At 49.0% G+C, this 57671-nt stretch carries 45 protein-coding genes (1 of these 45 running past the window's edge); 22 read left to right on the top strand and 23 right to left on the bottom strand.

The features are described 5' to 3' along the window. Positions 1-534, bottom strand: partial view of a CotH kinase family protein gene (locus tag MMG03_RS02795; protein WP_083538071.1) — the start only. It extends 1296 nt beyond the left edge of the window; 534 of the gene's 1830 nt are visible here — the first part of the coding sequence; its start codon is at positions 532-534; the stop codon falls past the left edge of the window. Between the two features lie 275 nt (positions 535-809). On the opposite strand from MMG03_RS02795, the gene MMG03_RS02790 reads away from it, so the two are divergent. The 8 genes from MMG03_RS02790 to MMG03_RS02755 all read left to right on the top strand — a co-directional run bounded on the left by MMG03_RS02790 (position 810) and on the right by MMG03_RS02755 (position 13357). Further along, entirely contained in the window at positions 810-2531 is a 1722-nt protein-coding gene (locus MMG03_RS02790) for an AAA family ATPase (protein WP_249505583.1), read from the top strand. Between the two features lie 42 nt (positions 2532-2573). Further along, entirely contained in the window at positions 2574-3926 is a 1353-nt protein-coding gene (locus MMG03_RS02785; protein ID WP_073156059.1) for a hypothetical protein, read from the top strand. A gap of 38 nt (positions 3927-3964) precedes the next feature. After that, positions 3965-5149 carry a LysM peptidoglycan-binding domain-containing protein gene (locus MMG03_RS02780; RefSeq protein ID WP_249505582.1) on the top strand — a complete coding sequence of 395 codons (1185 nt, stop codon included), beginning with the start codon at positions 3965-3967 and terminating at the stop codon, positions 5147-5149. A gap of 122 nt (positions 5150-5271) precedes the next feature. Next, on the top strand, positions 5272-7332 hold the full coding sequence (locus tag MMG03_RS02775; RefSeq protein WP_073156056.1) for a cell wall metabolism sensor histidine kinase WalK: 2061 nt from the start codon (positions 5272-5274) through the stop codon (positions 7330-7332). A gap of 2 nt (positions 7333-7334) precedes the next feature. Next, positions 7335-8045: a response regulator transcription factor gene (locus MMG03_RS02770; RefSeq protein WP_073156053.1), complete on the top strand. Its 711-nt coding sequence runs from the start codon at positions 7335-7337 to the stop codon at positions 8043-8045. Further along, positions 8035-10557: a PQQ-binding-like beta-propeller repeat protein gene (locus MMG03_RS02765; protein WP_073282983.1), complete on the top strand. Its 2523-nt coding sequence runs from the start codon at positions 8035-8037 to the stop codon at positions 10555-10557. Before MMG03_RS02770 ends, MMG03_RS02765 begins: the two co-directional genes overlap by 11 nt. 118 nt (positions 10558-10675) lie before the next feature. After that, positions 10676-12451, top strand: coding sequence for an ABC transporter substrate-binding protein (locus MMG03_RS02760; protein ID WP_073234100.1), 1776 nt, complete (start codon positions 10676-10678; stop codon positions 12449-12451). Between the two features lie 111 nt (positions 12452-12562). Continuing rightward, entirely contained in the window at positions 12563-13357 is a 795-nt protein-coding gene (locus MMG03_RS02755) for a phosphatidylcholine/phosphatidylserine synthase (protein ID WP_088665551.1), read from the top strand. Between the two features lie 66 nt (positions 13358-13423). Here MMG03_RS02755 and mpaA read toward each other — a convergent pair whose 3' ends face one another. From mpaA to ruvC, 3 genes are read right to left on the bottom strand one after another with little or no spacing between them, the layout of a single operon-like run. Continuing rightward, positions 13424-14137 carry a murein tripeptide amidase MpaA gene (mpaA, locus tag MMG03_RS02750; RefSeq protein WP_249505581.1) on the bottom strand — a complete coding sequence of 238 codons (714 nt, stop codon included), beginning with the start codon at positions 14135-14137 and terminating at the stop codon, positions 13424-13426. A 4-nt stretch (positions 14138-14141) separates the two neighbouring features. Further along, entirely contained in the window at positions 14142-14828 is a 687-nt protein-coding gene (locus tag MMG03_RS02745; protein WP_088665553.1) for a M15 family metallopeptidase, read from the bottom strand. Then, positions 14825-15412, bottom strand: coding sequence for a crossover junction endodeoxyribonuclease RuvC (gene ruvC, locus MMG03_RS02740; protein ID WP_073156036.1), 588 nt, complete (start codon positions 15410-15412; stop codon positions 14825-14827). The genes MMG03_RS02745 and ruvC overlap by 4 nt, the downstream gene beginning before the upstream one ends. Before the next feature lie 54 nt (positions 15413-15466). Here ruvC and MMG03_RS02735 point away from each other — a divergent pair, with 54 nt between their 5' ends. From MMG03_RS02735 to MMG03_RS02715, 5 genes are read left to right on the top strand one after another with little or no spacing between them, the layout of a single operon-like run. After that, positions 15467-17362 carry a CHC2 zinc finger domain-containing protein gene (locus MMG03_RS02735; protein ID WP_249505580.1) on the top strand — a complete coding sequence of 632 codons (1896 nt, stop codon included), beginning with the start codon at positions 15467-15469 and terminating at the stop codon, positions 17360-17362. Next, positions 17350-18534: a glycosyltransferase gene (locus MMG03_RS16030; RefSeq protein WP_073156031.1), complete on the top strand. Its 1185-nt coding sequence runs from the start codon at positions 17350-17352 to the stop codon at positions 18532-18534. The genes MMG03_RS02735 and MMG03_RS16030 overlap by 13 nt, the downstream gene beginning before the upstream one ends. Before the next feature lie 14 nt (positions 18535-18548). Continuing rightward, positions 18549-18866 (top strand): Dabb family protein, encoded by a 318-nt coding sequence (locus MMG03_RS02725; RefSeq protein WP_073156029.1) that lies wholly within the window; start codon positions 18549-18551, stop codon positions 18864-18866. Positions 18867-18876: 10 nt separating this feature from the next. Beyond that, positions 18877-20835, top strand: a complete 1959-nt coding sequence (locus MMG03_RS02720) for an LTA synthase family protein (RefSeq protein WP_249505579.1) — start codon at positions 18877-18879, stop codon at positions 20833-20835. Next, positions 20825-22771 (top strand): LTA synthase family protein, encoded by a 1947-nt coding sequence (locus tag MMG03_RS02715; protein ID WP_249505578.1) that lies wholly within the window; start codon positions 20825-20827, stop codon positions 22769-22771. The genes MMG03_RS02720 and MMG03_RS02715 overlap by 11 nt, the downstream gene beginning before the upstream one ends. Positions 22772-22846: 75 nt before the next feature. On the opposite strand, the gene MMG03_RS02710 is transcribed toward MMG03_RS02715, so the two are convergent. From MMG03_RS02710 to MMG03_RS02695, 4 genes are read right to left on the bottom strand one after another with little or no spacing between them, the layout of a single operon-like run. After that, on the bottom strand, positions 22847-24016 hold the full coding sequence (locus MMG03_RS02710; protein ID WP_073156025.1) for a glycosyltransferase: 1170 nt from the start codon (positions 24014-24016) through the stop codon (positions 22847-22849). Then, entirely contained in the window at positions 24013-25023 is a 1011-nt protein-coding gene (locus tag MMG03_RS02705; RefSeq protein WP_073234104.1) for a hypothetical protein, read from the bottom strand. Before MMG03_RS02705 ends, MMG03_RS02710 begins: the two co-directional genes overlap by 4 nt. Before the next feature lie 4 nt (positions 25024-25027). Next, on the bottom strand, positions 25028-25858 hold the full coding sequence (locus tag MMG03_RS02700; RefSeq protein ID WP_073156019.1) for a glycosyltransferase family 32 protein: 831 nt from the start codon (positions 25856-25858) through the stop codon (positions 25028-25030). A gap of 30 nt (positions 25859-25888) precedes the next feature. Next, positions 25889-27370, bottom strand: coding sequence for a polysaccharide biosynthesis C-terminal domain-containing protein (locus MMG03_RS02695; protein WP_073282969.1), 1482 nt, complete (start codon positions 27368-27370; stop codon positions 25889-25891). Positions 27371-27441: 71 nt separating this feature from the next. Between MMG03_RS02695 and MMG03_RS02690 the strand changes: the two genes are divergently transcribed. Genes MMG03_RS02690 through MMG03_RS02680 form a run of 3 tightly spaced genes read left to right on the top strand, consistent with a single transcriptional unit; the run spans position 27442 to position 31461 of the window. Then, positions 27442-27936, top strand: coding sequence for a hypothetical protein (locus MMG03_RS02690; protein ID WP_249505577.1), 495 nt, complete (start codon positions 27442-27444; stop codon positions 27934-27936). Between the two features lie 20 nt (positions 27937-27956). Then, complete coding sequence (locus tag MMG03_RS02685) at positions 27957-29819, top strand: UbiD family decarboxylase (protein ID WP_249505576.1); 1863 nt, start codon at positions 27957-27959, stop codon at positions 29817-29819. A gap of 1 nt (position 29820) precedes the next feature. Beyond that, a complete protein-coding gene (locus MMG03_RS02680) occupies positions 29821-31461 on the top strand; it encodes a hypothetical protein (protein WP_249505575.1) in 1641 nt (546 codons plus the stop codon). On the opposite strand, the gene MMG03_RS02675 is transcribed toward MMG03_RS02680, so the two are convergent. The 4 genes from MMG03_RS02675 to MMG03_RS02660 form a co-directional block, all read right to left on the bottom strand. After that, positions 31462-33063 carry a glycoside hydrolase family 57 protein gene (locus MMG03_RS02675; RefSeq protein WP_249505574.1) on the bottom strand — a complete coding sequence of 534 codons (1602 nt, stop codon included), beginning with the start codon at positions 33061-33063 and terminating at the stop codon, positions 31462-31464. A 108-nt stretch (positions 33064-33171) separates the two neighbouring features. Beyond that, the gene (locus tag MMG03_RS02670; RefSeq protein WP_073234113.1) at positions 33172-34413 is read right to left on the bottom strand and encodes a DUF4912 domain-containing protein; all 1242 of its coding nucleotides are present in this window, start codon (positions 34411-34413) and stop codon (positions 33172-33174) included. A 24-nt stretch (positions 34414-34437) separates the two neighbouring features. Then, the gene (locus MMG03_RS02665) at positions 34438-35676 is read right to left on the bottom strand and encodes a hypothetical protein (protein WP_101478784.1); all 1239 of its coding nucleotides are present in this window, start codon (positions 35674-35676) and stop codon (positions 34438-34440) included. After that, entirely contained in the window at positions 35676-37085 is a 1410-nt protein-coding gene (locus MMG03_RS02660; protein ID WP_073156001.1) for a hypothetical protein, read from the bottom strand. Before MMG03_RS02660 ends, MMG03_RS02665 begins: the two co-directional genes overlap by 1 nt. 180 nt (positions 37086-37265) lie before the next feature. Between MMG03_RS02660 and thrC the strand changes: the two genes are divergently transcribed. After that, positions 37266-38606, top strand: a complete 1341-nt coding sequence (gene thrC, locus MMG03_RS02655) for a threonine synthase (protein WP_073155999.1) — start codon at positions 37266-37268, stop codon at positions 38604-38606. Between the two features lie 155 nt (positions 38607-38761). Here the strand turns inward: thrC and MMG03_RS02650 are convergent, their stop codons facing one another. Continuing rightward, the gene (locus MMG03_RS02650; RefSeq protein WP_139258150.1) at positions 38762-39019 is read right to left on the bottom strand and encodes a hypothetical protein; all 258 of its coding nucleotides are present in this window, start codon (positions 39017-39019) and stop codon (positions 38762-38764) included. Positions 39020-39715: 696 nt separating this feature from the next. Continuing rightward, complete coding sequence (locus MMG03_RS02645; RefSeq protein WP_249505573.1) at positions 39716-41014, bottom strand: hypothetical protein; 1299 nt, start codon at positions 41012-41014, stop codon at positions 39716-39718. Between the two features lie 111 nt (positions 41015-41125). On the opposite strand from MMG03_RS02645, the gene mutL reads away from it, so the two are divergent. Then, entirely contained in the window at positions 41126-43036 is a 1911-nt protein-coding gene (mutL, locus tag MMG03_RS02640; RefSeq protein ID WP_249505572.1) for a DNA mismatch repair endonuclease MutL, read from the top strand. On the opposite strand, the gene MMG03_RS02635 is transcribed toward mutL, so the two are convergent. Continuing rightward, complete coding sequence (locus MMG03_RS02635; RefSeq protein WP_249505571.1) at positions 43004-44158, bottom strand: lipid-A-disaccharide synthase; 1155 nt, start codon at positions 44156-44158, stop codon at positions 43004-43006. The two genes, mutL and MMG03_RS02635, sit on opposite strands and share 33 nt — an antisense overlap. After that, complete coding sequence (dnaE, locus tag MMG03_RS02630) at positions 44145-48014, bottom strand: DNA polymerase III subunit alpha (protein WP_073234126.1); 3870 nt, start codon at positions 48012-48014, stop codon at positions 44145-44147. The genes MMG03_RS02635 and dnaE overlap by 14 nt, the downstream gene beginning before the upstream one ends. Before the next feature lie 70 nt (positions 48015-48084). On the opposite strand from dnaE, the gene gmd reads away from it, so the two are divergent. The 4 genes from gmd to MMG03_RS02610 are packed head-to-tail and all read left to right on the top strand — an operon-like array spanning position 48085 to position 52011. Beyond that, positions 48085-49104, top strand: coding sequence for a GDP-mannose 4,6-dehydratase (gmd, locus tag MMG03_RS02625; RefSeq protein ID WP_073155982.1), 1020 nt, complete (start codon positions 48085-48087; stop codon positions 49102-49104). Beyond that, positions 49104-49991: a GDP-mannose 4,6-dehydratase gene (locus MMG03_RS02620; protein WP_073155979.1), complete on the top strand. Its 888-nt coding sequence runs from the start codon at positions 49104-49106 to the stop codon at positions 49989-49991. Before gmd ends, MMG03_RS02620 begins: the two co-directional genes overlap by 1 nt. After that, the gene (locus tag MMG03_RS02615) at positions 49975-51060 is read left to right on the top strand and encodes a glycosyltransferase family 1 protein (RefSeq protein WP_112131707.1); all 1086 of its coding nucleotides are present in this window, start codon (positions 49975-49977) and stop codon (positions 51058-51060) included. Before MMG03_RS02620 ends, MMG03_RS02615 begins: the two co-directional genes overlap by 17 nt. A 3-nt stretch (positions 51061-51063) precedes the next feature. Continuing rightward, a complete protein-coding gene (locus MMG03_RS02610) occupies positions 51064-52011 on the top strand; it encodes a lysylphosphatidylglycerol synthase transmembrane domain-containing protein (RefSeq protein ID WP_073234129.1) in 948 nt (315 codons plus the stop codon). Between the two features lie 100 nt (positions 52012-52111). On the opposite strand, the gene MMG03_RS02605 is transcribed toward MMG03_RS02610, so the two are convergent. The 7 genes from MMG03_RS02605 to MMG03_RS02575 all read right to left on the bottom strand — a co-directional run. Continuing rightward, the gene (locus MMG03_RS02605; protein ID WP_073155970.1) at positions 52112-53125 is read right to left on the bottom strand and encodes an NAD(P)H-dependent glycerol-3-phosphate dehydrogenase; all 1014 of its coding nucleotides are present in this window, start codon (positions 53123-53125) and stop codon (positions 52112-52114) included. Between the two features lie 41 nt (positions 53126-53166). Continuing rightward, a complete protein-coding gene (gene plsY / locus MMG03_RS02600; protein WP_158535408.1) occupies positions 53167-53802 on the bottom strand; it encodes a glycerol-3-phosphate 1-O-acyltransferase PlsY in 636 nt (211 codons plus the stop codon). Further along, the gene (gene der / locus MMG03_RS02595) at positions 53750-55177 is read right to left on the bottom strand and encodes a ribosome biogenesis GTPase Der (protein ID WP_073282944.1); all 1428 of its coding nucleotides are present in this window, start codon (positions 55175-55177) and stop codon (positions 53750-53752) included. The genes plsY and der overlap by 53 nt, the downstream gene beginning before the upstream one ends. Before the next feature lie 43 nt (positions 55178-55220). Next, a complete protein-coding gene (locus MMG03_RS02590; protein WP_073282942.1) occupies positions 55221-55616 on the bottom strand; it encodes a (deoxy)nucleoside triphosphate pyrophosphohydrolase in 396 nt (131 codons plus the stop codon). 19 nt (positions 55617-55635) lie between these two features. Further along, the gene (locus MMG03_RS02585; RefSeq protein WP_073282939.1) at positions 55636-56310 is read right to left on the bottom strand and encodes an FISUMP domain-containing protein; all 675 of its coding nucleotides are present in this window, start codon (positions 56308-56310) and stop codon (positions 55636-55638) included. 23 nt (positions 56311-56333) lie between these two features. After that, on the bottom strand, positions 56334-56798 hold the full coding sequence (locus MMG03_RS02580; RefSeq protein WP_139259071.1) for a hypothetical protein: 465 nt from the start codon (positions 56796-56798) through the stop codon (positions 56334-56336). A gap of 169 nt (positions 56799-56967) precedes the next feature. After that, on the bottom strand, positions 56968-57671 hold a 704-nt coding region (locus tag MMG03_RS02575), incomplete at its 5' end, for an FISUMP domain-containing protein (protein ID WP_275976873.1).

Here is a 57671-nt window from a genome sequence, read left to right as displayed (position 1 = left end):
GGCCACATCCACACGGTACTTACCACGCTTGATTTTTTCAATTAGCACATACACACCGCGGTAAACACCATTGATATACAAGTCAAAATGCATGGTACGGGGGCTATAGCGGCCGGCCTGCCTAAAAAGCCAATGGGCCAGGGAGTTACGCATCATGCTCTTGTCCACGTAGGGACCATGGAACACCCAGTCGTCTGCTGCGGGGAGACCTAACATGCTTACATCGATTTCTCCACCAATGGAATCACGAACTTCAACACTATAACCCGGCTTTGGGAACAGGGCGGAAGATTGCCCTCTCACCTTAATTCCGATATCATAGAGTTTTCCCTTGGCGCTATCAGCTACAGAATTTGTAGCAGCATCCAAAACCCTCATAGTGGCAGGAATTTTTTCGGAAACGTTCTTGTCCAGACATTTTTGCTTTGTATCCACAAAGATAATGGGCAAGTCGTAGGTCTGGGCTATAGCCGCATTAGCAACGACCAAGCCAAACATACCTGCAAGAATTCGATTCTTGAAGTCCTTTTTCATTTTATTCTCCCAATAACAACATTCCTACCCTAAATTTAAAGTTTGTACAAAAAAAAGATTAATCGAATTTCGTTTTCGCGTTGTAAGGAGAAACAACAGCATTTTTGGAAAAGGAAACCGTACTTCAGCCATTTTTCATGGAAAAATACCCTATAATGTCTAACCAATCACTTTCTGTAAATTTCTAGTTAAAAAATAAGCTACATTAACTTTGAGTATTTTTTTGAGTTTGAGGCTGCCCTATGGAAAGCGCAAGAAAAATAATTAATCAGTTTTTGAAAGGTAAATTCAGCGGAAACGAACTAAAGGCCGAACTGTATAAGGCCGGTGTTGCCGCCATGGAAGAAGAATGGACCTTTATGGACGCCAGCTTCCAATTGGGTGGCAAAGCTCGCGATGAAGGCATGGATGGCGACGAAGTCGAACAGACGCTCCGTCGAGCATTCTCTGCAGAAAAACGTTCCTCTGAACGCCCCGCAGAAGCGGCACCCGCAGCAGCTCCGGTAGCACAGGCCCCTGCAGTGGAAGGTGGAGCAGCACCGGCCACTCCCCAGACTGTAGCCATGCCCATAATCTCCCCCCTTTCGGCGGGAATGATTTCCATGGAACAGATGCTCGCCATGGGTCTGGACACCCAGTCTCTTGAACTTCTGCAAAACTTCAAGATTGACCCCGAAGCCCTTTCCATTCCCTGGCCTGCAGCCGACTGGCGAAAAGACTTGGCCAAGTTGCTGGAATCTACTTTCGAACAAGATGAAACCATCGAGTTCAAGATTTCCAACACCTCCAACAGTACCGAAGAACTGGTGTCCAACATCGTTGGCCAGGATGACGCCATTAAGAAAATAATGAAGAGCCTGGACAGTCCTGAAGGCGCTCTTCTGTGCATCAATGCCGTTAAGGGTGGAGAAGATGCCTCCGATGAATCTTGGCATTACCGTTATGTCGTCGTCGACAACCCCAAGATGAGTCTTGCCAAGCAGTTGGCTTACTACAAGGCCTTGAACCTGCCTTGTGCCGCCTTGGTCAACACAGGCGCCAACTCCGTGCAGGCCTGGATCAAGATTTTTGCAAATGACGAAGAAGAATATAACGAACGCGTAGACTTCCTCTTCAAGACCTTGGATTCCCAGGGCTTTAAAGTAGATTCGTCCAACCGAAATCCCCATATGATGGTCCGCATGCCGGGCGTACTTCGTGGCGGTAAGCAGCAGTACCTTATCGGACTGGAACAGGGCGCCAAGAACTTTAAGGAATGGCGTGAATGGGTGGAATATTCTCTGGATGGCAAGCCGCTGATTGAGCTGGCTAGCGACAGTGAAGAAGCGCCGAAAAAAGACCAGACCATCGTGGAAAACATGCTCCGCGCTGGCGAATTCTTCCTCTTTACGGCACCTCCCAAGAGCGGCAAGTCTCTTGCATTGATGGACCTTGGTCTGTCCATTTGCTACGGGGAAGACTGGTTCGGTAATACCACCACATCCAGTGACGTTCTCTTCATTAATTTCGAACTTACTAAATCGGTGTTCCTCAACCGCCTTCACCTGTTGGGATCTAAGCGTGACCTGAATGCCAGCACCCCGAAGTTCGGTTTCCTGAATCTTCGCGGAACTGCACTTTCTCCGATTGAAACAGCACAGCTGATTGCCAAGAGAATCCAGGGGGCCAAGAAACTGGAAAACCACGATTACCGCGTTGTCGTGATCGACCCGATTTCTTCTGTGTTGCACAATCCCAAGTCTACCCGACTGAGCGGCTCTCCCCATCAGATATTGATGCAGATGATCGATACAATCATTGCACTTACCGGATGCGCCGTTGTATCCAGCTGCAACATTGACGAATTCCCATACCTGGAAGCCCGTGCAGACTCTGTCATGAAGCTGACCCCGGTTGAAGGTAGCCTCAACTTGTACCAGATTAACGGAAACTTCAGAGAATTCCCCAAGATGGTCGCTCGCGAATGCTCCTGGATTTATCCGCGATTCCTGGTATAAGCTCCATACTTTATAGAAAAGATTTAACAAAAAGATATTGACATGTACAAGCCGCAAAGAAAGCCCTTTAAGACAAATGAAAGACGCGAAACCGTAAGACGTCCTGCCGCGCCTCTTGCCAACAAACGTGTTGCTGCCAAGGCCACGGTTGACGAAGAAGTAAAACCGGCAAAACCCGTCGAACGAGTCATTCCAACTTTCGAAGATCTTAAGCGTCAACTCGCCGCCTGGGCAGAAACCGAAAAAATTCCTGGAAAAATCCAAGCCTGGTATACTGCGGAAACTCCTGCAGAAAATTGCGACTGGCGCATTGTAAAAATCATCAAGGGCGCAAGCGAAAAACTCGTTATTGAAGCTCCCGTCAAGGACATGGAACGTCCTGAAGTCGTTACACGAGTTAATGAACAGCTGAAAAAGGACCACCTCCGTATTTTCGGCAAGGCCCTCCGTCAAATTTGCTTTAGGGCTACAGGAGACGGCCAGTTCGCCCTCTTGGTCCAGGTCAATCTCAGAGGTAGAAATTCCGCACACGGCTACAAGACATTTGTAGACTTCCTGGAACGTTCCTGCCCGGAAATTATCAGTTGTCACCACGTCCAGTGCACTCCGGATTACATGTTCGATCCCACCGGAACCACCCCCATGAAAGTTGAAGCCAAGAGCGCCTTCGGCAGCGACTTCATTTCTATTGGCGGAACCGGCATCTATATGCATGTGCTCGACTGGGCTCCCAAGGCAAGGAATGCATGGATTGGCCTTCCCATGCGAATCGAGAGTGCCATTCACCCGAACCAGGACGACTGTTTCTTTGAATTCTACTCGGGTTGTTCCTTTGTCAGTGCCTCCCTGGCAAACCGATTCAAGAAGGTGGCCTCGCTGGACTGCCGCGAATACGCCATGCAGTCTTCACGTTTGAATGGTCGAAACGTCCCCGACGAAAACATGCGATTCTATCGCGGTCATGTGGATGCGGATTTTTTCACCAAGTTCTTTAACAAGGAAGAAAACGAAGGTCGTTGGACGTTCTATTTCAACCTGCCCGGAGACGAGTCCCTGGCCTCCAATGTGGAACAGATGGCAGCCCAGTCCAGGCCGGAACGAATTCTTCTGCAAACATCTAACCTGGAAGTGGCAACCAAGGAAATCAAGCATTTCCGTCGTGAAGGTTATATGCTTCGCAAGAGCATCCCGCTGTACCTTGAACCGGGAAGCGGTAAATTCGAGATACTGTTCCTGTTTGTGCCCGACAGAGCCGGAATTCTTGGACAGAACCCGGCACAAAAGGCAAAATCTCGTAATGTTCAGCGTCCTCAGGAACGTGTAAACCGCCAAAATAGCGCAGAAAGGCCGCATTTTGCCCAAAGTGCACCCACGTTCAAACAGAGAAAAGGTTAAATTTCAATAAAAAGCTATTTCAGCCTGCAGGGTTTTATATGCGTTTTTCAAATATGCGTCTTTTGAAGTATCTAACAATCGGCTTGGGATTTTCAGCCCTTGTTGCATCCGCCTATATCGTCAAGGAAGGCGACACCCTGTGGGACTTGAGTGACGAATTCCTGAAGGATCCCTTTGCATGGCCCGATCTCTGGGAAAACAACCGCCACATCCAGGACCCGCACTGGATTTACCCGGGTGACTCCATTTACCTCGGCGACAGCACCCGCGAAGAAGCGGTTCTCCACATTGACCCTGCAATGAAAAAGTATCCCTGCGACGCTGCAGTGGCCGACTCCAACCTGCCGAAGGGAATTACTTCTGCAGGCTGCGATGACGGTGACGAAAGAAACGCAGACTTCGAAAGCATGTTAGGCGATCTTCGTAGCAAGAACAAGAAGGAAAAGAAGCAGAAACCTACAGATTCCTACTACTACAAGCAGCGCCCCGAACCCAAGCTGTTCAATGGATACTACCAGATTCTAGCACCCGAGATCTACACCCTGGACTCCCTTAAGAAGGACAGCGCCTTCTTCTCTATCCGTTCTGGAGAAAAGAAAGAACCTCTGATCCACCTTCCCGAAAGCGAAGTTGTCGTAGGAATCGGTAAAAAGACCAATAGCAATCTCAAGAAGGGAGACCTCATTGAAATTGTCGATGCCAAGGCTATTGACGTTCCCGCATCCAAGGGAAGAAGTTTTGACAAGTTCGCCTTGTTGAGACTGTCAGGCATTGCAAGAATAACCGCTATCGGCGACACCTTGTCTCGTGCCCAGATTGTACAAAGTTTCCGCGAAATCAAAATCAACCAGTCTAAAGCACGTCTGAAGCAGCCTCTTGCACCCATTAACGTAACAGGTTATACGGCAGAAAAGACAGCCCAGATGGATTCCCTTGCCATTATTCGTTATTCCATGGACCCCATGCTGATTATCGGAGCTTATTCTTACGTTCTGATTGATGGTGGTTTCGCAAAGGGATACAATACCGGCGATGCTGTGGCAATCTGGGAAGAAGACAAGTCTGATGCAAGCATGCCTCCTCGCCTTCTCGGTAGAGGCGTCATCGCTCGCGCAGCAGAAAACGAGTCCTCGGTGCTGATTCGCGAAATTTATTCCAACAATCGCCGCGTCGAAATGGGACATAAGGTTTCTGTTACCCATAGGGCAAACGTAATCAAGTGATTCGTCCGCTATTGTCCATCTCCCTTATTGCAATTGCCTTGCTGCTCCTGCTAATGGCAGGAAGCTTGGTCGTGTTGCAGTTCCCGGGATTGTCAGTATACCTTCCGCTATAAAAGAAGCTTATGCAGGTTTCCCGCAATAATCTGCTATTTATCCTCTTATTTGTCGGAGGCATCATTCTACCCACCGCCATCCTGGCGGTGCTCAGTTTTCGTAATATTCAAAACGAAATCTTTCTGGCGCAAAAGAATTTCAACGAAAACAGGACTGCATTTCAGAATGACGTTGAAGAAAGCGTTCTAAAAGAGCAACACAAGGTCTTTCTAGAAACAAAGAACGCATCACTTTTTCTCTATGAACAGCCCCAGCGACTTCTAGACTTTGGTCATGCGTCCGAATTCAAGTCTGTCGACGGAATTGAAGCCATATTCCTTTTCAATCAAGGTGCGCTGATCTATCCCGACATTTCGTCAAGGCACTTTTTCAAGTCCACAAATTTCTCAAACAAGGTCGCCACCTTAAAAGAGAAAAAGTTGTTCAGCGAAGAATTCTCCGGACTTACAGAAGAAAACAGCCGAAAGAACTACATCAAGAAGCGTTCAAAATCGCTTAGGCCCAGCCTCTATTTGTTCGACCCCTCCGAACAGACCCAGGATTTATTGGGTTTGATCCGACTGTACTACAAAGAAAAAAAATATGACGACGCCTTAAAGCTAGTGGAGTTTTTGGAACAAAATCCCCACCAGCAGGGCTACCTTCACGCCGACCTTACATGGTCGGTCCGACTGTTGCACTTCGAGATTCTTGTCAAACAGAAAAAGCATCAGGAAGCCCAGGACTACTGCCTTGCCGTGCTGGCAGAATTCTTTGAAGGGTCTAGTCTAGAAAATATTGCATCATCCAGATTTTTCTTCGAATCCGCCTTTACACAGATTCTGTCATTTGAAAAACTTCCCCAGGACAAGCGCGAAGCCTTCTGGAATTTACGTGAAAATTTCAACAGGCAACTTGGATACATGGACATCCTCTACAAGCACAAGGACCAGTTCCAGGACATCCTAGAGAATACCCCCGCAAGTAAGGACGGCATATCGTTCAAATCCAATGAAGATATCATTCTCTTCAAGATGTCATACCCCTACCTTTCTGGGGACCAGGTCGTCATTGCCAAAATTGACAAGGAATCCTACAAAGACAGAATCCTCGGCAAACTCAAAAGCGTAGCTCAAAGCTGGAAGAACATCCCCTTCTCCGTTATTGACAAAAACGATCTTGTCCTTCTGGGAACCGCCCTCGACAGCACAACGATAATCAACCAAGTACACCTGGAAGACGCGCTCGGTCTTGAGTTGATCCTTTACGAGAAAGACATGCAGGATATTCGAAAGGAAACCCGCCATCGGATGTTCCTAATGTATGGTTTGATGCTATTCGCCCTGATTACGGTAATATTCGGATCTTTCTTCATGTTTAAGTTCATTACACAGGAACGAAAACTCCTGTCCATGAAGGCAAACTTTCTCTCCAGCGTTTCTCACGAACTGAAAACACCGCTGACCTCCATCAAGATGTTTGCCGAAATGATGGCCAGGGGACGAGTTCAAAAAGTGGAAAAGGTACAAGAATACTCAAACCTTATTGGTAAGGAAGCGACCCGACTAGAAAACCTCATTGGGGCTATTCTCAACTACACCCGCATGGAACATGGAACCGGAGCATTCAAATGGGAACGGTTAGACTTTTCTATTTGCGCCAGAAAAGTCTTTGACGCCGTTGAAGACATCGGAGTCGAGAAGGGACTTACGTTCCACACCATATTCGACCCTAACGTATTCGTCATGGGCGACTACACCGCATTATATAGTCTCGCACAAAACTTGATCGAAAACGCAATCAAATATACGAACGCTCCCGGAGACATCACAATAAAAACCTACACAGAAGATTCATGGTCCGTTTTTTCTGTAGCAGATACTGGTGTCGGCATCGCTAGTTCAGAACAAAAAAATATATTTAATGATTTCTATAGAGTTGGTGACGAAATGACTCGCAGTACCAAAGGCTCTGGCCTAGGTCTTGCCATTGTAAAAAGAGTGGCAGAAACTCATCGAGCCACAATTTCTCTCGTCAGCAAACCAGGGAAAGGATCCACATTCACCATAAAATTTAAAAGGGCGGAGTAAGAATGGCACAAAATTTTAAAATTCTCATTGTTGAGGATGAAGAGATTATCCGATTTGGTTTGCAAGACAACTTCGAAATGGAAAATTACGAAGTAGAAACAGCCTGTGATGGAGAAGAGGCCATCGAAAAGACTGATTCATTCCAGCCGCAGTTGGTTCTGCTTGATTTGATGATTCCCAAGAAAAGCGGCTTTGAAGTATGCCGCTATATCCGCAACAAGCATCCGGAATGCTATATCATCATGCTCACGGCAAAAACCGAAGAAGCCAGCAAAGTTGCAGGCCTGGAAATGGGCGCAGATGACTACGTGACCAAGCCGTTTTCTATTCTGGAATTGCTGGCTAGAGTCAAGGCTTTCCGACGTCGAATCGAACCCCAGGCCGGTAACGGAAATGTGGTGCCGGACGTTCTTGAATTTGCAGACTTGAAAGTGGATATCAAGAAATTCTCGGCCGTCAAGAAGGGCGTACCCCTGGACCTTACAACCAGGGAATACCAGATTATTAAATATTTCTGGATGCACCGTGGTGAAGTTGTTGAACGAGAAGACCTACTCAAGGACATCTGGGGTTATACAGATGAGAACATGCCATCTACAAGAACGATCGACAACCATATTGGAAACCTGCGTAAGAAAATCGAAGACGACATGACAGACCCCAGAATCATAATTTCTGTTCGAGGAGCAGGCTACAAGTTCGATGTTGAATAGATTCAAACAATTTGCCGGTTCCGCACTCATCCTGCAGCTTATGGTCATACTGACCTTAAGTGTCTTTTCTCATGCAAGTAAAATGGAAAGCTTGATACAAGAAGCCGTTTACATGTTTGAAATGAAAGGGGACGTGACGGAAGCTATCCGCATATTGGAAAATGTAGCCGCAGAAGGTGATCAGGAAGATCAGGAATCCGCCTACTTCTATTTGGGAAAAATCCAGGAATTGTCCGGAAACAATTCCTCGTCGAACTTCTATTACAAGCAAAGTCTATCAAGAACCAACGAAACAACTAAATCTTATTGGCTAGCCGAACGTGATGCAGCCACCAGCAAACAGATTGAAAGTTTCCTACTCACCCCAATCAACTTAAGAACCCGCATCAAGAGGTTTTTTGGAGAGGGGCCAACTTACTGTCTATTCCAGGACGAAACGGTTGGCAGAATAGACAACGGGAAGATAATCCCTATTCCGACAACACTGCCCGGCGCCTCTCAGATACTATTTATTACCGGCAAGGGTATTTGGTATCAATCCGCAGATGGAGACAGCCTGCATTTTCAGAAATTCCACGCAAGCGTGCCTCAAGTCAGCTACGGCATAGCCAAGGCAACAGACTACCTGTTCCTTGACAATCACGCCATCATTCAAACCAATACGCAACTGTACATTATCAATAAAAAAGGTATTGTTGCCAACATCGCTGAAAAATACTCAAACTGCACTATTGAAGGCTTCTACAAACCGACAAACGATTTCATACTCAACTGCGCCGACAATGCGCTTCATTTTGTGTCTTCCGAAACCGGAAATGAAAACATCAGCATAGCCCAATTTGACGTTATTAAGCAGACTATCATCAGTAGGGACTTGCTATTCCTCGTTTCAAACGGAAACCTTTATTGTTACGTACCCAAAAAAGGAAACAATCCCATTTGGAAAACCTCCATTAACAACGTGGAGTCCATGTTCAGCTTTGAACGCAACATTGTCGTACTGGAAGCTTCAGGCAAGGTTTCCCTTTTTGACCAATTAAGCGGCTTCACCCGGGCGTCAATCCGTAGTGACGCAACCAAGATTTATCCCCTCGCCAAGGGAACCTTAGGATTATTCAGCGAAGAAGGTACAATTACAGCCGTAGACACTTTGTTGTACCCTCTTTGGAATTTTAGCTTCACCACCCCGATTGACGCACCCCCCGTCCATACTGAAGACGGAATCTTCCTTTACTTTGGCGAACGAAAACTGTACCCCATTCAACCCCGTTACTACGGTAAGAAAATTCTTCGTTCCGAAGTATTCGCAAACAAAGCCATCGGCCTTTACGAAAGGGGCATGTGGGATTCCCTGGCCCCCGTGCTAGACACTCTATTCAGCCTGGAACCCGGCAACGCAGAAGGTTGGTTCCTAAAAGCCCTCTACCTCGAAAACAAGAAGAGCAGCAATAAGGAAAAGCAAAAAGCCTGGTCAGAAGCAGTACGACTTTCGGCCAGCAATCCTCGCGCTACAAACCTTATTCTGAGCCAGTACGGGAAATCCATTGGAGCAAAACACATCAACCTGCTTCCGATTTCACCGAAAACCCGCTACCCCCAACTTTTCGGCAACAAGAAGGACCTATTTACGATAGATCCTGCAGCCGATAGACTATTCTGCATCAACACCGAAAACGGGGAGCTGAAGTGGTCTAAGAAAATCAGCCATCTTGAAAATACACCTGTCATCGCAAGCGATGATAGGAACCTAGTGGTTGCCTCCGGCTATACAGTCAACTTTTTCGAGTTCAGTAAGGAGTCTGTACCCACAAACATCCAGCTTCCCGGAAAAGCCTTCGAAGCCAAGATTCTCGACCAGGCAACATACATTACTACATGGAACGGATTTATTCTCAAGGCAATGAAACCCGACAATAAGCTGGCCTGGTCAAGAAAGATTTATTCCACCCCCTTCTTTGCCGTTAAGGATCACAATTACCTATACACCTGCAATCTGGAAGGCGAGTTCAACGCTTTGGATGACGCATCGGGGCAAATCATCAGTGGATTCTCCAGACGGATCCAGGGACCTGTTTCCCATATGGTCACCGCCGATTCAATAATGGCAATAGCCTCTAGCAACAATAAGCTGATCCTTTTCAACCCCCATCAAGGAGAAAAACAGCCTGTCCAAATTTTGGTGGAAGCCCCTATCGTTTCGCTACAATCGATAAGACATAATGATGAAAGCAAACTGATTATAGGTTTGTCAGACCAGACTCTAATGCTTTATTCCAAGGAGGGCGCACCCATATGGAAATACAAGGGTGAAAACTCCATTTTCACGACCCCATTTGTCAAAGATGGAGAAATATGGATCGACCAGGGAAATGAAATTGTTTCTATTTCGTTAAATGACGGGAAATTCATCCGAAAATTCAATACCCCCGGAGGTGCAGGAACCCCGTTTGTCATGAATCAAACCCTGTTCAGCGCCTCCCCGAAACGCATATTATACGGTTTCTCTCTGTAAATTTTTTAGAAACATCCTCTAAATAGCCCAAATTTTAGGACTTGTAAACAAAATTTGATAACTTTTTCATAAAAAACTCACTAAATTTCTAACGAATATTTCTTATGGGCATTGGAAGATGAGCAAACTTTTTAAAACTAGCGTTTTCTCTGCATTCGCAAAAACGATCATGGCAATCGCCGCGGTCGGTTTGGTGGCTTGCAATGAAGACAAGAATGAAGTCGTAGAAACAGAATCCTCAGAATACCCCCGCAGCGAAACGCTCTATATCGGCGGCTTTGACTGGGCCCCCCCGTCCACCTTCAATCCGCTGGATTACGACCCCAACTTCCCGATTGACGGAAACTGCAGACTTTCCTACGAGGCCCTTCTAGCCTATAACCAGCTTAGCGGCGAACTGGAAGCCATGCTTGCCGACAGCTATAAGAGCAGCGAAAATTCCATTTCTGTTCACCTGGACCCCAGGGCCAAGTGGAGCGACGGTACACCGGTTACAGTCGATGACGTGCTCTTCACGTTCCGCATCGACTCCCTGCTGCCCACTCCTAGACACGGCAACTGGAACTTCCTGAGCAAGATTACCGCAGACGATAAGAACAATGTGACCTTCCACTTCGGCAAGAACAAGAACCCGCTCATCATCTTGAACGCCATTGCGGAAACCTCCATTCTTCCCAAGTCCGTATTCGAACCTCTGATCAACTCGGCTAAATCCGGCAAGGATTATGATATGGCCAAGATTACCGAGTTCAAGAATGATGATCAGCCTGTTGTTTCCGGACCGTACAATCTGAAGGCCTACTCTCCCGACCAGATTGTCCTGGAACGTAATGACAACTATTGGGGCAACGCCAAGTATAACAACCAGAAGCCCACGCCTCGCTATATCATACATTCCCTCTACAACGGCAACAATCATTTCAACAGCGCCATGACCAAGGGCAACCTGGACATCTCGTCTGTGTTCCTGCCGCGCATTTGGGATAAGGCCCGCGATAGCATCCGTGCCTGGAGCAGAAACGAACCGTACCACCAGCCCGGGTCCATCACTACCCTCCTTATCCAGCAGCAAAGCGCTCCGTTTAACGACGTTGCACTTCGCCGTGCCATGATGCACGCCATCAACTTTGAAAAGATCAAGTCCAGGGCAGTTTCCAACTATACCCCCGCCGTTCAGCCCGGTTTCATCCTGCCTTTCGGCACCGAATCTAAGTATTTCTTCAAGGAAGACGCCGACAAGTACGGTTACTACTACGATATCGAAAAAGCCAAGGCCATTCTCGCAGAAGCTGGTTACAGCTGGGACGACTCCGGCAAGTTACTGGACAAGAGCGGTCAGCCCCTTAGAAACTTCACTATCGAATGCCCCCAAGGCTGGACCGACTGGGAAGACGTCATCAAGGTTTCCGTGGAATCCCTCAAGGAACTGGGTCTGTCTGCAGAAGAAAAGTTTGTGGACTACAGCACTTGGGACAAGGACCTCCGTCTCGGAACCTTCGACCTGGCCATGAAGACCCAGACAGCAGAAATGTCCGCAGCTTCCCCCTGGAACCGATTCGACCAGATTATGGGTAGCGTTTCTTACAAGCCTGTGGGAGAAGAAGCCTTCGCCAACCAGGGTCGTTACAAGAATGCCGATGCAGACAAGTTAATCAGCGCTATTCCTGCAATGACCGACGAAAAGGAACTGACCGAGGCATACAGAGAATTGAACAAAATCTTTATGGAGACCATTCCCGCCCTGCCGGTTATGTACCGCCCGACCCAGTACTACCAATTCTCCACAAAGCACTGGACCAACTTCCCCAGCGAAGAAAACCCCTACGCTCCGCCCCAGATTCTGGTGATTGCAGCAGGCGTCAAGGCTCTTTGGGGAATCAAGCCCGCCAAATAAGGCGTCAAGTACGATTTTTTTCAGAAAACGTTCCCTCGGGAACGTTTTTTTTCGTAAAATGGATAAAAAATAAGCTATTTTTCAGCCAGCACTTTTATAGTGGAGGATATAATGGGAAAGACTCGTTTCATTTTGCCTAACGCATTCACCAGTATGAATTTTTTGCTGGGAGTATTCGCTGTTTGTTGGGCAACGGGTGCATTCAGTTCCTTTACCACGGCAGACCCTATCCGTATGGGAGGCTATTTTATCGTTCTTTGCGTTCTGCTGGATAAGCTGGACGGTTTTGCCGCACGTCTGGTTAACGCCAGCTCCGAGTTCGGCGCTCAGTTCGACAGCCTTGCAGACCTTATCGCTTTCGGCGTCGCCCCGGCATTCACCGTGTTCTTTGCCTATAAGAACTGCGCTCCGGAATGGTTCCAGACCAACGCCGTGCTTTTGATTGTGACTTTCTCTATTTACGTATTGTGCGCCGCTATGCGTCTGGCCAAGTACAACGCTTGCGACTCCGACACGTTCCACCACCACTTCTCTGGCCTTCCCTCCACTTTCGCAGGTGCTGTTAACGCCATCCTGGTGGTCTACCTGAAGTCTAAGGGCGTTTTTGCAGATCCCAACGGCGCTTTCATCTTCGTGCCGATCCTGGTTATGCTCGTTACCGGTCTTCTGATGGTGAGCCCCCTGTTCCTCCCCAAGCTGCAGCCCCGCAAGAGCGTCGCTCTCAACTTGTTCCAGGCAGTTCTGATTGTACTCACCTACATTAGCGGTTTCATGTTCGTTTCTGAAAAGATTCCGTTCATTACCGAATACCTGTTGCTCTTGATGAGCCTCTACATGATTATCGGTTTTGCTCTTGGCCTTGTGCAGCGCAAGAAGATTATTGCAGAAGCAGAAGCACAGAAGTAATTCTTATAAAAGGTTTAATGCGAAAACTGCGAGTCCATGACTCGCAGTTTTTTTTCAATCTAACTTTTAATATTTGCTTTCCAAAAATTCGGCAAGGGACGTTCCAAACCGGTCAAAAAGTCCCTCCAGGGACATTCTAGGCAACTCCAGCGTAACGCATTGTTTCGGGCCGCCAGACGCCATATTTTCTTTGCACCAGGTTCCTAGGCTGCCGGGAGTGGGATAGCCAATATCGGGCATCCAGGGAAGGTTAAAAACGTTGCACAGACCTTCAACCAGAGAAGTGCGCTCAGGTGCATCGACGCAGCCAATGGGCGCATGCATCGAAAGGATTTCTTCCGGTTTCAGCTTTTCTAGCAGATCCAGCAAGCCAAGGACTTCAGGTTCTACGTGAAATCCATCCGCACTGCAAGAACGTAAAAGCGTATCTCGGGGAGCCTCCAGCACGGAACGGGAATAGACATAGCCTTCCGGCTTTACGGATACGGGAAAGTTTCGATTCAGGTCCACGCCGTTATAATTCCCTCGGGTGCCCAAGGTCATGCCATCGGGATTGGCACAGAGGACAAAGGCGGCGCGTTCCAGGGGCGCACTTATCAAGCGCAAAACACGACTGAGCAAAAAAGTCGTTTCAGGTTCTTCACCGTGAATTCCCGCAATGACAAGCAGTTCGCATTTGCCTTTGCAAGGGACATATCGAAGATCCGTCCCCAGAACTGATTTGCCGTAGGTTTCCAGCGGTAGCCTGAAAAAACCGCGAGTCCGTTCATCCAGATTCATAGCACTACACAAAATAGGGGTAGATATATTCTTGCGCCAGCTTATCCAGATTATCTAAAAGAGCGGACTTGCAGGCGATTTCTGTCTTCTCGTAGATTTGCTTGAGGCGGTCTAGGGAGAAATTTTCAAGGTAGCGTCTGGATGTGGGCAAATGGGCGATATGCCACATTTCGGGCTGAATCTTGCCGCGGCCGGGAACGAAAACCCGCTGGAAGCCGGCGGATTCCTCGGAGTCCATCAATTCCGTCAGACGTTTATGGAAGGGGGCGAACATCCCGTTACATTCTGCAGGAGTCAGCTCCACTTCATAACCTGGCGGGCAGGCGTTACCGTCGACAACGTCCAGGTCGGTGCCTAGGTGATGGCGGCTGGCGCCCGGCAGGGCGGACCAGGTCAAGATGGCATACATCAGCTGTTCTTCATCCTGGGGGCGTTCCATGGGGATTCCGTTGGCGTCTAACAGCTTTAATTCGCCAGAGGCCTTGCGGTTCCAAATGCTGAGCTGACGTTCAAAGGGGCGGTATGCGGATTCCAACCGGAGTAAAAAGCCTTCCTTCGCCAGAGTTTCTTTTAATTTATTGTAAGCGGGAAGGACGTTCTTATCCATCACGTATCCTTCCATTTCTATAAAGTCAGACGAACCGGCCTCACGTAATCCATAACAAATTAAATTTTCATTTTTACAACTCATTGGATCGTGCCTCCCATTTTCTCAATCAGGTCCATCCACTGTTTGGTAGTCGCCTTTTTCTTTCGGCTGGTCAGGGATTTCTTCTTGCCGCCGGCACTCAGGATCGCCGTAGACATGGGGCTCGGATTGGCGTGGGTCCAGGCAATGGCCAGGGCATCGGACGCATCCAGGGGAAGGTCACTTCCAGAGATTCCCAGGCGGGCAAAAATCATGTTTGCGACCTGTTCCTTTGCGGCACTTCCATCTCCGGTAACGGCCTGTTTAACCACCTTGGGCGGGTATTCACTGTAGGAAAGTCCACGCTTGCGGCAGGCCACCAAAATTGCGCCACGGATGTGGCCGAGGACAAGGGCGCTGCGGGCATTTTTCGCAAAGAATACGCCTTCCATGCTCAACGCATCGGGGCGATATTTGTCTAGAAGAACTTCCAGTTTAGAGACAATATGCAAAAGGCGGTCTTCTAGTTCGTGGTCTGCAGGCGCATGAAGCACTCCATATTCCAGAACTTTCAAGTTTTTGCCGTCTGAATCTAAAAAAGCATAGCCGGTAGTGATAGAACCGGGGTCAATCCCAAGGATAATCATGTCTTGAAAGTTAAAAAAATCTAGATTGTCTTTCTAGAAAGTAAGAGGTATACAATGCTTATCGATCAAGAACGCATGGGTATGATTATGCGGGCGAAAACTCATCCCCGCCAGCTAGGAATTCCCCTGTCTCGTTGGGGCAGGAACCTTATCGCCTGTTGCCCCTTCCATTCTCCGGAAGAGACATCCCTGTTCTTTTACGATGCCTTGGGTTATTGGCGTTATCGTTGCCTGCAATGCGGTAGCGAAGGAGACCTTGTTGAATTTGTAATGCGCAGCCGCTTTAACGGTTTGGATGAGCAGGCCGCCAGAACTGAAGCGCTAGACTTTTTAGGTACGTTGGAACAGGAACACGAAACCCAGCCTGATGAACACCCATGGATCAAGGAAATCGGTGGCGAGAAATCCAAGGTTCTGGAAAATTTCGTTCGATACTGTCACTGGGCCGCTTGCAAGAGTCCCTCTTCTGCAGAATTTTTAGCTTCCCGCGGCTGGAGTATCGGACAGGCCCAGCTCTATGGTATCGGTTACTATAGTGGCGACCCGGAACCGTTCATCAGCTACTGTATGCTCTCCGGTATCGAAAGACACCAGATTAGTTTCTACCTGGACAATCTGGAAGCCTACCACGAACCCCGCATCACGATCCCGGCCCGCAACTCCAAGGGTCTGATCCATTCTGTTTATGGCCGTTTGATTGATGATGCAGAGGCTACTCACCCGTATGTGTCCTACGCCTCGGGTCCCAGCGACATTCCTTTCAACATCCAGTCGGAAATTTCTAAGCCCGTCATTGTCGAAGGATTCTTTGACGCGCTGACTGCAGACTTGGCCGGCATTCCGGGCGTCGTGTCCACCATGTACCAGGAACTGAGCCTAAGCCACCTCTATAAGTTGAAGGCTTGTGGTGCGGATGCCGTTACGGTTATCCTCCGTCGTGAGCAAGACCGTCGCGAACAGGAATTCCGAATTCAAAAGTATCTGAAGATGGCCGAAGAACTGAATTTGAAGTTCAAGTCCATCGTCCTTCCTGCAGGCGAAACTGTAGACCAGGTGGTACGCAAGAACGGTGCCGACCAGCTCATCTCTCTTGTGGACCAGACTGAAGAAGATACGGTCCATACCCACCGTCGTTCCATGCTCCTGCAGGACATCAAGGAAAACTTTGATACTGCCATGGGTTGCCCGCCGGAAGTCTCCGTCGGCTACACGCTGAATACCTTCCCCAAGCTGACGAGAGAAATCGACGGTATCCAGTCCGGTTGCTTCTACGTTTCTTCTAAGCCCTTCGGTTTGAAGACCACCCTGCTTTCCAGCATCGGTCTAGACCTGCTCCAGAGCAACCCCAACTTGAAGTTGATTTATATCGCCCTGGAAACGCCCCGCCGCCAGATTTTTGACCGCATGGAGGCCATGATGATTGGCGAATCAGTCCTTACCGTTCGTAAGCAAAACGAAGACGAAGCTATTAACCAGAAGATTCTGGAAGCCACACGAGACTTGATGGGATTCGTCCGCAACAACCGTCTGGAAATCTGGGAAGACCAGCCTACCCTCGACAACATCGAGTTGGCAGACATCCTTAAGGACGAAGTAAAGGAACACCCGAACCTGGTAGTCATCATCGACGGCATCGATCACCTGAAGGTTTCTACCCATATGGACCTGTCGGATATTTACCAGAGACGTTCCTCCGTCATTCTGGACCTGTACAAGACATTGGACATTCCCATGTTCCTTGGCGGCGAGCTGATTGATTCCGATGGCGAACTGGTTGGCCCTCGCGCATACCTCCGCGATTCCGATGCGACCTACTGGCTGGAAGAGAAGGGTGCAGACATGGTACTGAGTGTGGATTCCAAGCGTCTCGGAAACAACAAGCTATATCAGGGCAACCTGCACATAGACCCTCTTTCTAACCGTATGGAAGAGGAACCGTGTTTACTGTAGTCGACTTCAACAACTTTTGGAGTCCCTCGGGAGGCGGCGTTCGTCGTTACCATCTGCAGAAGATGGAATTCTACAAGCAGCAGAAAGATGTTCTTCTGGTGTTTGTGATGCCCGATGGGAAAACGTATACAGAACAGGTTAGCGACAGTCTGATTATCGAACATGTGGAAGCCTATAGATTCCCAGGCAACTGGGAATACCGCTTCATGTGGAGACAGAGCCAGATTCAGCCCGTACTCAAGAAGTACATGCCCCAGGTCATCGAAGTTGGCAGCCCCTACATACTGCCCACCGTCGTTCGCCACGCCGCAAAAAAGATTTGCCCCAAGGCAGCCCTTCTCAGTTTCTGGCACGCGGACTTCCCCGTTACCTATGTGGGCCGCCCCGTCGCAAATAAACTGGGCAAGGCTTTAGGTTCCGTTGCAGAAAAGATTGCCTTCTGGTACGCCCGCCGCGAATTCACACGCTTTGACGCAGTAGAAGTTTCTTGCAAGGAAGTAATGGAACGACTGGAACGAAACCATCTGCCGCACCCCTATTGGGTTCCTCTTGGTTGCGACATCCGGATGTTCTCTCCCGAGAAGCATGACGCTACGTTAGCTGCCGATTTTAAAGGCGGCAATTCCGATCGTCTGACCATATTCTTCCCACACCGTTTTTGCGAAGAAAAGGGAATCGAACTTTTACTTGGTGCCTATGACGAATTGACCGCAGAACTTGGTGTGGAACCGGAATTGATCCTCGCAGGAACAGGGCCCTACTTGCCGCAGGTGCAGGAAGCTGTCAAGACCCACCCCCATATCCGTTACGTGGGATTTATCAAGTCTATCGACGAAATGGCCCGCCATTATGCAAGCGTTGATTTAGGCCTAGCCCTTTCTGGCTGGGAAACCTTCGGTCTCTCGATTCTTGAAAGTATGGCCAGCGGGAACGCCCAGATTGGAGCCGCTACAGGAGCCGCTTGCGAGCACGTAAAGGAATCCGGAGCGGGAATCATTCTTGAAGAAAGAACGCCTCACGCGCTGGCCCAGGCGATTATCAAACTTTACAAGTCTGACCTGACAGACAAGAAACTCAAGGCCCGTCAGTACGCAGAAAAATTCAGCTGGAACGATTGCTTTAAACGTCAGCTGGACCTGTATAAAGAAATTTCAACAAATAAGAACAACTAAAAAAAGGAAATAACATGATCAGACATATCGTTTGGTGGAAGTTGAAGGCCGAAGCTGAAGGTGCAACCGCTAAGGAAAACGGCGAAAAGCTTGTTGCCGCCTTCCACGCCCTTGAAGGTAAGATTCCCGGTCTCGTCAGCATCGAATCCGGTTTGAACTTCAACAAGAGCGAACTGGGCAACGGCGACATTGAATACGATATCGCACTGGATACCACCTTCCGCACCAAGGAAGCTCTGGACTTCTACCAGGGTCATCCGGATCACCAGGCTATCGTAGGCTTTGTGAAGAAGGTTGTTGTAGAACGCCGCGCTGTCGATTTCGAATATTAATTCATAAAAAATGGCAATTATCATTTCTTTACTGAATAAGATAAAGAGCCATATCCAGAGTCACAGGAATCTCGTATTCCTGTCTCTGGCTTTTTGGGTGGCTCACATCATTCTACGCGTTTTACTTCTGTTTAGAAGTAACCCCTACGGATTCCCTTTTGTTAGCAAGCCTGACTGGTACATTTTCCATGCCGTTTGTCTGGACTTTATCTGGATTTCCAAAGCCCTTGTCATATTCCTTGTTATTGCAGGAATCCTAAAGGCGATCAAGCCTCAAAAGAATTTTTCAAACGTTCTGCTAGTTATCTACGCAGTTTTACAGTACCTGCTTTTTGACCTGACATTATTTGATAACGAAGTTCAACGATTCCTTGGATGCCACCTGACTTTCGGCATCGCAAATACCTACAAGGACACATCTTCGCTGGTCATGCTCTGGGACTATGTCGCCAACGACTATTCCATTCCCTTTTTGCAATTCATTCTCCCCTTCGCCATCATCCCATTCATTTTTGTCATCTACAAAATACTAGGCCGTAAGGCAGAACAAAAGGTAAAGGGCATTTCCATCGGAATGGTGATATTCTTTATTATGTCCTCCCTGTTCATCAATGTCATATGGACAGGAAACGCCCGCATGACAAAACTTCGCCCCGTTGCAACCTTAATTTATAACGAAATCGTTTCGGACCATCATCAAGGTTTGACGTACAATGACATCAAGGCCTACAGCAGGTTCTATCAAAATTTATGGACACAGGTAGAAGGCGATTCCCTCTGGAATTTCACAAATGACGAAAAGGGCAATCCCCTTTACCGCACCCCTTCTAACGAACTTCTACAAAGTGAAAAGTTGCAATCCCAGCGAGCCCAAAAGCCAAACTTCATCTTGGTCTTTATGGAATCTCACCGTGGTTGGAATACCGGTTTCCTGAACCAGGGAAAAACATCCCCTACCCCCTATTACGATTCCCTGGCACAGCACTCCCGCATTTGGGAAAGAATGCACACTAGCGGGCTTCCCACGACAGGTGGCGTACTGACAACCCACATCGGCATTCCCCACCATTCAACGCTAGCACAGGCAACAGATCTGGCACACATCACCTTGCCTAGCTTCGCCTCGACCCTGACGGATTCCGGATACGCAACCCATTATTTCTCGGCAGCCGACCCGGCCTGGGATAATCTGGGCGTATGGATGTCTAAGTGGTACACAGCACAGCATTACGACAGAAACCGCGAAGACGACTCCACCTTCTTTGATCACGCCACGGAATACGTTCTGGACACACTTTCAAAACAAGGGAAGCCCTTCCTGGCCACATTGATGACTCGATCCAACCACTACCCCTTCAATTTTGCAGCGGGTATGACGGATGAACAAAAGCAGCTGCCTCTAACCGAGCGCATCAACGTCACCATGAACTACGCCGACCGTCAGCTGTCCCATTTTATGCGTGCCGTAGAAAAGCAACCCTGGTTCGAAAACACCTATGTCATCATCATGGCAGACCATGGATTCCCCCTAGGCGAAAACGGAGTTTCTACAATGAATGGCGGAGCCTATTCTAACGCCACCTGGATTCCGTTCCTCATTTACGGCAAGGGCATCGAACCGGCAAGAGACACGGCAACGACAGCACAAATGGATATTGCCCCCACCATTCTTGAATTGGCAGGTATTGCAACGCCAAATATTTTCATGGGACACAACTTGCTTCGCGGTTACGGCGACGGACTTTCTCTTGGAGCCTACGCAGGAGTCGCTGCAGTCGGTTACGAAAATCGCAGACTTATCGAAAAACTGCCCCTGGGCACCGGTGACGTACAGGGCCTTTTTGCAGAAGGCGATACCCATCAAGAAAAGAACCTGGCCGATTCCGAAGCGCAGACGACTTCGAAACTGAAAGCCATGCTGGACTCCCTGATTACAATTTCTGACTACTCTCTGGAACATGGAATTTAACTTGAAAAAACTGAATCCCTTTGTCATTATAACAGCCATAGCTCTTGTAATCCAGAGCTACATGCTGGTACTTTTCTATAGCCTACCCGACCCGCTGGGACTCTCCCTTTCGGAAATGTTTTCGGGTCGCACCATTTGGCAGATCTGCATGGCATTTGGCGCCGTTCTCGTAATGTCATCCATTTTCACCTTCCTGAAGAAACCCCGGGCAATGGTGATCTTTTACGTGTTCTATTTCTTCATAGCCATTGCCGACTACGAGGTTTTCAGATTTTCACACCAGCGACTTTCCTATTCCTTTATACGTACTTATTTTCACCTGTCCAACATCGTTGACGAAACTACAATCACAACCTTGGGTGGCGACCTAAAAGGAACCATCCTGTGGGTAGGTCTGTTATTATTGATTGTGCTGGGCGGTACCGCATACTGTATATACGAAACATTAAAAAGAAAGAAATCCAAGAAGCAGGGAACGCTAGTCGAATACAGTTTTACAAAAAAACTTCCTATCAGTTTCCTTACATCAGGTCTGATTCTTTCGATTATACCGCTCATCTTGTTCCTGACTGGGGCTCGCGGCGAATACACGATTCCCGTCATCAATACAAAGGTGGACATCCGCTTTACCTTAGGCAAGCATACATTAACAGCACCAATCCTTCACATTGCCGCCGTGGAAACCTTTGAATTCGTCCGCGACAACTACAGCATTACAGACGAACTCATCGATAACCTGGACTCCTTTTTGCCGGCAGATTTCTGCAAGTCACGTCAAGATGCAGAATTCCCCGGCTATAGAAAGACGCCAGCCCACGCCTACAAGGCCCAGCACCCCTACAACATCGTTTTCATATTCGGCGAATCCTTCAAGGGCCGCATCATCAACCAGATGTTAGAAGGGGATACAACACTCGCCCCAAGCCTCTGGGATCTCGCCAATCGCGGTAGTTTCTGGTTCAAGAACGCCTTTAGCGGCGGCTACCCAACCGTTCGCGGAACTATGGCAACCTATCTGGGATTCCCCTCCCACCCCAACCGCGACTTGCCCAGTTTCTACGCTTCAAACCATTTTACCGGATTCCCGGAACTGCTGGAAAACTACACCCGATACTACGTCACCGTATCGAACCCTGTTTTTGACCACACGCTACCCTTTGTAGAAAAATTCTTCGGCGACAACTGGAGACTCCCCGAAGACACGAAAATTCCAGGAACAACAGACAGCCTCGGCGTAGACAAGGCCATTGAAGTTCTAGACAGCCTTCCTACAGATTCCCGTTGGCTGCTGACATTCAATACCATCGCCACCCACATCCCCTTCTTTGGCTACCCGGATGAATTCGCCCCGAAGCCTGACGATGCCATGGAGCGTTACCGCAACGCCTTGCGATACACCGACCAGCAATTGGGACGTTTCTTTGAAAAGCTTGCAACTCGTGAGGATTACGAAAACACCGTCGTAATCATTCTTGGTGACCACGACACACCGGTGGACTCCATTGACTACGCTGTTCCCCAGCCTCTGGGCGTTGCCACCACGCGAATTTTCATGGGAATTTTCTCTGCCGACACAAACTTAGTACAGGGTCTGAACGTTCGCGAAGACGTAGCCTCGCAACATGACGTAGGCCCCACCATTATGGACTTGGCCCAAGTTCGCAAGCCCAACCACTACTGGGGTTACGATTTGCTGGCCCAGGAACGCCCCGCAAATCAACCGTCTATGTTCTTCTCCCAGAACTCCTACTATCTGGGATTCCGGGACCATGTGATTATGGGCGGCCTAGATAACGAAGAAGTTTATCGCGGCGAAAAGGAACACTTTGCACAAACCACCGACAAAAACGATTTGGCCTGGAAAACAAAAGCTGTGGGAGCCAGCAAGGTTTTACGTTCTCTGCTGCGCAACGATACGATGCAGCCCAAGGAATAAAGCATACAGAAAATAAAACGTAAAGGGAGCGCCCTAGGGCGCTCCTTTTTTATGTTCTTTTTTACCGTATGCGGTTTACGTTTCTGACTTCAAAATCCAGGAAACAGCCTTTTGCAAATCATCTTTCTGACGTTTGCTCACCTCGGCATAACGCTTCAGGGCACGCTCCGCATAAAGGCCGTAAATGGATCCGTCCAAAAGTTGGATCATGCGGTTTTTCATTTCGCTCACAGAATAAGGATCGAAATAGAGAGCCGCATTGTCGCAAATTTCGGGAATGGACGTAGAACCGCTGGCTGCCACAGGCACGCCGTAACGCATAGACTGCATGGGAGGATAGCCAAAGCCTTCGTTCAAACTGGGGAATATAAAGGCGTAGGCATTCTTGTGTAAAAATTCCAGTTCCTTGGATTCCACGTAACCCAGGAGAACCAGGCGATCCTTGTGCCTGACATTTTTCAGATAGACTTTAGGATTGGTCGCTCCAGTAATGACAAGCTTGAAATCAAAAGCTTCCCCTTGCGATTCCATCATGGAAACCAGCTGGTCGAAAGCCTTTACGGAACGCAAGTTATTCTTTTCCCAGCGGGCACCACTAGTAAGCAAGAAATACTTCTTGGGCAAAACATTCGGCGGCAGGAATCCTTCCGGTTCGTATTCGGTCATGGGGCTGTAGAATACGGGAATTTCCTTATGGAGCAGTTCCGGGAAGAAGGACTTGATAGACGCACGACTGTGTTCGCTGACGGTTATGGTATCGACACCGCCTTCGGCAATGCATTTAGCTAGGGCCTGATATTTAGGCTTATAGTAGTACTTTTTCCACCATTCACGGTAGCGGAAAAGGGCCTCTACCTTCTGGGACAACTTCTTGGCAAAGGCGACACCCTGACATTCGTAAGGCATTTCCAATGCACGAACGCCGTGCCAGGTAAACACAAAACGTTTAACATTCACCTGCCACTTCGGACTCAGAGAATAGAGCGGAGTGTAAAAATCAGTAATGTTATTTTCGTCGATAATCTGCTGAGGAGAGCTGACGCTCAGATCATAAAGCGGAACGCCATTAGATTCGCAGGCGGCAAGGATATCGGGAGACAGGTATTTACGGCTGTCATAAATACAGCTGAATTTTGCACCTCGATTCACCATGGCCCAGAAAATCACTTCGCCATAGGAGCCCCCGCCATGAAACTTGGCGCTGTGAATGGGCTGAACCGCTTCCAGATTGAAAAGCAGACTCATAGGATCTTACCAATCAAGGAAAGCAACGGCAAGACAAAAGGCATCTTCTTGTACACAAAACCCAAAGACTTGGCAAATGCGTAGGAACGGATAATATCGGCACCCAATTTACCGGCATGCTTTGTCTGATAGAGGAAAGCATCCTTGGCATGGGCAATGACGTCATCGTAATATTCGTTGATGGTAATGCTCTTGTCGGCATTGACCTTCACGGGAATATTCTTCAGGTCGGTGTAGAAGTTCTTGCGCAGGATCTTGGGCAGGAACAGGTCCATGCTATCGGGAACCTTACGGCCACAGGTGTTGATAATGCGAGATCCGAAAAAGTGGAACACCTTTCCTGTGGGAATGTAATCGCGGGCATAAGCCATCTGGCAGTTCCATTCACCCGGCATTTTCTTGGTGACATAATTGAACTTGAAGTTGGCTTCGGCCAGAGAGGCCATGTCATAGGGGAAGTTCTTGGTCAGGCAATACAGCCACAGTTCATGCCACTTTTCAAAGAAGGCTCGAGCCTCGGGCGTATCGCTGGCAAACATGACGCCACCGTTGAAAATCTCATCGTTCAGAATCGGAGAGAATCCCAGCATCTTGGCATTGTTCAGAATCTTCTTGCGATTAATGGCCTTATGCAAATTGGTGTGGAAGTCAAGCACCGCATAAATTCCGCCGCGCCATTCATCAGGAATGGAAAGGTCGCCCACAATGGCGATGTCAGAATCCATATAGAGGAAATCGCCATCCACCACGTTACGCATCACCGTCTTCAGATAACGGGAACGCATCATGGGAGTAAATTTTTCATCGATTTCCAGAGCCACCAGTTCGTCTACAGCCTCTTTCAGGGCGGCTCGGGGGCCAACGAGAGTCGCTGCAGTTCTGTCGTCAGTCAGAAGCGTAACAAATGCTCCCGGGTTGTGAACACGCAAAGATGCAATGGCCACCAAAGTCTGTTCGCAGAAGAAATCCTTCTCGGAACTGGTCAAAACAAAAAGATACTTTGTCATAGACTTAATACTTGATCAGGCTCTTAGATTCGTAATCATTCAGGGTTTCTTCGAGAGACTTATTCTTTTTACCGATCTTGCAAATAATAATCGGCAAACGTCTAAAGAATCGCACGATACGATGAGTGAAAGGTCTCCAGCTACCACTGGTTACATGAATCGCATACGGTTTAAAATTCGTTTCATCGCAGCTGGGCAAGAAGACCTTGCTGGGCAAAATCATCATGTTATTTTCAAGCTGCTGCAACTTATCCTTGTACACAAAACCGAAATCCTGCGCCGTATGGGCATACACATAAGGTGCAATATTTTCGATGTTCAGCTTTCCGTTAGGCAAGATGAACTTTTCTCGTTCATAGTAAGCCATGGCCTTCTTCAAGAAGGGATGATTGGCCTCGGCACCAAAAATGGCAGCCTGCAAGGCAAGTCCCGGAAGGGGAATCTTGTTGGGATCCTTTTTCGTGCCATCTTCGTTCAGCATCTTCCAAGACTTATTTCTCTTAAAATGAGACGTAAATTCAATATTGGTAAAGTAGCCGTTACTTAAAAATTCATCAAAGCTCTGGTAGACAAAAACGTCACTATCCAGATACACGCCACCTTCTGTATAAACCGCATAAAGTCGAATGTAGTCACTTGCGAAAGCCCACTTAGACATGCTAACCGCTTCGCGAACAAAAGGAACCGTATCAATAATCTTTTGGCAACGAGCCATATCCCAATGGATGATTTCATAATCGGGACAACGGCGCTTCCAGCTATCAAGGCAAAGTTTTGCAAGAGGAGGCAGCGGATCGTTAGAAAGCCAAATGTAATGTATCTTTTTCGGAATCATATCAACAATATACCTAATTCACGAGGTGGACTAAGATTTCTTTTTCTTACGAGACCCCATTTCGCCAGCAAGACCCTGTTTAAAGAAGGTCAACACAATCAAAAGAATGATGCCTACATAAATGGCGGCCTTTATCCAAAGGGAAGGAGCCCAGACCGTATTCAAGACAACGTAAGAAATAATCAGGAGCAGGATCCAGGCAATCTGAATCAACAGGTTCAGCCTAAAGGGCCAATATCCCATTTTGCGCAGGTACAGACACATCCAGACATTCTGCAGAATTTGATAGGCCATAGAAGAAATGGCGGCGCCAGCAATGCCAAAAATGGGAATACACATACGGTTCATGATCGTGGCAAACACCAGGGAAACCATATTCATGAAGAGCATAAAACGGCTCTTGCCCAAGGCGTTGATTACAGATCCGGTAAGGCCAAAGAAACCATTTATCAAGTTACCGATAATCAGGATGCCAAGTACGGCAACCGGGTTTTCGTCGGTCACAAAAGACTTTCCTGCAATCATCATGGTCTGCTCGGGGAACAGCACAATGAAAAAGCCAATGGTCAACTGGATCAAGGTCACCATGGAAACGCAATAGGAAAACACCGGCTTTAAGTCCGTGTCAAGGCGTTCCTTGGACATTCCCGCGACCACAGGTTGCAAAATAGGATCATAACTACTGCGAACTGTCTTGAGGCCGTTAGAAATGGTAACCATCACCGCATAGACACCGGCGGCTTCAGGTCCAATCAAGGCCAGCACCATCCACAAGTCCATGCGCAAAAGGAAGGAAGCGACAATTTCTGTAACACCCAGGGGAATAGAAAACTTCAGAAGTTCCGACGGAATCTTATCCTTGATAAACCAGCGGATCTGGGTAAACTGTCTATTGATCAGGAAGATGTAGGTTATAACGCCAAACAGGTTAGAAACAAAGAATCCCAAGGGCAGGGCCAGCTTATCCTGGAATCCGGTAAAATGCAAAGCCAGGGCAATAACAGGAGCGAGAGTCGTTACAGCAAACTCATTGATAAAAATCTTGTATTGCGGACGACGGTTCCCTTCGGATGAAGCAGCAAACAAAAGCAAGGACGTGTAGGGAATGATAGAAAGAACATAAAGCGAGATTTCTGCCGACGAAAGCATGGCCAGGCCCGTGGTAATCCGCTGCAGGTCAAAGGCGGCACCACCCCACATGACCACAGAAATCACCAAGGCGAAGAAAAGCGTACGCCACAAGGATTCAATAATACCCTCATGCTCCGGACGACCGCAAACCTTGTTTTGCGGAATGTATCGCAGCATACCTTTATCAAGGCCAATCACCGCAACACGACTAAGGCTCAAGATCAAAAGCTGAGTAGAAACATATATTCCGAATATTTCCTTACCAAAAACTCGTGCCACCACAATCGTGAGGACTGGAGCGGCAACCTTCAAGGCGGAACCGGCAAAGGTAAAAAGGGTACTTTTACGTAAAAATTTTTGATCAGTCTGTACAGAATTCATTTCGGAGGTACAAGATAGCTTTTTGAAGAGAAATTCCCAACGGAGCCAAAAAATTTACTACATTACGGGTCATGGTACAATTCAGTCAGACTTCGTGGCAAGAATACTCTCTCGCAAACCTGCTAGAGACACTTAGTTGCGCCCCTATGAAAGTGGCTGTAGGTACCACTCCCGTCATCTACTATACCCTTCCCGAGACTCTGGAAAAGGGTGATGTGGTCAAGTACACTATGATGGTGGGATTCAAGAAAATCACTTGGACCGGCCTCATCAGTGCCTTCAGCGACAACAAGTTAACGATTCGCCTGGGCAACGGTCCCTTCCGTGGTTTTACGGCAAAGCATGAGTTTGTCGCAGACGGAAGTCTGACCCGCTGTTTCGACAGTTTTGAATTCCAGGGTTTTATCGGCGGTCCCGAAGAAGTTTTTTCAAGTCTGATAAACAAGGCTAACCTTGTATATGCTGTTGCTAGCCGCAAGGAAGCCATCAGCATCAAGGCAGCCATCGTCGCCAAGAAGCAGACCCAGAGTTTCAGCGCACTAAATCAATCCTCTACCGCCGGTTAATACCGAAGATCGGGGTTCCCATGTACAAATCCCTTGAGCAGGCTCTGCTGGACTTAGAAAAGGCCGGCATGTTGAAGCGCATCCACCAGGAAGTGGACCCTAATCTAGAAATGGCAGAAATTGCCCGCCAGGTTTTTGAAAACAATGGTCCCGCCCTTCTTTTTGAGAAGGTCAAGGGAAGCCCTTTTAGAGCGGCCTGCAATATTTTCGGGACCCAGGAAAGATTGGACTTCCTATTCCGCAAAACCATAAAGGGAACCCAGACGGCAGTCCAGTTCAAATCTAACCCCGTCCAGTTCTTCAAGAACCCCAATCCGGTCAAATTGCTGAGAGCGGCCTGCACAGGCATTAATGCCCTCCCCCGCCGCAGCGGATCCATCAAGGATTTTGAAGAATGTACCCTGGCGGACCTTCCGCAAATCAAGAGCTGGCCTTTGGATGGCGGCGCCTTCATTACGTTACCGCAGGTAGCGACCCGCCCTAGCGAAAACGCAAGCGTCATGACCACCAATGTCGGCATGTACCGAATCCAGATTTCCGGAAACGAGTACGTTCCCAACGAAGAATGCGGCCTTCACTATCAAATCAAGCGCGACATCGCCAGACACCACCGGAAAGCCATTGAAGAAAATCGCCCCCTTAAAGTCAGCATCTTTATAGGCGGCACTCCGGCGCAAACTGTAGCCGCAGTCATGCCCATGCCCGAAAACCTTTCTGAACTGGTTTTTGCAGGGATGCTAGGAGGTAGACGTTTCCGGTATTTCATTCACGATGGTTACTTGATTTCTTCTGATGCCGACTTCTGCATTCTTGGCGAAATGGAACCGGAGCTGAAACCCGAGGGACCTTTCGGCGACCATATCGGATACTATTCCGACAAACATGATTTCCCCTGTCTTAAGGTAAAAAAAGTCCTTTGCAAGAAGAACGCCATCTACCCCTTTACCGTCGTAGGCAGGCCCCCCAAGGAAGACACTCTTTTCGGCAGCTTTATCCATCAGATAACAAAGCCTATGGTTCCCGCATCGATTCCGGGGCTTCACGCCATTCACGCTGTAGATGACGCCGGAGTTCATCCCCTTTGCCTAGCATTGGCCAGTGAACGATTCGTGCCCTACGCCAAGGAGCGGGAACCCATGGAGCTGCTGAAAACCGCCAACGCCATTTTAGGGTTCAACCAGGCAAGTCTCAGCAAATACCTTTTAATCGCCGCCAAGGAAGACAACGCCAACCTGAACGTCAACGATGTACCCGCCTTCTTTGCCCATGTGCTGGAGCGCCTGGATTTCAGCAGAGATCTGCATTTCCAGACCGCCACCACAATCGACACATTGGACTATACAGGAGGACGTTTAAACCACGGTTCCAAATTGATTATGGCTGCCGCCGGAGAAAAGCGTAGGAATCTTCGCCATGATATGCAGGACATAGAAATTCTGCAGTTACCAGATGCATTTACCAATTCACAAGGAAAGACGTCAAGAAATCTTATCAAGATGCCCATGGCAGGAGTTCTTATCATTCAAGCGCCTGCGTTTGACGAAAATGAAAGAGAAGCCATTTTCATGCAACTGGAATCCGCCCTGGACAAATGGGCGTTTAGAGAGAATTATCCCTGGATTTCAATTGTCGACCAGGTATCCGAAATCGACAACGAACGTCTGGATGGAAGCAAGCTACCCGACTTCTTGTGGTTAACGTTCACCCGTTCAGACCCGGCCCGTGATATATTCGGCCTACAAAGTTTCATACAAAATAAACATTGGGGTTGCCATGCGCCGATAATCGTAGACGCCCGAGTAAAACCTCATCACCAAAAAAGTCTGACGATTCCCAACGAAATAAAAAAACGTGCAGCTGAAATTCTTAAGCAGGAACTCTAACATGATTGCTAGATACATCGCAACACTTCTGTTTATTGCAATGGTGCTTTGTACATCTGCATATTCTCGTAGTGTCTGCGGAACAGAATTGATGATCAAAAATCGTCATGGTCAAAGCCTTGCAAAACCGTCTGTTCAATCAACATCAATTTCACTCTGCAACAGCGAAGACCTCTACGACAGCGTCTATACAAGAACGACAGACCACTTCCAGATTTTCTACACCCTTTCTGGCCCCCACAAAACAACAGCCGCCTTTGTAGATTACTTGGCGAGTTATGTGGAAGAAGCACGGAAATTTCACACCGAAAAAATGGGGATGCAACCCCCTCAAGGCATTTCAGAAACGCATCATTATCAGAAACCCGTAAAAGAGGGGCTCTATCCCGTTGAAATTTTGGACATTTCTCTTGTGAGAAATTCACATTCCGTTTTCGGGCAAATCTGTAATGAATGCTATGGAGCAACATATTCTCCCGAAGAAAATAACGAGAGCGAATTGATGATTGAAAACGATTTCCGTCATCAGCCTTCCCTCCAGGTTGCTTACGACACCATTTCAAAAGACAATCAAAGTTGCGTCTACCCCCGTCCCACCGTCGAGTTCGAAAACAAGGCTCACGGTTACTCCTATGCCGAACATTGGAAAGAAGGCATCCGGGTTACCGTCATTCATGAACTGTACCACGCCATACAACTCGGGTATCACCCTTTCACAAAGGAAACCTTTTGGTTCGAAGCATCAGCATCGGGAATCGAAGAAATCGCCAACCCCGATATCGATGATTACTTCAGCTACCTTTCCTCCATGTCAACCAAGGTAGGAACGCCACTTAACCAAATGGGCCAACCCTACGGCGCAGGCATTCTACTGATTTACCTCTATAATTTCGTCGACAAGAAAATTGACAAGGCCATATGGGAAAACTACAAGAAAAATCCCAACAAGCTTTTCCCCGAACAGTTCAAAGCGGTGATTGATCAAAAGAAACTTTCTGTAGATTCCTTGTTTCAGGACTTTGCGACAAGACTTTCTTTTGCAGGGAACCGCAGTACATTCATAGACTCCACGGAACTCATTTGCAAGGATGAACCCAGGTGGCCAGAATTCTCATACATCCAGTTAAAAACCAACGGCGACAACAAATCGGTAAAGCCCGCGATCAACGACCTAGCCTATAAATTTTACAGCAATGGCTCCCCCATTTTAGAAGATTTTCTGGGGCAGGTTTCTGCAGTCGCTTACCAGGGAAAGTCCGCTCAAATTGAGAATTTTAAGACAACCAACGATGCAGATCTATTCTACGCCCAAGCCTCGGCAAATTCAAGCATCGATTCTATCGCGTGGATCTTTAGCAATTTCAATAGTCAAGAGTACCTCCCCACCGTCCTCAAGGATTCTACCCTGCGAGCCTATCCTGTTCCCTGGCGAGAAGGTTATCTGTGCTTTACCCCGCTCCCCCACGACAAGCACTTCATAGAAATCCGCAATCGTCGCGGAAACCTGATTTCCCGAGAAAAATATGAAGGTTCAACACTCTGCCTCGAGGAATCCCGAGTGAGAGAGTTGATGGCTCCAGGAGTTTACCGCTTTAGAGTCGGAAACAGCGGGAAAACAAAGGATTTTATTATAATCTATTAATTAAAGCCAGCTAAAGATGCAGTCATCCTTTTCCAACTTGGGAAGGATAGACGAAGGCGCCAGCTTATCAGAATTCTTGAGCACAGCCTTGCAGGCTTCTGCAAACAGGGCATGCCCATTGTTGTAATGTTCATCAAGACGGCGGCGGGCATAGCCTTCCGCAGAATGATTGTGGATCATGAAAGCCCAGTCAGAAGACTGGAACAGCATCAGTTCACGTTCCATCTGCTTGATATAACGGTTCATCAATTTGCCGTTCTTCTTACCAAGGGCACCCATTCGTTCCTGAATAGATTTCAAATGCTGAATCATGGCGCGAAGACGATAGGACTGCGGATAATACTGATCCGTTTCGCCGTTAATCCATACGGAACCAAAGCCTCCTTCACCCCAGCTAGAAAAAGCCGGTTCATGAACTTCGGGATCTGCGGACGAAGTCATCACCTGATCAGCACCAGCAAACTCAATCACATTAGACGAGGCGGCACGTTCCAGCATCGCTTCAAGGAACAAGGGACCTTCAAACCACCAATGGCCAAAAAGTTCAGCATCGTAGGGGCAAAGCATGCAAGCCTTATTTCCTTCCATGTTCACCAGCAACTCAGAAATTGTGGTTTCGCGATTAACTACGAAAAGGTGGGCATGATCGCGAGCCAGACACATGGCATTCCAAGGCCTATAAAGCTCCTTGTTTTCGGAACCCGTAATTCGATTGTACTTAAAACCGGAATCAATGGGTGTTTCACCGGCAAAGAAATAATCCCCGAGATAATCCTTCGGACGTTCCTGAGCGATATCCTTAAAAAATTCGCGGTATTCAGGATGCCCCGGATAACCAGTTCGGCGACTCCACACTTCCATAGAGCTCTTCTGCTCGCGGCCCATACAATACAGGCCCTGAGTGGTTTTAAGCGGAGTAAAAACGCCATACTTAGGAGGCGGAGAAGCAAGCAGGGCACCGTGAGTTTCCAGGAAGAAATAGCGGATACCGTATTCAGCCAGGTACTTATCCAGTCCCGGGAAATAACCACATTCCGGAAGCCATACACCCTGCGGCTTACGGCCAAAGGCCCTTTCAAAACATCTAACAGAAACATCTAACTGTAGACGAATCGATTCAGGATCGCTCTGGTATGCCGGCAGGAACGGATGCGTTCCTACGCAGGTCAGCAAATTCAGTTTGCCCGCATTTTCCAGTTCAAGAAATTCACCCAGCAAGTTACGGTTAATACGGCGTTCCCACGTATCAATCAAAGTTTTCTGACGTTCCAGATAGAACTTCGACAACGATTCCTGGGGTTTACCTTCGTTAAGGCGAACTTCTTTCTGAATGAGTTCCAACTGCTTGTTGAGATGTTCCGAAAACTTATCTATGAGACGTTCATTGGAAAGCATCTCGATCAGCGGTGCCGAAACACTCAAGTTCAAAGTCCCGGGAACCCCCTTTTCCAGAAGACGACGCATAGCCTGAACCAATGGCAGATACGTTTCTGCCATGGCTTCAAAAAGCCAGTTTTCTTCAAAAAAACGATCGTATTCAGGATGATGCACGTAGGGCAAATGAGCGTGCATCAAGAAGAGGATTTTACCAGGAGCAGACATAGACAAGTACGAGTTATAAGTTATGAATTACGAGATCTTATAAGGCGGCTAAACCACCGTTACAAATCTCATAATTCGTACTTCTTAATTCATAATTAAGCCGCAGGCTTACTCCGTGCGCTTTACAACGATAGGAACGATTGTTGTGGGGAAATCGCCATCCTTATCGGTAGCAAAGACAGGAATAACCTTGGTCACATCGGGCAGGTCTTCTTCAAAGCTGAAGGTTCCATCCGGATTCAGGGGGAAGTCTTCGCCGCGAACCTGGAGATGGGCGTCGGGACGAGTGCCACCGTAAACGATGAGACGAGTCTTTACCCACAGGAAGAAATCCTTACCGTAGCTAACGGAATCCTTAGGAGCGGCAATGGAAAGAGAACCGTTGCTCTGGAGGGCAGCACTGGAAAGTGCGCCAGAGAACATGGATTCAGAGGAGCTACCAAAGTTTTCGCTCAAGGACTTGAGCCAGGATTCAGCAGTCTGGCTAGAGAAGCCGGAACTCATGAAGTTGCCCAGAGTATTGCCGCCCAGGGAAGCCTTGGCAAAAGCATCATCAGAAGCGGGAGCTGCTGCAGACTTGTCGAAAGTCATGACCGGAGCAGATTCCACGATAGGCATAAAGTTGTTGCCCTGAACAGCGCCAAGAACGGCGACGCAGGACTTGTTGGACGGATTTTCCACGTACCAGCTGCGAGCATCAGCAGGAACTTCGATATCGCGGAACTTGCGCTTCTTGCTACGCTGGACAGTCAGGTCGGAAGCAATGTCGAACAAACGGAGGACCAGCTTTCTCTTGCCCTTCTTGGCCTGCTTGATACGGTTTTCGGAAACTTCCCAGAAGGCATGCATCCAGTTAGGATCCTTCTGCATGAGAACCAGGTATTCAGCGTCAAAGGACTGAGCCATGGAAGCAACGTCAGCAGACTTTTCAGAAGCGTTTTCAACTTCTGCAGAAGCGGCCTTGGCCTTTACACTTTCTGCGGCAGCCTTAGTTGCCTTAGCGGTCTTTGCAGTGGCCTTAGTAGTCTTTGCAGCGGTCTTGGCGGTTGCAGCCTTGGTAGTCTTGGTAGCCTTTTCAGTCTTTTCAGTCTTTTCTGCCTTAACGGAAGCCTTAACAGCCTTCACCTTAGTTGCAGCAGCCTTTGCCACCTTGGAAACCTTTGCCACGACCTTTTCAGCCTTGGCTTCAGCTTCCTTCAGGGTATCGACGGTAGCCTTGGAGGCAGCCTTTTCCCCTGCAGCCTTCTTGGTCGTACGAGTTTTCTTAACTACTTCAGCAGTCTTTTCAGCAACGCTCTTCACAGCGCTCTTGATCTTAGACTTTACTTCTGTTTCTTTCTTAATTGCCATTTTCGGCCTCCTTCATAAACACTTCTATCTGCGAGTCTGACCCCAGTTTCCAATACCGGTCAATCCAATTCGAATGGCAAAGAACGTTTCGTCCCATTCGTTATTGGAGTCAGCAAATCGCATGCCACCCTGGAACGCCAAATCTAAAGTCGTTCCCTTGCGGCCCAGGGGGAAACCTGCTCCCAGAGAGCCCCCTGCTTCATAAACATCCTTAATGTACCAGCTCTTGTACCATGCACCTACGCGATAATTGATACGTGTCCAATACGGGTCATAGAACAAAGGACTTCCATCACACTGATAACCTACCGATGCCATAAAATCACTCTGGGTATCGGTAACCTTTGTCATGTCCCAACCGCCAGCAAGATTTTCAATTTCGCTATCCCAGGCGCGCCACTGCAGGTCGAACATGACATTGTGGCGCTTGTTCAGACGGTAGTTGATACCCGTGGCAAACATAGCCGGCACGTCAATTTCGCGAGTATAATGGGTGGTTGCCAAAGTGTCGTTTTCATTGAATCTGAAATCATATTCCAATGCATTCGACAAGGTGTAACCGGTCGTATAAGAGAAGAAATAGGATGCGACACGACCACGATACTGCAATGCCATCGTGTAATAGGCCGGATGATCCTTAACTTCCCAGGAGCCTTCGACATAGTCAGTCAGGGTATAACCACGAGCACCCCAGACATCCTTCTTTTCGAGGTCACCTGTATCGGTGTTCAAGGTTAGACTGCGAGAGTTGCTACCCATAACAAAGTGAGCGGATCCACCAAGAGAAATAGATCTCAGGAAAGGCAGTCTAAGAGCATAAGTGGGAACCAGCTCATACACGCTACCCTTGTACTCGATCTTCGCGGTGTTTTTATCATCATCCGTATATTCTTCATTCATCGTGGCGGCATAGTGCTGCCACAAAGAAAGGCCCATTGCGCCAAAGCCTCCCATGGGGAAAGACAAATTGAACGAGGGCATAGAAAGATTTCTGCCGATGTAGCTGGCACCGTCGTTACTTGCGGCATCCATTTCCAGGAGGAAGTTCAAGTTGAAGACAACCTTGGTATCGAAAGCAAGGCGGGCCGGGTTCACCACAGAAAGGCCTTCGGCGTCACCCGTTTTGGCATTGCCGGCAAAACCACGACCAGCAGCGGAGGCTGTTCCTCCCATAACCTGTTCTTCGCCCAGGGCATCCATACCGATCATGGAACCAAAGGACAGTCCTGTCAAAACGCAAAGTGTACTAATAAGCTTTTTCATTATTCATCCCCCCGCTTAGTAGCCAACCAAAGTTTCAGCGTTGCAGGACTCTTCATAGAAGTTCCAAAATCGTAGCGGGCGTAATCCATGTAAGGCAGATACCTGAAGGAAGTATCCTTTGTAGTCTTGTTGTAGTAATCCAGGTAAGTGGGATCCTTTTCCTGCAGGAACGGATAACCCATACGAATCATCATCTTGAGCGTTCTGCCATCGCTGGCCTTATTGATGAAATCACGAACGCCATAGGAAATCTGCAAGGTCAAGGAATCCCCTTCGTGGAAAATCAAGTTCTGGTGACCACGGTCCTTGATGGTTGCAGAATCCAGACGGTATTCTTCCATTCGACGAACCTGGCCGTCTGCACTATCCACATAGGAGCCAACCACAACCTGAATAGGAAGTCCTAGTTCACTGCTCCCCTTGGAGTCATCACGGGCGAACGTCATACGGGCAAGAATAACAGCTTGACGGACGTCGTTGCTGTCCCCCGTCACAAACGGGAACTCGTCACCATAAAATTCAGACAGTGCCTTGAGAATTTCTGTAGAGGGGTATTCCACCACCAACGAGTCAAAAACACCGCCATGCAGCACAAGGGCATCCTCATCTTCCAGGTTAGAAATCAGAGAAGCCATTCGGAAGGGATAGAAATCCTTGTATGCAGAATCAGACAAGGTCCTTATACGCCAAATCGGAGCATGCTTAGAGGAGCTTGCACCGTAGAAACGATAGATTCTGGAAGCTTCCGGTGCAGAAAGACGGAGCTGCAAGCGGCAGGCAGGGCCGACCTTCTTCAGACGTTCCACAAGGGCAATCGGCAGGTCGATCTTCAACACGGTATCCTTCTTGCCCAAAGAAATGGAATAAGTCGTGTCGACGGTAGTATCGGCATTCCAGCTGGCCAGGTTTTCGTACCATACGGAAGCAGAGACTCCACCGATGCTGTCCACAAACTTTTCAGAAGAACCCTTGTGCAGAATCCAGCTGACATCAAGGTTCAATTTTTCCTTCAGCGGCAGGGAATCCTTCGGGAAATTCTTGTTGTTGTAGAATTCAAGCAAGGGATACAGCGCAATAAAGGAAGCTGCAGAATCCGACTTATACAAATCAGCAAAGAATTCCTTGTTGTGGAAAGCGAAATCAAAAACCAGATCATGAACCAGGTTAGACTGTTTTCCCAGAACGCCATAAGTATTGGCTGAATGGGCAGAGGTATCCAAAAAAGTTTCGAAAGCCACCGGGGACAGGCCATCAACGCTCAAAGTCTTGACCTTATAGGAAGAAGGCATTCCGTGGTCAGACAACCAGCTATTCAACCCATTATCGTCAGATTCAAAAAGGCAGGACGTCAAGACAAGGGCAAGAACACCCAACAATCCGCTAACAAAAATGCTTTTTCTCTTTTTCACTCGGAACTCCGAATACAATCTATATAACATCGGTTATTAAAACTTCGTGACCAAATATAGCAAGTTTAGGGTAAGCAAATAAGAACATCTAACGATACAAGGCACCCATAAAGGGGCTACATCCTGTACGCAGCACCAAATATTTGTTAAATTTGCATACGTTAAAATTTAGAGGAAATTATGACTCAGTTCAACGCTCATTTTAGAAACATCAACGGCGACGATACCTACCCGGTAACCGACGTTATTTACCGTTCCAAAGTCGACAACAGCCTGCTGGAAGTGGAACACGACCGCAAGGCCCTGGCAGAACGCAGCCCCGAAGAATGGAAGAAGCTGTTTGCCGAACGCCGCATGAGCTTTGAACCGGCTGACCAGAGTGGTATCTGGAGCAAGCGCGAAATGGTTCTCCCCGATATGCCGGTGGAAGACATCGTCACCATGCGCGAAGGTTGGAGCCCGCTGTTCGACGCCGCTCCCATCGCCAAGGAACTGGGCATCAAGAGCCTGAAGGTCAAGCTTTGCGGCAACTCCCACACCGGTTCCTTCAAGGACCTGGGCATGACCGTTCTGGTAAGCCAGGTGAACCACATCATCAAGAAGAACATTCACCCGATTGACGCCGTCGCTTGCGCTTCTACCGGTGATACTTCTGCAGCCCTTTCCGCTTACTGCGCCAAGGCAGGCATTCCCTCTATCGTGTTCCTGCCCGCCGGCAAGACCAGCGTTGCTCAGCTGATCCAGCCCATCTCCAACGGCAGCATCGTTCTGGCTCTTGACACCGACTTCGACGGCTGCATGAAGATCGTTCAGGAAGTCACCAAGGACAACCGCATTTATCTCGCCAACTCCATGAACAGCCTCCGCGTAGAAGGTCAGAAGACCATCTCTCCGGAAATCTGCCAGGAAATGGGTTGGAAGGTTCCCGACACCGTAATCATTCCGGGCGGCAACCTGGGTAACGTTTCCGCTCTGGCCAAGGGCTTCGAAGACTGCAAGGCAATGGGCCTCATCGACCGCATTCCTCGCATTATCGTGGCTCAGGCCGAAAACGCAAATCCCTTCTACCAGGCTTACGAACGCGGTTTCGACCAGCTGGTTCCCATGCAGGCCAAGAAGACTCTCGCTTCCGCCATCCAGATCGGCAACCCGGTCAGCTACCCCAAGGCAGTTCGCGCTATCCAGAAGACCAACGGTATGGTGGTCAGCGTCTCTGAAGAAGAACTGGCAAACGCAGCACACCGCGGCGACCGCATCGGTCTGTACTGCTGCCCCCACACTGGCGTGGCTCTCGGCGCCCTGGAAAAACTCTGCGCAGCAGGCAAGATCGACAAGGACGAAGACGTTGTTGTCATCAGCACCGCTCACGGCCTGAAATTCACCGAATTCAAGGTGGGCTACCACGAACAGAAGCTGGAAGGCATCTGCAGCAAGTACGCAAACCCCATCTTCAAGGCTCCCGCCGAAATCGGCCCTGTCATGGATATCCTGAAGAAAGAGATGGCTGCTCGTAAGCGCTAATTGGCGAAGGACAAAGTCCGAGCAAATGGCGCTTAGTAAAGCGCTAATTTTTCGCGGACCGGTTCCGCGCAACACAATAAAATTGAAGAAGCCTCGGAGAAAATCCGGGGCTTTTCTATCTAAAGACGTTGCAAAAAGACCGCACTATAGATGAATCAAAATGCCACCATTAAATTCATTCCACCACCAGCATGAGCAAAGTCTATGGTAGGAACAATACTGACACTAACTGCATTAGGATTTCCGGCAGCCCTACGACGCTTGTAGGCATTTTCAGATTTCAAATACTCATCAAGTTGTCTAGCATGAGCACGATGTTCATTCAAGTAATAGATATTATACCCTAAAATCGGGCCACCAACAAGCAACAGCGGAACAGAAGCAACCAAAGATACCAAAAACATTCTGGCCATAGCGGGCTTCGGGAATTTCGTTCAAAACCAGCTGACGATAAATTTCCGTACTATCAATGCTCCAGTCCATTGGCGGGAGTTCCAACACCTGTTCATCCGTCAAAGTGTCTTTTGCGGAGGGATAAACAGATGGTCCATTCCTCCCAACCGCATTCTGCTCATGAGCAAAAACCAACGAAACAAAAAGAAAAGCGAACAAAAAAAACTCGCATAATGATCCTCCTATACGCACCCAAAATACATTCATTTCCAGAAAAACACAAAAACGAGCGCAATGTTAAAAAAAATTCCCAATATACGTACCAGCCGAGTGTCGCGGGAGGTCGCTTGCGGACTCACAGGACCGAGGCGAAGAACAAGCTTCTCTTTTGGACCTTTTGTCCAAAAGAAAAGAAAGGGCTCCCCGAAGGGAACCCTTTCCTAAGAAGGAGAAAATATGAGCGGAATCCGGAACCTTGAACTTACCAGGAGGGGAGCAATGATAGAGTTGTTTGAGGATTTACCCTTTTCCCGTTCACGATTCTAAATATACCATTCTTTATGCAGTAGAGAACTACCAATTATCTTACTTTTAATTACATAAAATTATTAAGAATAAGCATAATTTTTCAGTCATCTTTACTGCAATAAAAAATAAGCCGTTTCCAACAAACTAGTCGTACACGGCTTATTTTAAGAATCGTTTACGCTACAGGATTATTCTTCGCGGAAAATAATCTTGCACTTCGGAACAAAGCGGAAACCGCCGCGGCGATGACGTTCAATTTCGAAGAACTTCTTAACGCCTTCAGTCGGCTTATCCGGATCATCAGAACCGTTAATGTGAGCAATCACGCGGTTCAGACGGCTTTCAAAGTTGGGGCGCAGCGGATCCATGCAGATTGCCGGATCTCGCTTGAATTCACGGTTTTCGTATTCTTCACGACCGGTAGCAGTATATTCGCGAAGCAAGTTGCGGAGGATTCGAGCAGGAACGTTACGCATCAAGTGCTTGCTGTTCACAGAAATGGAATCATCGCTCTTGTAGTAGATAATGGTCACGGAGTCGTTCATGGCATCCAGGAGCTGTTCCTGAGCGCGCTGGATGGGCTGCCAGGAATCAAATTCCTGCTTAACAACAGCGCTCATCAGCTTGTTGAAAGGCTCCGGTGCAACAACGTTTGCCTTATAGTCAAGGAAGACCACACTTGCCGGACAGCCGTAGTAGCAGCCCTTGTGGATCAGTACAGCACCAGTCTTTTCGTCCACCACGTCTTCGATAGCCTTGATACAAGCCATCTTAGTTTCGGCTTCGACTTCCCATTCCAGTCCGTACTCGGACAGGCAGTCGCCAAAGGTCATGTACTTACCGACCTTGATACCAGAAACGTAGATAAAGCCATCATCGCGCATTTCTGCGGTGGCACGGTTTTCAAGAGCTTCAATGAAGGAGGTCTGTGCAGCCTTGAACTCAATGTGTTCGTAAGCCGGAGTGTTCAGGAGGATGGGGCCTATCTGGACGAGGCCGATAAACCAGCGCATGGGATTGGTCACCAGAACACCCGGAGAGTCAAAGCGGAAGGAGAAGTATTCCTTGCGGTTGCCATCAACGAGTTCACGACGCAGGAACTTTGATTCGTTCAAAAGCGGATAACGCTTGGGAATGATGTCGAGGCAGAGCTGACGGACATCTTCGGTAGCGTAGAACTGGGAAACGTACGGGAGGTAGGAACGGAGCACGCTACGAGCCGGAACAGCTTCGAAGGCGGCGCAGCGGTCGATGATGCGCTGAACGAAGGTATCCGGATTTTCACCGCGTTCGTACAGCCAGCTCACCACATTGTTCATAACCAGGCGATGTGCACTTTCATCTACGAAGGAATCTTCAAAGTAGATGTCATTAAGCATCTTCACGTTAAAGCGAGAGTCCCGCTTAACGAGCGTAAGAATATCCTTCACAGGATAGGAAATCAACAGTTCGATATGAGTAAACTGCAAAAATAGATTTGAAAGCACTTTTAACCTCTCTCCAGTGGTTTCTTTCGACTAGATGCACAAAATTCCAGTTGGTTCCATTAAATTAGCAAAAAAAACAAGATTCATCACACAAATGGCTATATTTTGGGCATGAAAACCGCCGAAATCCACTTTTTGCCAGACGAAATCATCAATAAAATCGCTGCAGGTGAAGTTATTGAGCGTCCGGCATCCGCTGTAAAGGAACTCATCGAGAACGCAATTGATGCGGGAGCCACCCGTATTCAAGTCACTATCGAAGAAGGCGGAAAGAAAAAAATCCAGGTTTCGGACAACGGGAAGGGCATGAGCAGCGCCGACCTGGACATCTGCTACCTGAGGCATACTACATCTAAACTAAACAATGCCGACGATCTTTTTCATCTAAGAACAAACGGTTTCCGAGGCGAAGCCGTGGCTTCAATCGCCGCCATTTCTAAGCTGACAATCACCAGCGCCACAGACGATGGCGAAAGCGGACGTCTCATTCTTAAAGGAGGCGAACTGGTAGAAAAACAGGATATTCAGGCAAGTCGCGGAACAACCTTCCTGGTAGAAGATCTTTTTTACAACACTCCAGTCCGTCGAACGTTCCTGAGTAGCGAAACTTCAGAAAGCACTCGAATTTTTGACGTCATCCTTAAGACAGCGATCGCCCACCCGGAGATCCGCTTCGATTATAAGGTTGGAGGCAAATCCGTATTTACAGGCGTCCCCGGAGAGCTCCGAAGCAGAATCGCCGAAGCCATCGGTTCTAAAATTGCAAAGGCACTGCTCCCCGTGGACTACACCGAAGCAGGCATCCACGTCACAGGCTTTGTCTCCCCCACGACCGAAACAAACGGCAAGCGCAACAACCAGTATTTGTTCATCCGCAACCGCCCCATCGAAAGCAAGATGGTCAGCAAGGCGGTTACCCAGTCCTACGAGCCTTACGGTGCCCAGTGCAAACCTGTATCGGTACTCTTCCTGGACATGCCCGACATGGAGTTCGACGTAAACGTTCACCCGGCCAAGCGAGAAGTCCGCTTTGCCAACGGGAACCTAGTCTTTCTGGTCGTCCTCCACGCCATCCGTGAAACGTTCAAGCAGGACATGGAAGCAAATTCCCCGTTTATCGACTTGAGCGATGAAATGAGTTCGCCCGCCCCCGCAGCGTCTTCGTTTGCGGAGACTGCGGCACCGACCAGTTCCTTTGCCCCTCCCTTACAGTTTGCGGCACCTGTCAGCGAACCCACACCCCCTACAAGTTTCAAGGATCCTGGCCCTAAGCAGCCTTACACGCCCTCTTACACGCCCCCTTCGTTCAGCAAGCCCTGGATTTCTCCTAAGCCGGTAAAGCAACAGCGCGAAGACGACTTGAACCAGGACTTGTTCAGCACCCCCGAAGCAGGAAAGGTCATCTCCCTGGAAACAGAGAAGAAGGCCGAGGTCAAGGCTCCTCCCGTCTGGAATCCCCCTGCCTTTTTCCAGATCGCCAACACCTACATTGCCGGCGAAGACGTCAACGGCTTGCTCATCATCGACCAGCATGCCGCCCATTCCCGCATCCTGTACGAACAGGCTCTGGAGACTTTGCGAAACGGTTCCGCCCTGGACAGCCAGGAACTTCTGTTCCCGGAACATCTGGAACTCAGCAAGATCGAGGCCCAGGTTCTCAGTTCTGTCGAAAGCCAGTTCCAGCAGTTGGGCTTTTACATCGAACACTTTGGCGGAGACACTTACCAGATCCGTTCTATCCCCAGCGCATTGCCGCTGTCACGAGCCATCAAGGCGGTACGAGACTTTCTGGACAGCATCGACGGCAACAGCGAAGGCGACATGGTAAAGGTGCAAGACATTATCGCCAAGGCCTGGGCAAAGACCAACGCCTACCAGGCTGGAGACAAGTTGAAACCTGAAGAAATGGCCACATTGATGGGCCAGCTCATGACCACCGACGAACCGTTGAAATCCCCCTACGGAACGCCGACCCTGATGCGTTTGACATTAGAAGAACTGAGCAAGAAATTCAGACATTAACTGTTCTGACGACAGTCCTTCAGACAAATTATTCCGCAATTCTGATTCCAGTTTTGCGGATTTTTTTTCGCGTAATGACATGGCCGACTTTAAGGCTTCGGCGGCCTGTTCGTAAGACGAATCATTCCAACGGTACTTTATAAATTCAGCAGTACTCGCTTGCGATAAAACAATATTAGGGAGAGAAAAATAGGACGTCCTGACAAGACGTTTCCCTAGGGCATAGGTCAATGCATCCGGCTTGGTACAGACGACCAGGGGAACCCCGGACAAGGCAAGTTCCAAGGTAGCCGTTCCCGGAGCAGAAATCGCCCCCTGGGAATTTCTATAGAAAGCACACCGTTCCTGGGGCAGAGAGGGAGCCTCGACCACCTGAATCCAGGAGGGAACCTTTCCGTGGAAATAACGGTTTAGGCAGTTTTGAATAAGGACCACCAAACTTTTTCGGGCCGCGACGAAAGCAAAATTTTGATCCTGGAACTTCGATGCAATCTTCAGGAAAACAGGAATATTGCGCAGAGTCTGCCCCTTACGGCTACCCGGCATCAGCAGGATTTTTTCGTGAAGATTTTTTTGTTCGGAAGAGTTCGTCACTTCTTCATGGGTGGATTCTGCAAAAGGGTGCCGCAAACGAGAAACGGAGCATCCTTCCATCTCATAAGGGGCTTTCTCAAATTCAAAAAACACAGCCAGTCGTGTCTGAGGAACAACCGCCAACTGCTTGGCACGTTTCGCCTTCCAGGCCCACACCTGGGGCGGCGCCACATAAAGGCTTGGTTTTCCGAGACGCCCCGCCAGCTGGACTAGCTTCATGTTGAACCCGGGATAGTCAATGGCCACCAGCCCCTTGCAGGCAGGATTAGCCAACACCGTTTCCAGAGTCTTATAGTCTCGACGAAGTTTCAGATACTTAGGAAGCACATCGCCAAAACCGGATACCGGCAAATCCTCATATTCCACAAGAGCGCGCAGACCCGCCCCTTGCATGCGGGGGCCACCTGAGCCCAAGGCATCAAACTGATGCGCCCCTTTTTTGAAAAAGGCAGAGACTAGGCTTTCACCAATGCAGTCTCCAGAATCTTCACCCGCACAAAAAAGGATGTACGGTTTACCTTCTTGCATTGCTAGAAACCCACACCTTGATAGCGCCGAGTTCTTTACGAAGTTTTCCAAGAAGTTCCGGAGAATAAACCACCTTGCTCTTTTTAAGAGCAAGCACATGTACGTTGCCAGATTCAGATTCCACATGACAAATCAGGTCACAACCCCGTTCTCCTTCTTCTACGAAGGGGGCGTTACGTTCCATCAAGTCCTGCAGTTTCTCGGCAAATTCTTCATCCACCATGTTCGAGAGAATGGCCATATGGATGTATTTCACCATATCGAAGCGGACACGATCCAACTGAATGACTTCCTGCACAACAAGCTGGAGGCCATCAGACATTCGTTGCGGTTCCAGGGAGCCTTTCATCAGAACGCGGTCATCGATGGTCACGGTATCGCGGAACTGTTCCCACATATCCTTCTTGAAGAAGACATCCAGGTCTCCGTGGAAATCCTGAATGGTGCCAACACCAATGGTATCGCCCTTCTTCGTTTCGATGGACTTCAACTTGATGACCACACCGCCAACGGCCACGGCGGCATCACCCACATGATGGCTCAGCTCATCTTCAGCCAGGGAACAGGTGCTAAAGCCCTGAAGTTCCGGACGGAATTCATCCAGCGGGTGGCCCGACAGGAACAAGCCCAGAATATCCCGTTCCTTGTTGAGCATTTCCATGGCGGTCCATTCTTCCGCTTCTTCAAGAACTTCGGCGGAACTATCCATAGCCGGTTCGCCACCGCCCATATCGAACAGGGAAATCTGACCGCGGTCACGGTCTTCCTGCTTTTTCGCAGCCACGTCCATAGCTTTGTCTACAGAGGCCATCAAGGCGGCGCGGCTTCCAGGGAAATCGTCCAACGCACCAGCCATCACAAGGCTTTCAATCAGGCGTTTGTTCATGGGCGGGCGTTTTTCTTTCTGGGAAGCCTGATATTCTACAACGCGTTTGCAGAAACTGAACAGATCGGTATACTTGCCGCCACGTTCACGTTCTGCAACGATGTCTTCCACAACAGCGGAACCCACATTGCGGATACCTGCAAGGCCAAATAAAATTTGACCTTTTTCATTAGCGATAAATTCACCCACAGAAGCGTTGATATTAGGCGAAACCACTTCAATATCCAGGCGTTTACATTCCAAAATGATGGTCACGATATCTTCGGTCTTACCCATCTTGGAAGTCATGGATGCGGCCATGTATTCGGGGCCGTAATGGGTCTTCAGGTAAGCGGTCTGATAGGCAACGTAAGCGTAGGCAGCAGCATGGCTCTTGTTAAAGGCGTATCCGCAGAAGGGAAGCACGGCGTTCCAGACCTTCTGAATCATGGCCTTGTCGTAGCCCTTGTTAACGCACTTTTCGAAGAATTCCGGTTCAAGCTTAGCCATCTTCTCGGGCATCTTCTTGGCCATGATACGGCGGATATTGTCAGCGCCACCCAGCGTGTAGCCACCCAGAATCTGGGCAAGCTTCATCACCTGTTCCTGATACACGATAACGCCGTAAGTTTCACCCAGAACTTCTTCCAAGTCCGGATGGTAACAGTCGATTTCTTCGTTACCCAGCTTACGGGCAATAAAGTGGGGAATCTGATCGATAGGACCCGGACGATACAGGGCGTTCATAGCGATCAAGTCACCGATACGGTTGGGCTTCAGTTCACGGAGGTATTTCTGCATACCCGGAGATTCGAACTGGAACACCGTAGTGGTCATACCCTTACTCAAAAGGTCGAAGGTCGCCTTGTCATCCAGAGGGATATGGCTCATGTCCACTTCAATCTGGCGATTCTGCTTGACCATTCGGACCGTATCCTGAATGATGGACAAGTTGATCAGACCAAGGAAGTCCATTTTCAGAAGGCCGATGTCTTCTGCGTAATGCTTATCGTACATCACCACCGGAGTATCTTCGGGGGCGGCGCGATAAAGGGGAGCCAAGTTATAAATGGGGGTCGGCGTAATCACAACGCCGCAAGCGTGAACGCCTGTCTGACGGGGCAAATCTTCCAACATCAGAGCCGTATCCCAAAGGGTCTGATACATGGCGCGGGACTTGATCAGAGCCTGCAGCGGTTCCGGGCTATAATCATCTTCCAGGTTGTTACCCTTCTTGTCCTTACCGGTCCAGGCTTGCTTCAAACTGAAGTTCAAAGTACGCTGGGGGAACAGTTTCGTAACCGCCTTGGCATCGGCAGGAGCAATTCCAAGAACACGGGCCACGTCCGTAATTACCGCCTTGGACTTCAGCATACCGTAAGTAATAATCTGGCCCACGCATTCCTTGCCGTACTTCTGGGTCACGTAATCAATCACGCGGCCACGGTCACGGTCGGCAAAGTCCGTATCGATATCGGGCATGGACACACGTTCCGGATTCAGGAATCGTTCAAAGAGCAAGTCAAACTTTAGAGGGTCAATGTCCGTAATACCGATGATGTAGGTAACAAGAGAACCTGCAGCAGAACCACGACCCGGGCCCACGGGAATACCGTTGTTACGGGCCCAGTTAATGAAGTCCCACACAATGAGCAGGTAGCCAGCCACGTTCATGTTTCGGATACAGTTCAGCTCCTTGTACATACGGGCGCCCACGTCCGTCGTGTGTTCGGGAAACTTGAAATTTTCTTCGGGGAAGCGCCACTTCAAGAAGCCATTACAAAGATGGATGATATAAATGTCAGAGTCAGAGCCCGGCTTACACCAGCGATGAACAGCCTTGTCCCAAGCCTTGTTATCATCTTCGTTAAAGAATTCGGGAGCCGACAGACGATCAATTTCAGCCTTGTCATCATCAGTTAGAGCGTCAGGTTCGATTCCCTTTTCGGCACAATACTGTTCCTGGACTTTTTTCTTCTTGTCCTTGATGACGCCCTTCAATTCGCGTTCACGAACTACGGGATATTCCGCATCGTATTCGGCTTTCATGATGGCCTTGATGTTCTGATATTCTTCACCTTCCAGGAAGTCCTTGGGAATGGCAAATCGAGGCCAGAATTCATCACCGATACCGGTCTTGACGGTATAGTTACAACGTTCTGCAATCTTTACGGTATTTTCGATGGCACCGGGAATATGGCCAAACTTGGCCACCATTTCTTCTTCGGTCTGATAGTAGAATCCATCGGTAGGGAATCTCTTGTCACCGGCATCATTCAAAGTCGTCTTTGTAGAAATGCAACGAAGGATTTTATGAGCCTGGGCATCTTCCTTGTTGATGTAGTGGACATCACCTACGGCCACAACCTCACGGCCTAATTCATTTGCCAGCTGAACCGTAAAATCGTTTACCAATTTTTGTTGAGGAACACCGTTATCGCACACCCCGAAATACAGATGGTCGTGATCGAAAATCTTATCGAGACTTTCCATGTATTCGCGGGCAACGGAATTACGACCTGCGGCAACACTTTGACCGTACTTACTGAAAAAGTCACCTGCGATGGCAATGATACCTTCCTTGAACTCTTCCACCGTCTCTAGGGGAACAGAAGGAATTTCAGCCCAGCGGTCACCATCTTCGTAACGGTAACTGACGATACGGAGCAGGTTATAATACCCTTTTTCATTTTCAACCAGAAGGGTCAGGCGTTCATATGTCAGGTTATCCTTGCTGGTTGCGCTGGGGGTATCAATATAGACATGGCATCCGTACAGAGTTTTCAGAGGAGGCTGGCCGTCACCCTTGCGTTTTTTGTTAAGCCCCTGTCCACGAGTCTGGAATTCCAGAATACCAAACATGGCACCATGGTCGGTAAGGGCGATAGCCGGTGCGTTATCTTTTGCTGCGGCAGCAAGAATATCATCAAGACGGGCAGATGCCTGAAGAACAGAAAATTCGGAATGGGTCTGAAGATGTACAAAAGCCATAGCCGCAATATAAAAAAAGCAGCCTCCCCTTTCGCGAAGGAATTCGCCGAATATTACTATCTTTAAAACTATGAAAAGAGCATTGATTACAGGTATTACTGGCCAGGATGGCTCCTATTTGGCAGAGTTTCTTTTGGAGAAAGGCTACGAAGTCTTCGGTTTAGTCCGTCGCAAGAGCAAACTGGACTTTAACAACGCCGAGCACCTCCAGGGTAAGGTAACGTTTATCTTCGGTGATATGACCGATTCCGCCTCCCTGCTGAGAGCCATGGAAATCGCCAAGCCCGACGAAATCTACAATCTGGCAGCACAGTCCTTCGTGACTACATCCTGGGAAACGCCCCTCTCTACCGCAGACATCAATGCCATCGGTGTTACAAAGCTTCTGGAAGCGGTACGTCTGTGCAAGCCCGACACCCGCGTGTACCAGGCAAGCACCAGCGAAATGTTCGGAAAGGTCCAGGCCATTCCGCAAAACGAAGAAACGCCGTTCTACCCCCGCAGCCCTTATGGCGTATCCAAGCTGTACGGACACTGGATTATCAAGAACTACCGCGAAAGCTACGGAATGTTCGCCTGCTCCGGCATTCTCTTCAACCACGAATCCGAACGCCGCGGAGCCGAATTCGTAACCCGTAAGATTACCATCGCCGTTGCCAAGATCAAGGCTGGCCTTCAGGATTGCGTCGAATTGGGCAATATGGACGCCAGCCGCGACTGGGGTCATTCCGCAGACTATGTACGCGCCATGTGGCTTATGCTCCAGCAGCCCACTGCAGACGACTTCGTCGTTTCTTCGGGCGTAACTCATACGGTTCGCGAATTTGTGACTATGGCCTTCAAGGCTGCCGGTATGGAATTGACCTGGCACGGACAGGGCGTCGACGAATTCGCCACCCGCAAAGACAACGGCAAGGTCGTGGTCAAGGTCAACCCTCAGTTCTTCCGCCCCGCAGAAGTAGACCTTCTCATCGGCGATTCCAGCAAGGCCCGCAAGGTTCTCGGTTGGAAACCCGAAATCAGCTACGAAGACCTGGTTTCCCGCATGGTCGCAAGCGACATCAAGCTTTTGGCCGAAGGTAAAATTTAATGGGCAGGGCTCTCATTGTCGGAGCAGCAGGTTTTGTGGGCAAATACCTGACCCGCGAACTGGAAGAAGCCGGGCACACTGTTTTTCCAACGGACATGCCCGAAGTCAACCTTCTTGACAAGGCCAGCCTAGAAGCTGCCATCCGCAAGAGCAATCCCGACTACATCGTAAACTTGGCCGCCATCAGTTCTGTTGGTGCCTCCTGGAAAAATCCGACCTTGACAATGGACGTCAATGTTAAAGGTACGCTGTACTTGTTGGAAGCAATCCAGGAACTGGCCCCCCACGCCAAGACCCTCCTGATCGGAAGCGCCGAGGAATACGCCCAACAGGAATCCCCCCTCAAGGAAAGCGATTCCCTGCAGGCATCAAACCCCTATGGAATTTCCAAGATTGCCCAGGAAAATTTTGCAGACCTTTTTCGCAAGAAATACGGAATGCAGATTATCTGTACCCGTTCCTTTAACCACACTGGCGTAGGACAGGTAGAAGCCTTCGCCATTCCTAGCTTTGTCGGACAGGCTGCCCGCATCGAAAAAAGCGGCCAGGAAGGAACCATCAAGGTGGGCAACCTAAGCGCCTACAGAGATTTTTCCGATGTCCGCGACGTGGTTCGAACCTACCGTCTGCTTCTTGAAAACAAGAACGAATTCCACACCTATAACGTGGGGTCCGGAAAGGCCCATAAGGTCGAGGACTTGCTACAGACCATCGTGAGTTTTGCAACGGTCAAGATCAACGTAGAACAGGATCCCGAAAGGATGCGCCCCGTCGACATGCCCTACCAATGTGCGGATAACAGCCGCATTGTAAACGCAGGCTACTGGCGCGGCACTCCCATCCAAGAAACTTTGAAGTGGATGTTTGACAATGAAAGAAATGCCTAAAATCGCAATTGACGCACGCATGGTCAGCCGTTCCGGCATTGGCACCTGCATTCAGCATTGGCTGAAGGACGTCGGCTACAAAATCGCTCTGGGCGACCCCAAGGAACTTGCAGAATATCCTGAAGTTCCAAAGCACATCCCTTTCATCAGCGGCATTTACGGGTACAAGGAACAGTTGAATTTCCCCTATTGCAAACTTCGCCGTGAAAAGCCAGACGTCCTGCACATTCCCCATTGCAATGTGCCCCTGTTCTACCGCGGCAAAATGATGGTCACCATTCACGATTTGACCCACCTGGTCTATCCAGAATTCCTGCCCTCAAAAATTGTCCACCTCTACTTTAAATTTATTTTCTGGTTTGTCTGCAAGCGCGCCAACCGTATCATTGTCGATTCCGAAAGCACAAAGAACGACCTGGTCCGTTTCTACAACGCAGACACAAGCAAGATTACCAAGGTTCTTCTGGCAGCCGGTAAGGAATTCATCCGCAAGCCCAAGGAAGACGTGGAATACCTTTACGAAAAGTTCAACATTCCCCGCGACAAGAAGATTCTCCTGTATGTAGGCAACCTTCTTCCTCACAAGAATTTGAACGGACTCCTTGACGGTTTCGCCCAGATGAAGGGCAAGGAAGATTGCCGTCTCGTTCTCGTAGGCAAGGCCTTTGCCGGGCGCACCAACGCCACCAAGGAATCTGACTTGGGAATCGCTGACCTGACAATTCACGCAGGCATGGTAAGCCAGGACGACCTGGTAAATCTGTACAACCTGGCAGACCTTTTTGTGCTCCCCTCCCTGTATGAAGGTTTCGGCCTTCCCGTTCTGGAGGCATTCGCCTGCGGTACTCCGGTCGCCTGTTCCAACACATCTTCGTTGCCTGAAGTTGGCGGTGACGTGGCCACCTATTTTGACCCCAAGGATCCTTCCAGCGTAGCACAGGCTCTCGAAAAATCCATTGACTCCAAGGGAATGTTTGACGACAAGATTGATGCCTGGGTGAGCCAGTTTACCTGGGAAAAGAGCGCCAGGGAACTTGCAGAAATTGCCGCAGAAGTCGCAGGGAAATAATCCATGCAGAGCCAATCCAACCTAAAGAAAAAACTGCTGAACCTGCTGAAGGTCGTTGTAAGTGTGGGCGGCCTTGGCTTTATCTTTTACAAGGTTCCCTTCGCAAAGGTCAGCAGCCATTGGACGGAACAGGCTCTCCCCTGGATTGGACTTATCCTGATCTGCACCGTTTTTAGCATGGCAATCCAAGCCAACCGATGGCGTTGTCTGCTTCTTGACGAAGGCAAGAAAGTCCCCTTCAGAATTTTTTACGGTTACATCGCCCTGGGCTATTTCTTCAACAACTTGCTTCCCAGCGGATTTGGCGGGGATGCCGTAAAGACAATCGCCTTCGGCAAGCGTTTCGGCAACACGGCAAATTCCGTCGCCGCCGTCGTCATATCGAGAGTGATGGGGCTTTTGGCCATGTTCCTCTGCTTCTTCGCCATGTTCCCCTTTGTCATTACCAGACTGCAAATTCCCGCCATTTACACGGGAGCGGTTTGCGGAGTGGCCCTCCTCAGCATCCTGATCATTACGGCCGGGCTATTTTCAGACAAAATAAAGATTCCCGACACACTAGGCCAGAAGATTCCATTCCTCCTGAAACTGCAAAACGCCTTCAGCATTTACCGCGGTTACAAGAAAGCCTTCATCCTTTCGGGTGTGGATTCCATCTGGCTGCAGATTTCTTCGATTCTAATCCACTACGCCTACTTCCAGGCCGTAGGCTCCCCTGTTGACTTGGCCACCATAACCATATTCATGACCATCACCATAACGGTTTCCATGTTGCCCATTTCCATCAATGGGATAGGACTTCGCGAAAGTGTGAACGTCAGCCTGTTTACAGGTCTGCTGGGAATTCCCGCAGACATCGTCCTGGCCGCGGCCCTGATCGGCTACATCCCCATGATTTTCCAGGCCGTGCAGGGGGCTGTAGCATTTGCAGTCCTCAAAGGGAACAAATAATCGCGCCGGAGGCGCCTGGTTTTATAACTCGTAATTCATAACAAAGCAAAAAAGTCCTGGTATTTCACCAGGACTTTTTGCTTAAGCTTTAGGGTGGAAGTTAGTTCCAGTTTTCGGCCTTCAGGTCACGGCCCCAAATTTCGTCGAAAACTTCCTTCACGGTCTTGCCACCAAAGAGCAAGTCGTAAACAGCATTCACGATAGGCATTTCGACGCCAAGCTTGTCGGCCAGAGCCTTGGTGCTACGGCAAGTGGGGACGCCTTCGGCAATCATCTTCATGCCGCCGAGAACCTGATCAATAGTTTCTCCCTTACCGATGTGTTCACCCACATAACGGTTACGGCTATGCTGAGAAAGGCAAGTCACAATCAAGTCACCCATACCGGCAAGGCCAGCGAAGGTTTCGGGATTGGCACCCATGGCACGACCCAGGCGGCACATTTCTGCCTGACCGCGAGTGAGGAGGGCTGCACGAGTATTGTCGCCAGCGCCAACACCATAAAGCACACCAGAAGCGATGGCAATCACGTTCTTCACGGAACCGCAAAGTTCCACACCGATAATATCGGTAGAGGTGTACACGCGGAGGTAGGAGCAGCTCATAGCCTTCTGCACCAGCTTTGCAGACTCTTCGCTAGTAGAAGCGGCAACGATTGCAGTCAGCACATGGCGGCTAACTTCTTCGGCGTGAGACGGACCGCTAAAGGCAACCATCTTGTCGTCGGTGAGCCAAGGAACATTTTCAAGAAGGACTTCGCTCATGAGCTGATTGGTACCTTCGAGAATACCCTTGGTAGCGCAAACCACCACCGGTTCCTTACCCTTTTCAGGGGTCCACTGACCAAGATTCTTGGCAACACCGCCCATGAACTGGGAAGGCACCACGATCATCACCATTTCTGCGCCTTCGAGGGCGGCATTCATGTCGGTGGTATACTTAAAGTCAGCGGGGAAAATTACACCGGGAAGCTTATCCTTGTACTGATGTTCAGTAGAAAGCAGATCGACTTCAGCCTGGGAATTGGTCCAAAAAGTAATGTCGTTCTTATTTTCGTAAATCACCTGGCCCAGGGTAAGACCCCAGCCGCCGGTACCCAAAACTGTAACTTTCATAATAAAAACCTCGTTTACAAAACAATCTACAAAATTAACGTTTATTGTTTGGGAGTCTTGCGCTTGCTACCAAAACCGTTTTCGGTACCATTCATCAAACGTTTGATGTTGGACTTATGCTTTACAATCACAAAGACAGCAACAATCACGGCAAGAATCATCTGACCGAGATTGATGGATTCCAGATAATGTTCGGGAACCAGGTAGCCGTACACAGACAGAAGACCCAGAACGGCGCAGCCGCCAATGCTCCCCACAGACACATACTTTGTAGAGAAGGTCAGGATAATCCAGGTGGCAAAACCGATAAGCACGGTAATGGGGCTAATGGCAAGGAACACACCCAGTGCAGCCAGAACACCCTTACCGCCGCGGAAACCGGCAAAACAAGTGAAGCTATGGCCAAGAATCACCAGAAGACCAGCAACCAGGGGAACCCAGCTAGACCAGTCGGCACCACCGGCTTCAACCTGGGCCTTGCACATGAGAGCGGCAATGAAAGGTCCAAAGAAACCCTTCAGCAAGTCCATGAACACAACCGGCAGGGCGGGCTTCCAGCCCAAGACGCGGAATGTATTTGTAAGGCCGGCATTCTTCGATCCGTATTCGCGGATATCGAAGTCCTTACCTTTCGCGATTTTTGCGATCCATATGGCGCTGGGTATCGACCCCAGCAAGTACGCTATTGGAAGACTCAGTAAACTGTTCAAGTTCTTCATCCTTTCTAAGGGTTAATTTCATATCGAAGTTCAAACGGAGAGGAGCGCCTTGCAGCTGGAATTCCTCAAAGAACTTCTTCATCAGGTAGCGCTTGTAAGACTCGGCCACCAAATCAGGGGTGCGGGTCTCGATAGCGATTACAGGGGGTTCCACCATGATCTGGCAGGCACGGGTCAGCTGAACCGTACGGGCGTTCTGGCTAGGCACCGGATTTTCTTCGATGAACTTAGCGAAAGCCTGGGCAACATTGTCGCGGCCAAGAACTCGGCGGCAGTTGGCATACACGGTCTGGATAGCCTGAATGACGCGGTTGATGCGCTGGCCTTCCTTGGCACTGATAGAGAGAATGGGAACGTATTCCAGCATGGGTTCGCGTTCCATCATTTCCTTAACCATGTGGTCAAAGGACTTTTCGGTCTTGTTGGGGAGAATGTCCCACTTGTTCAGCAACAGGACCAGGCCCTTGCCAGCCTTGCGAATTTCGGTGATGATGCGGAAATCCTGAATTTCGAGACCGCGGGTGCAGTCCACCATCAGCACAGACACGTCGGAACGGCGAATGCTTTCCAGAGTGCGCATGTTACTGAAGATTTCCACTTCGTCGTCGACCTTGGCCTTCTTGCGGAGGCCAGCGGTGTCGGTAACAACAAACTTCTTGCCATCTACAACAAAGTCGCAGTCAATGGAATCGCGGGTGGTACCCGGAATATCGCTGACCACGGCACGTTCTTCGTTCAGCAGGCGGTTGAGCAAGGTGCTCTTGCCGGCGTTGGGTCGACCGAGAATGGCAAACTTGATGGGGCGTTCTTCACGACGTTCACCGCGAACCGGAGTCGGAAGCACAGCGATGATTTCATCGAGAAGGGAAAGGCAGGCGTAACCGGTCAGGGCACTGATAGTGCGGGGCTGACCAAAACCCAGCTTCAGGAATTCATAGCTTTCCTGACGGTCGCCACCGTTTTCGCTCTTGTTGGCCACAAGAATCACCTTCTTGTCCAGCTTGCGGATCAGGCGTGCGAACTGCTGGTCCAGCTTGGTAATGCCCACACGGACATCCACCATGAACAGCACCAAGTCGGATTCATTGACTGCATTAAAAATCTGGGTGCGGACGCTATCGGCCAGCACATCGATGGTGTCGTCGGGCAGGAATCCGCCAGTATCCACCACGGTAAATTCATGACCCTTGAAACGGGCATTCTGGTAATGACGGTCGCGGGTGACGCCATCACGGTCACTAACCACGGCGGCACGACGGCCGAGAATGCGGTTAAACAGGGAGGACTTGCCTACGTTGGGGCGTCCAATAATACATACGATAGGTAACTTCATTATGGGGGAAAATATAGAATATTTATGCGCCTGTCTTAAGGTACTACAATGCCAATATGGCCTTCACCACCCCCACATCCGCAGGAAGCCAATCCAGACCATGAAGCTCCTGGGGCCCCAACCAACGAGACGCTTGGTGTTCTAATAAAGTAACACTTCCATTCACAATGGAACAGAAATAGCAATGCATGGTCAAGTGAAATTTAGGGTAATCATATTCCACCGTGGTAATGAACTGCCCCACCTCCACATCAACGGCCAGTTCCTCTTTTAGCTCTCGGGCCAAGGCCTGCTCAGGAGTTTCGCCAGGTTCCATTTTTCCACCCGGGAATTCCCACCCGCCCTTTTGATCGCCGTAGCCACGCTGGGTTGCAAAGAACTTTTTCGTCCCGGCGGATTCGTCGCAAATAACACCGGCCACAACTTCTATTGTTTTCATGAGAAAAATGTAATAAAGGTCAATCCTTTACGCAACGGACATTGGAGACATCGCCTTCACGTAGAACTGAGCCAAAGTGAAGAGACGTTCGTTGAGAAGCAAAAACCGCTCGCCAAACGTGATTGGGAACGTCATTTGTTCGAATCGAAGAATCCAATGTTGACGTCAAAAAGTACGCATACAAGCCATCATCCCTTCTCTTGGCGAGAGATGGTTGCATATTAAAACCGCAATCATCATACCCATTAGCAGAGTCTCCAGGGTTCAAAGGAATCCAGCCAGACACACTTTTCAAATGCAAGGCGGCATTCCCTGATCCATCAACACTTTTCCCAAGAATCTGCCATTCATCCATAGATGGCAAATGCCAGCCAAGTGGGCAGCTTGCACTGTCATACAGGTAAAAACGCCCCACAGTATTACAGCCATCCTCTTCAAAGTAGCATACGCTCCATGCCTCAGTCTTGTAATTCAGATTCTCGGCCATCCACACCTGGTCTCCGATGGTCGTGTACTTGTAAACGCGGCCGTCGCGTTCGTCGGTGAAAGTGCCGCGGTTCGGCATGCCATAGGCGTTCGTGCCGATGTCGGGGCACACCTTCTCGGCGCTCCATGCCTCGTCGGAGTCAGTGAGGCAAGAAGAGAAAAACAGTGCCAGCAAGGCGAACAAAAGCGAAGCCATTACCTTTTTCATAAGAGTTTCCTTTTTTCAGTTTCCTAGAATTCAAACAACTTATCCGGAAACTTGGCGGAGCTGCGGAGCGCGAGGATTTTCGTTACCACCTTCGTCTCGATACCCGAAACCATCACGGAGACCACCATGGATTTCAGGTTATTCTCGGAATCGTAGGCGAACGTCGTATGCACGGACTTTTCTGCATCATCGTTTTCAAGCTTTTCGATGCGTTTTTTCTGGGAATTGTAGTAAAGCGCACCCTCGGCACCCTCGATCTTGTATAAGTTTTCGGACACTCTCACCGGGGATTTCCATTCGCCGGCGTCGAGGGGGTTGAAGTTCGTGTACTTCTGGGCCTCCAAAGCCTCTCCGTTGTACGGCAAAATCTGGAACTTATTCGTGTTCAAGTCAATGACCTTCATACGAGAGCCGTTTACGATGCTGCGCTGGTTCATGAACGACGTCTTCATCTCGGTGTAGGTCTTGGAACGGCCCTTCTGAACCATGTAAATGGAAACCACCTGCCTGCCGGCGTGTTCACCGTGGTGCGGATGCTCATTTCCACAGAATCCTGCGAGAGGGCGCGGGACTTAAGGTCGGCACGCACCTGGTCAAGGGTAAGAGCGAAGGAGGAAACGGAAAAAAGAAGGATGGATAGCAAAAATTTTGGCATGATCAATCCTTGAGGCAACGGATGGAGATAAAATTATGCGATGTAAAAGCCATATTCCCAAATTCCATAATCATATTCCACGCATAAAGTTCGTTTTTAGCCGTCGTTGTTGCAAATGCAGATGTAATTGAAAATCGCTGCATTGCGCCATTCATAAAAAGGTATCCATTAAGTGGCACCGAATAGCCACAAGAATTATCTGGCCTTTTATACCATTTTTTCGTTTCCGAATCAAGTCTATCATAGGATTCTTCTTCTAAAAGTCTCAACTCATCATTTTGAACAGATTCCATCAAAACTTCCCATTCTGCTTTGGACGGCACACGCCACCCCTGCGGACATATCGTATCCAACAGAACCCTGTCCAAGAACCCCTCCTTTTCCCCATTTTCATAAAGGTTATAATACCTCCCAAATCGTTCGCAGAATTCGTCGGCGATGCATTCGTTTGTTGTGCAGGTGGTGTTCATGCGTTGGCCGATTTCGGCGAGCTTGGATGTATCTTCAACACATACTGTATCACCAATATCATCAAACTGAAAACGCTGTTTCCAATAACACGTCTTTTTGCCATAACACATGCTGTACGGATAAGGCAGTTCGTACTTTAAATTTTCGGCCATCCACACCTGGTCTCCGATGGTCGTGTACTTGTAAACGCGGCCGTCGCGTTCGTCGGTGAAAGTGCCGCGGTTCGGCATGCCGT

Source organism: Fibrobacter sp. HC4 (assembly GCF_023373925.1).
Lineage (GTDB): Bacteria > Fibrobacterota > Fibrobacteria > Fibrobacterales > Fibrobacteraceae > Fibrobacter.
Note: the sequence above shows the minus strand (reverse complement) of the source record. Positions and strands in the feature narration are given on the sequence as shown.

What these genes read in the sequence shown, in the direction of transcription:
- MMG03_RS02785 (WP_073156059.1), top strand. Translation starts at nt 2,574, where the DNA reads ATGTACAAGCCGCAAAGAAAGCCCTTTAAGACAAATGAAAGACGCGAA.
- MMG03_RS02780 (WP_249505582.1), top strand. Translation starts at nt 3,965, where the DNA reads ATGCGTTTTTCAAATATGCGTCTTTTGAAGTATCTAACAATCGGCTTG.
- MMG03_RS02775 (WP_073156056.1), top strand. Translation starts at nt 5,272, where the DNA reads ATGCAGGTTTCCCGCAATAATCTGCTATTTATCCTCTTATTTGTCGGA.
- MMG03_RS02770 (WP_073156053.1), top strand. Translation starts at nt 7,335, where the DNA reads ATGGCACAAAATTTTAAAATTCTCATTGTTGAGGATGAAGAGATTATC.
- MMG03_RS02765 (WP_073282983.1), top strand. Translation starts at nt 8,035, where the DNA reads ATGTTGAATAGATTCAAACAATTTGCCGGTTCCGCACTCATCCTGCAG.
- MMG03_RS02760 (WP_073234100.1), top strand. Translation starts at nt 10,676, where the DNA reads ATGAGCAAACTTTTTAAAACTAGCGTTTTCTCTGCATTCGCAAAAACG.
- MMG03_RS02755 (WP_088665551.1), top strand. Translation starts at nt 12,563, where the DNA reads ATGGGAAAGACTCGTTTCATTTTGCCTAACGCATTCACCAGTATGAAT.
- mpaA (WP_249505581.1), bottom strand. Translation starts at nt 14,137, where the DNA reads ATGAATCTGGATGAACGGACTCGCGGTTTTTTCAGGCTACCGCTGGAA.
- MMG03_RS02745 (WP_088665553.1), bottom strand. Translation starts at nt 14,828, where the DNA reads ATGAGTTGTAAAAATGAAAATTTAATTTGTTATGGATTACGTGAGGCC.
- ruvC (WP_073156036.1), bottom strand. Translation starts at nt 15,412, where the DNA reads ATGATTATCCTTGGGATTGACCCCGGTTCTATCACTACCGGCTATGCT.
- MMG03_RS02735 (WP_249505580.1), top strand. Translation starts at nt 15,467, where the DNA reads ATGCTTATCGATCAAGAACGCATGGGTATGATTATGCGGGCGAAAACT.
- MMG03_RS02725 (WP_073156029.1), top strand. Translation starts at nt 18,549, where the DNA reads ATGATCAGACATATCGTTTGGTGGAAGTTGAAGGCCGAAGCTGAAGGT.
- MMG03_RS02720 (WP_249505579.1), top strand. Translation starts at nt 18,877, where the DNA reads ATGGCAATTATCATTTCTTTACTGAATAAGATAAAGAGCCATATCCAG.
- MMG03_RS02715 (WP_249505578.1), top strand. Translation starts at nt 20,825, where the DNA reads ATGGAATTTAACTTGAAAAAACTGAATCCCTTTGTCATTATAACAGCC.
- MMG03_RS02710 (WP_073156025.1), bottom strand. Translation starts at nt 24,016, where the DNA reads ATGAGTCTGCTTTTCAATCTGGAAGCGGTTCAGCCCATTCACAGCGCC.
- MMG03_RS02705 (WP_073234104.1), bottom strand. Translation starts at nt 25,023, where the DNA reads ATGACAAAGTATCTTTTTGTTTTGACCAGTTCCGAGAAGGATTTCTTC.
- MMG03_RS02700 (WP_073156019.1), bottom strand. Translation starts at nt 25,858, where the DNA reads ATGATTCCGAAAAAGATACATTACATTTGGCTTTCTAACGATCCGCTG.
- MMG03_RS02695 (WP_073282969.1), bottom strand. Translation starts at nt 27,370, where the DNA reads ATGAATTCTGTACAGACTGATCAAAAATTTTTACGTAAAAGTACCCTT.
- MMG03_RS02690 (WP_249505577.1), top strand. Translation starts at nt 27,442, where the DNA reads ATGGTACAATTCAGTCAGACTTCGTGGCAAGAATACTCTCTCGCAAAC.
- MMG03_RS02685 (WP_249505576.1), top strand. Translation starts at nt 27,957, where the DNA reads ATGTACAAATCCCTTGAGCAGGCTCTGCTGGACTTAGAAAAGGCCGGC.
- MMG03_RS02680 (WP_249505575.1), top strand. Translation starts at nt 29,821, where the DNA reads ATGATTGCTAGATACATCGCAACACTTCTGTTTATTGCAATGGTGCTT.
- MMG03_RS02675 (WP_249505574.1), bottom strand. Translation starts at nt 33,063, where the DNA reads ATGTCTGCTCCTGGTAAAATCCTCTTCTTGATGCACGCTCATTTGCCC.
- MMG03_RS02670 (WP_073234113.1), bottom strand. Translation starts at nt 34,413, where the DNA reads ATGGCAATTAAGAAAGAAACAGAAGTAAAGTCTAAGATCAAGAGCGCT.
- MMG03_RS02665 (WP_101478784.1), bottom strand. Translation starts at nt 35,676, where the DNA reads ATGAAAAAGCTTATTAGTACACTTTGCGTTTTGACAGGACTGTCCTTT.
- thrC (WP_073155999.1), top strand. Translation starts at nt 37,266, where the DNA reads ATGACTCAGTTCAACGCTCATTTTAGAAACATCAACGGCGACGATACC.
- MMG03_RS02650 (WP_139258150.1), bottom strand. Translation starts at nt 39,019, where the DNA reads ATGGCCAGAATGTTTTTGGTATCTTTGGTTGCTTCTGTTCCGCTGTTG.
- mutL (WP_249505572.1), top strand. Translation starts at nt 41,126, where the DNA reads ATGAAAACCGCCGAAATCCACTTTTTGCCAGACGAAATCATCAATAAA.
- MMG03_RS02635 (WP_249505571.1), bottom strand. Translation starts at nt 44,158, where the DNA reads ATGCAAGAAGGTAAACCGTACATCCTTTTTTGTGCGGGTGAAGATTCT.
- dnaE (WP_073234126.1), bottom strand. Translation starts at nt 48,014, where the DNA reads ATGGCTTTTGTACATCTTCAGACCCATTCCGAATTTTCTGTTCTTCAG.
- gmd (WP_073155982.1), top strand. Translation starts at nt 48,085, where the DNA reads ATGAAAAGAGCATTGATTACAGGTATTACTGGCCAGGATGGCTCCTAT.
- MMG03_RS02620 (WP_073155979.1), top strand. Translation starts at nt 49,104, where the DNA reads ATGGGCAGGGCTCTCATTGTCGGAGCAGCAGGTTTTGTGGGCAAATAC.
- MMG03_RS02615 (WP_112131707.1), top strand. Translation starts at nt 49,975, where the DNA reads ATGAAAGAAATGCCTAAAATCGCAATTGACGCACGCATGGTCAGCCGT.
- MMG03_RS02610 (WP_073234129.1), top strand. Translation starts at nt 51,064, where the DNA reads ATGCAGAGCCAATCCAACCTAAAGAAAAAACTGCTGAACCTGCTGAAG.
- MMG03_RS02605 (WP_073155970.1), bottom strand. Translation starts at nt 53,125, where the DNA reads ATGAAAGTTACAGTTTTGGGTACCGGCGGCTGGGGTCTTACCCTGGGC.
- der (WP_073282944.1), bottom strand. Translation starts at nt 55,177, where the DNA reads ATGAAGTTACCTATCGTATGTATTATTGGACGCCCCAACGTAGGCAAG.
- MMG03_RS02590 (WP_073282942.1), bottom strand. Translation starts at nt 55,616, where the DNA reads ATGAAAACAATAGAAGTTGTGGCCGGTGTTATTTGCGACGAATCCGCC.
- MMG03_RS02585 (WP_073282939.1), bottom strand. Translation starts at nt 56,310, where the DNA reads ATGAAAAAGGTAATGGCTTCGCTTTTGTTCGCCTTGCTGGCACTGTTT.
- MMG03_RS02580 (WP_139259071.1), bottom strand. Translation starts at nt 56,798, where the DNA reads ATGGTTCAGAAGGGCCGTTCCAAGACCTACACCGAGATGAAGACGTCG.